This window comes from Vibrio mexicanus (assembly GCF_001012815.1).
In the GTDB taxonomy this organism is placed as follows: Bacteria; Pseudomonadota; Gammaproteobacteria; order Enterobacterales; family Vibrionaceae; genus Vibrio; species Vibrio mexicanus.
The window spans coordinates 1-57,671 of record NZ_JYJP01000068.1 but is presented as its reverse complement, the minus strand read 5'-3'; the positions used below and the strand labels follow the sequence as shown (position 1 = coordinate 57,671).

The following is a 57,671-nucleotide window of genomic DNA, read 5'->3' as shown; positions in this document are numbered from 1 at the left end:
TCTGCCCGCACCAGCTACAACCCGCACTTTTCCGACTCTATGCTGTTGATGGACGGAGTTATGACAAGAAACGCTGATTAATCTTACTGATTAAATTCCAAAGAAAAAGGGCTGGATAACCAGCCCTTTGTTCATCGATACGAATAAATTAATGCGGAGAGATGTTCGACAAGCTTTGAATGTGAACCGTAATCTCTTCACGGTCGTGATACAGGTGCTTCGCCTGTAGCTTAAACTTCACGCCGTTTTCAATTAAGAAGTATTTCAGATTCTCGATATCTTCAAGCACTTCATCGTAGCGACCTTTCATCGGCAGTTTTAGGTTAAAGATGGTCTCTTTTGCCCAACCGCGAATGATCCATTCACCCATCAACTGAGCCACGCGAGATGGCTTCTCAACCATGTCACACACCAACCAAGTTACGTTCTTGCGTGGTGGCTCAAACTTGAAGCCATCTTCTTGGTGGTGCTTAATTTGGCCAGTTTCCATCAAGCTGTCAGCCATCATTCCGTTATCCACACAGTGAACAAACATAGAACGCTTAACGAGCTGATAGGTCCATCCTCCAGGACAAGCACCAAGGTCGACACCCCACATGCCTGATGCCAGTCGCTCATCCCACTCTTCGCGTGGAATGAAGACATGAAACGCTTCTTCTAGCTTCAAGGTAGAGCGGCTTGGTGCATCGGCTGGGAACTTAAGACGTGGGATGCCCATAAAGAACGCCGAGTTGTTGTTCGGGTAAGAATAACCCACATAACAGTGACCCGGTGCAATAAAGCAGATGTGCAGCACAGGCTTTTTCGCATGGTCTTTATTGAACATGATGCCTTTGCCACGGAGCGCCTGACGCATTGGTACTGTGAACTTACGACAGAACTTAAGCAGCTCTTTCGCTTCGTTAGTATCAGGTGTTTCAATGCGCAGATCGCCACACATAGGAAAAGCTTCGATATCAGCAAGCTCTGCAAGAATCGGCGAGATACGATCTTCACTTGGCAACTCGCTAAACTCAGCAGCAACAGCAAACATTTGACGAGCAAAGATCAACGATTGGAAATCGATCGCTTTGATCAACTTGTCAGCATCTCCATCTTGATAGCATTCGAACAACACAAAACCTGTGTTCTTCTTCATACGGGGAAAACCATACACTTCCAACTGTGTTGCTTTATCCTGAATTTCACCTGCACACTCTTTTTCGAAACCAGAGCGGCAATAAAGCATTACGTGTTTCACTTGTTAACCTCGTTTATTTGTGTTGCTGCGTAAGCGAACAGCCCCAACCTATCATAAAGGTTAGCCCACCCAACGGAGTGATGGGTCCAAACCATTTTATTCCGGTTAGCGCCAAAGCGTAGAGACTGCCACTAAAACAAAAGATGCCGATGATAAAGCAAATTGCCGCGTTGAAAAAATACTTTTGCGCTTTCGCGGGTAAATTGAGTTGAATCAGCACCGCACACAGCCCAATCGCGAACAAATGAATGAACTGATAAAGAACGCCGGTATTAAATACATCGATCAAATAAGGTGGCAATGTCGCCTTTAAACCGTGCGCGGCAAATGCACCCAGTGCGACACCGCTCAAACCAAACAGACCACAGAAAAATAGTAACCACTTACTTTTATTCACCCTGCTATTCCTCATAAGCTCTGAGAGCTATTTACCTCAAAAATAAAGGCACTTAGCCGCTCTATGCAGGCCGCAATATTGCCTTCTTCAGTAAAACCTGAACGCTTGCGAGGCTTGAAGCTATGATCGCCATCATCGAGAAAAGAGACTGAAACAGAGTCTGACAACTCAAATCCTTCAAACTCAGCTTTGGTACCAAAGGTGTCTCTCTCGCCTTGTAAAATTAGGCATGGCTTAGACAACTCAGCCAAGTGGGCACCTTTGTAGTTTTCTGGCTTACCTGGAGGGTGAAATGGGAAGCCTAAACAAGCTGTGCCAGCAACCTTGTCATGGTCTTGGAGCAAACTGGCCATTCGGCCACCCATTGATTTCCCGCCAATCACGACAGGTGAATCGGCGAACTGCTCAATGACCTCTTCAAATGCGGCTAACAGTTTTGGCGCGCGATCTGGTGGGCGTTTTTTCCCATCTTCCGCACGCTTCACCATATAGGGGAAGTTGAAGCGAACCACTTTGATACCTTTTGCAGTCAATCCTTTGGCAACTTGCTCCATAAAAGCATGGTCCATCCCTGCACCCGCACCGTGTGCAAATATAAACAGCGGACTATTCTGGTCGCCATCAACGATGAAATCAGTCATCCAATAACTCCTCTTGTTCTTTTTGTGCTTTGGCGAGCATCCAATCTCGGAAAGTCGCTATTCGGCCTGTATCCGCTTGTTTCTCATGGCAAACAACATAGAAAGCGTTCTTGGTCACCAGCATCTCATCAAATGGCGCAATCAATCGTCCGGCTTCCATCTCAGGCTGCGCTAACACGTTATTACCCAACGCAACACCTTGTCCGTGAGCTGCCGCTTGCAACACCATAGTCGAGTGGCTAAAGATAGGGCCGTGATTGACGTTAAGGCCTTCTAAGTGGTTTTGTTTAGCAAACTGCTTCCAATCTTTTCTTGAGGTGTCGTGAAGGAGTGTATGCTGCTTAAGATCGGTTAGAGATTCTAATGGTTTACTGCCAAGCAGAAGCGCTGGTGAACAAAGCGGGATCAGGAACTCTTGATACAATTTGTCGGCTCTTAAGCCAGGCCAGTTACCTCGCCCATAGTAAATCGCTACATCAACGTCATCGGTCAACGAGCCTTCATCCATATCCACGGCTTTGATTCTGACATCAATATCAGGCTCTTGCTGATTAAAGTCTGCTAGGCGAGGCACTAACCACTGAATCGCAAAACTTGGCGGCAAACTGATGGTCAGCGCCCCTTTCTCACTGCGCTCGAGTACCTTATCTGTCGCTTCAGCCAATGATGTGAAGATGTCTTTGATATCAAGGAAGTAGCTTTGACCTTCCTCGGTTAACAATAATGAACGGTTGCGACGACGAAAGAGCTTTAACCCTAGAAACTCTTCTAAGGCTTTGATTTGATGACTGACCGCCGCCTGAGTCACGAACAACTCTTCGGCAGCGCGAGTAAAGCTCAAGTGGCGAGCAGCGGCTTCGAACACTTTTAACGAGTTTAGTGGCGGTAATCTTCTTGACATAGAAACACCCAGTAACAACCATTAGTTTTTTTAATCTGAAGTATTATAATTTGTCGATTGTCTAGCGGCTAGAGAAATTCTATATTTCACCCCGTAACGAGAGCCTGAACGGCTTGATTCTCTCTAGAATCAATTGGCTCTGGTTACGATGTTGTGTTTGCAAACTCGTATTTCGAGTTCGGTAGATTTCTACCAAGATCTTGCCAAGATACTAGAGCGTGTTCTCTACTACTGGTGAGGTCCATACTTCCTGTATTTTGACCTGTCTGTCAAATTCTTTAGCACCGCCTACATGGGCGGTGTTTTTTTATGTCCGCATTTTAGGGCGTGTTGATCTTTCGAGCTGATTTTTGCAGCACCTTGTGGGCTTTCTTATTAACGAACAGATACAAGGCAGAGGCTTTGATGTGTAGCTAGCTACATGAGAAGCCGATAACGCAGTAGAAATGAACCACAAAGGCTGCCCGAAGGGTTCGGCTGCGCGCCCCGGACTAAAATCGTTTTATGCTTTGTTGAAGACTATTTGCTTAGAATGACTAGGCTACACAGTCTTCGCCGTGCCTAAAACGATTTTGACTAGGCGTCCCCATCCGAACAAAATTTAACCTCGAAAGAGCAACACGCCCTAGTAACTCATGAACTTCAACCAATAAAAAAGCGCAAGCTGAACTTATCAGCTTACGCTTTACAATCATACGTAAAAGCAGTTAATTATGGGCGATACACTTTTACGTTATTGAAGCCTTGTTCTTGCAGATACAGCGCTTGCAAGCGGCTCATTACGCCACGGTCACAGTACAACAGGTAGGTGCGGCTCTGATCTAAGTCGCCAAACTTAGTTGCTAAACGGAAGAATGGAATGTGTGTCACTTCCACGCCTTCAATTTCCAGTGGGCTATCGTCTTCCTCTTCAGGCTACGAATATCCAATACCACTGCGTGCTCTTCAACCGCCGTTACTTGCTCAACTTCTGGCGCAGCTTGTTGGCTCTCTTTTTCGATTTCACGAATGTCGATCATGCGTGCATCGCGAACTACTTGCTCAAGCACTTCAAAGTCGAATTTCGCTTCTTCTGCTTCAAGCTTCTCTTTCACCGCTTTTACTGTTGGTTTCTTAGAGATCACACCGCAGTATTCTGGCATCGTCTTAGCAAAATCTTCCGTGCCAATTTCACGAGCAAGATCGATGATATCTTCTTTATCCCAGTTGATCAGTGGACGAAGGATTAACGTATCCGTGACACCATCAATATGACGAAGGTTAGTTAACGTCTGGCTTGAAACCTGACCTAGCGCTTCACCCGTAACAAGAGCCTGAATACCAAATTTCTCAGCCAGCATGCCACCAGCGCGCATAAACATACGCTTAAGCACAACGCCCATTTGGCCGTCGTCGACTTTCTCTAGAATCTCAGCCACAACTGGCTCGAAATCGACCGCAAGGAATTTCACCTTGGCGGATGAGCCATACTTGTTCCACAAGTAGTGCGATACTTGCTTAACGCCGATTTCATGCGCTGGGCCGCCTAGGTTGAAGAAGCAGTAATGGGTTTTCGAACCGCGTTTGATGTGTAGGTAGCTAGAAACGCCTGAATCAAAACCGCCAGAAATAAGACTAAGTACATCTTCTTGGGTACCCAGAGGGAAGCCACCTAGGCCTTTATAACGCGCAATGATCTGGTTTAGCTTGTCGCTTGCTACTTCGATGTTTACGGTGACATCGGGTTTAGAAAGTTTTACTTTCGCACTCTCTACCGCTTGGTTCAGGCCGCCACCAACGTAGCGCTCAAGCTCGATAGAGGTGAAGTCATGCTTACCACGGCGTTTAGCACGAACCACGAATGTCTTGTTTTCAATTTTTTCACGGTTCAGCACCAACACTTGCTCGAAGATGTCGTGCATGTCCGTAAAGTCTGACTGCTGAACTTCTAGTACGTGGTGAATACCCGGGGTGTGCGTCAAGATCTCCAACACTTCGTTGTAGAACTCATCGCTTTGTGCGGTTACTTCGATGTGGTCACGACGGTTGAATACCGCGACAGACTCTGTACGACGCTGAATGATGATTCGAATGTTGCACTCAAGGATCCTTGTGAAACGCTTACGCACTGATTCACTTTTAACAAAAATTTCCGGATGGGGTTTTACAATAAATTTCATAATTCACTTCACAAGGCTTGCCGTGAGATTCGGCGTCAACTACCGCTCAAAATCATTCCCAATTTGGACGGTTCTTTTTTACAGCATAGTCGTCTTTGACCACTAAGGGCGCAAGATTATACATGATGAAGCGGTTAGAAAAAAGGCGAGCACACGGCTCGCCTAATCTAATTTACTGAATGCTTGGGACTTCGTCGCTGTAGAGCGGCTCTCCTTGCATGATACTAATCTCAACCCGTCGGTTTCGAGAACGTTGCGCCTCGGTATCATTTGGGCCAAGTGGCGCGGTGTCTGCCATACCTCGTACACGTAGCCTCTGATGAGAGAATCCACGAACTTTCTCCATCTCCTGCGCGACCGATACAGCTCGCTGTGAGGATAGATCCCAATTTGAACGATACAATTCTGAGTCCAAACGCTGATCATCGGTATGGCCTGAGATACGTACAATACCTGGTACATCTTTTACCAAATCTGCGATTTGACGGACCAAAGGACGGAATTTTGGTTGTAAGAATGCCGAACCTTCAGGGAACGCGCCTTTTTCACGAATACGAATAACAATCTGCTGACCCAAGTTCTCCACTTCGATCGCCCCTTGTTCAATTTCTCGCTCGAGCGCCTTCTTGATGCTTTCCATCAAAGTTTCAAGCTCTTCCGAGAGTTCAGCCGCTTGAGTTTGCTGGCTGTCCGATTCTGAGTTTTGGTTGTTCTGAGTGGAGGTATCTGGTGATTGACCGCCGGTCATCTTACCTTGATCACGCTGAGTACCACCCGCTCGGTCAGACTCACCTTCGTGAAACTCTAAAGTTTGCTGCGTAATATCAATCGTTTGCTGCATGATAACGTCAATCGGAGTTGGCTCTGGTCGACCTGGGCGAAACTCCTGCGCAATCACACTGGTCCCTTTTGGAATGTCTTTCACTTCCAAACGGTTTTGAACACCAAACGCGAACTTCATGGAGCCAGCAATCTGTTTAAACTTCAGTACATCCATCTCAGAAAACGAGAGTAGCAGTACAAAGAAACACATCAACAGTGCCATCAAGTCAGCAAATGTACCCATCCATGCAGGAAGGCCGGGAGGGGACATTTACACTTTTCTTCTTCCATCGCGTCTCCCCTTACTCGTTATCGATATCTAGAGCACGCTTACCTTCATTCAGGTAATTCTTCAGGTAGCTGTCGATAACACGAGGGTTTTGGCCGTCTTGAATAGCCAGTACACCATCCATCACCAGACGACGGTTCAGAGTTTCTTGTTCACGACGAAGCGACAGTTTGTCGGCAATTGGGAAGAACACCATGTTGGCAAGAATCGCACCGTAAAGTGTTGTTAAAAGCGCTACCGCCATCGCAGGACCGATCGCTTTCGGGTCATCCATGTTGGAAAGCATCGCAACCAGACCAACCAGTGTACCGATCATACCCATCGCTGGGCTACATCACCAAAGGCGCGAAATACTGCAGTACCAAACTCATGACGCTCATCGGTTAATGCAATGTCTTTTTGCAATGCCGCACGAACCACATCCGCATCATGGCCATCCACCAGCAAGTCGATGCCTTTTTGCATAAAGCTGTTGGTAATTTCCATCTCTTCTAAAGCTAGGAAGCCACCTTTACGTGCAGCGTCTGCCATCTCAACCACTTTAGCAATCAGGTCTTCTGGCTCGTCTGCCTTAAACATGAAGCTTTTCCGGCAATCTTAAACGATGCGAAAAACTGCCCCATGGTAAATTTCATCAATACAACAAAGGTTGAACCGCCCACTACGATGAGAATCGATACGGTATCGATAAACATCGAAATGCTGCCCCCTAGAACCATCGCCATAATTACGAAAGCGAAACCACCTATCAGGCCTAATAGCGTTGCTAAATCCACAAAGCACTCCCCATGCTGAATATAAAGCTGTTCTTAGACTAAATTAATTATCGGCAAGATCATAAGATCTTTAAGAATTTTATTTGGTATTACCTTCACACTATTCCTTAAAGACCCTCAATAATCATAGTTGCTTCACCTTAAAAACGCGTATTGAGAGCAGCTTCTCAGCAATTAGACACCGAGGATGTTTCAAAACATGGTGATGATTTCTATTTTTGTGACAATTTTGCTCGGTTAAATTTGACCATACTCACAGGCTAAGGTAACTTTCGTGCATCTCTCCCTATGAGAAAGAATTATGGCAAGTAAGAAACCTGAAAACATGTCTTTCGAGGCAACTATTGAAGAGCTAGACACCTTAGTCGAACAGCTTGAAAATGGTGACCTTGCCCTTGATGATGCACTAAAAAAATTCGAGCGTGGCATTGCCCTTGCTCGCGCAGGCCAAGGCAAGCTATCTGATGCGGAGCAACGTGTCAGCATTTTGTTGAACAACGACGACGAGACGCCACTGAGCGACTTTGAATCTCAGCCTGAATAATGAGTTAAAGTACCCCCTATGATTGAGGCTCTAACCTCCTATCAAACGCGAAACAATCAACAGCTAGCTAAATGGTTAGACGAGCTACCGCATCAACAGCAACCGCTTATTGAGGCGATGCGCTATGGCCTGCTACTTGGTGGCAAACGCGCTCGTCCATTTTTGGTTTACATCACAGGCAATATGCTGGGCTGTAGCGACGAAGCTTTAGATACTCCGGCCTCTGCTGTTGAGTGCATTCACGCATACTCTCTGATCCACGACGACCTTCCTGCGATGGACGACGACGATCTGCGCCGCGGGCAAGTCACTTGTCACATCAAGTTTGATGAAGCGACAGCCATTTTAACTGGCGACGCGCTTCAGACATTAGCATTTACAATTTTGGCTGAAGGCGAGCTTGAACTAAACGCTGAGCCGCAACGTATCAATATGATCAAAGCACTTGCTCAAGCTTCAGGCGCGCAAGGTATGTGCCTTGGACAAGCATTGGATTTGGCTGCGGAGAATCGCTCTATTTCATTAGAAGAGCTCAAAGAAGTTCACCGTAACAAAACTGGCGCTCTAATGAAGTGTGCAATCCAATTGGGCGCGTATGCTGCTGGCGAAAAGGGCGTGGCGGTACTTCCGCAGCTTAACCAGTTTGCCGATGCCATTGGACTTGCGTTTCAGGTTCAAGACGACATTCTTGATATTATTAGTGATACTGAGACCTTGGGGAAACCACAGGGTTCTGATGAGGAATTAAACAAGAGCACCTATCCAGCTTTGCTAGGATTAGAGGGTGCACAAAAGAAAGCTCAATCTCTTTTGCAAGAAGCACTACACGCATTAGAAGCAATTCCTTACAATACAGAGTTACTTGAACAATTCGCCCGATACGTCATCGAGCGCAAGAACTAACACAATAAGCGCGCATTTATATGACCCTTGATATTTCAAAATATCCCACACTGGCCATAGCCAATACACCCGATGAGTTACGCAGCCTACCTAAAGAGGTGCTGCCAACTCTGTGTGATGAGCTACGAACTTACCTGCTCAACTCGGTAAGTCAATCAAGTGGACACCTAGCATCGGGGCTAGGTACGGTAGAGCTTACAGTTGCCCTGCACTATGTATACAATACCCCTTTTGATCAGCTGATCTGGGATGTTGGTCATCAAGCCTACCCGCATAAAATTCTAACCGGTCGCCGTGAGCAAATGTCGACCATTCGCCAGAAGGATGGTTTACATCCTTTCCCTTGGCGTGAAGAGAGTGAATACGACACCCTTTCTGTCGGTCACTCTTCGACTTCTATCAGTGCTGCGCTAGGTATGGCGATCAGTGCTGAAAAAGAAGGCAAAAATCGTAAAGTAGTGAGCGTAATTGGTGATGGGGCAATCACCGCTGGTATGGCATTTGAAGCATGAACCATGCCGGTGACGTGCACTCAGATATGCTAGTTGTCCTAAATGACAATGAAATGTCGATCTCAGAAAACGTTGGCGCTTTGAACAACCACCTTGCTCAAGTGTTATCAGGCAACCTTTACACCTCGATTCGTGAAGGCGGTAAAAAGGTTCTTTCTGGTGTTCCGCCAATCAAAGAGTTGGTGAAACGAACCGAAGAGCACCTAAAAGGTATGGTTGTACCGGGCACTCTGTTTGAAGAGCTAGGTTTTAACTACATTGGCCCAGTCGACGGTCACGATGTAGTAGAGCTGGTAAAAACACTACGCAACATGCGCGAACTAAGAGGCCCACAGTTCCTGCACATCATGACCAAGAAAGGCAAAGGTTACGAACCTGCAGAGAAAGATCCAATTGGTTACCATGGCGTACCTAAATTCGATCCAAGCCACTCCAAGCTTCCAAAGAGTAGCGGTTCTAAACCGACTTTCTCTAAGATCTTCGGTGACTTCCTTTGTGATATGGCTGCGCAAGATCCTAAGCTAATGGCCATCACACCGGCAATGCGTGAAGGTTCGGGCATGGTGCGCTTCTCGAAAGAGTACCCAAGCCAGTACTTTGATGTTGCGATTGCAGAGCAGCATGCCGTGACACTAGCAACAGGCATGGCAATTGCTGGCAACAATCCGATTGTCGCGATTTACTCTACCTTCTTGCAACGCGGCTACGATCAGCTTATTCACGATATCGCGATCATGAACCTACCGGTTATGTTCGCCATCGACCGTGCAGGCTTGGTAGGTGCAGACGGCCAAACACACCAAGGTGCCTTTGACCTAAGCTTCATGCGTTGCATTCCAAACCTGACTATCATGACGCCTGCAGACGAAAATGAGTGTCGTCAAATGCTTTATACAGGCCATAAACATTCTGGACCTAGCTCTGTGCGTTACCCACGTGGCTCTGGCATGGGCACGATAATCGAGTCTGAGTTTACTGAATTTGAGATCGGTAAAGGCCGCATGATGAGAGACGGTGAAAAAGTCGCGATCCTAAACTTTGGTACTTTCCTTCCGAATGCACTCGAGGCGGCTGAAGCACTCAATGCGACAGTAGCAGACATGCGATTTGTTAAACCTCTAGACGAAGCGCTCATTACTAAACTGGCCAATGAGCATGATGTGCTTGTCACGCTGGAAGAGAACGCCATTGCAGGTGGCGCTGGTGCTGGTGTCAATGAGTTTTTGATGAAAGAGAAGCTACTTAAACCAGTATTGAACCTCGGATTACCTGATCAATTTATTGCTCAGGGCACCCAAGATGAGCTTCACCAAGAACTAGGGTTAGATGCGCAAGGTATCGAGAAATCTATCCGCGACTACCTAAACAAGTAAGCTTGCTCATTCTGTAGGTAATGGTTCTACAGATAGTGGTTCAATCAGTAATAGATCAAGCAAAAGCCCTCTTCGGAGGGCTTTTTTATGTTTAAACAATTTTACTCCCCCCACAACCACTAAAGTCACATAAATAAGAAATAAAACTTATTTTGTTGCATTAAATTTAGACCTAGATCTCATAAAGATTTAGATTCAACCGATAAATTTGTAACCTTGTTTTTACAAAATGACTCGCCAAGACATTCATTAATGACGGAATGGGAATCCTGATATGAAAGAAGTTCAATTTAGAACCATAGACAAGCTATTTATCAAGATGTCGATTAATGACAAAATCTGGGTAATCTTCGCGCTATTCATAGGCGCAGTTGCCGCTATCGCGAGCGGCCGATACTATCAAGAAATCAGAACGCTAGAGCAAAGTGCAATCCAAGCTGCGCAGCACCAGCTCAACGGCGTTTTAAGTGTTGGCTCGTCAGGAGATATTGTTAAGCTCTCCAATGTATCGACTACTCATTCTTTGCAAAACCCTAGATATGAAGATGGCATAGCCACCGTCACCGCTCAGGCTTCAAATGGCCAGATTTACCAACTGGTACTCAACAATAAAAAGCAAGCAGTAGAACTACGCTCCCAAGCCCTCACGAGCTTTGCTTTGAGTTTCTTATGGATGATTCCATTCGGTATTTTTTGCTATTGGGTTGCCACTTTCCTAGGTGGGGCTCTTTGGGTCCTCTACACAACCACACAGCGCATTGGTGAAGGCGACCTCACTTCACGTTTGGGGTTCCACCCTGGACGCGATGAGTTCGGCACCATAGGCTGCGCACTTGATAAGGCCATGGATACCCTGACGGATCTTGTGGTGACGGTAAAAGGCAGTGCAAGCACTTTGAGCGAAACGTCCGCCTCATTCCAACAAGAAATGAAGTTAAGTGAAAGCCAAATTAGCCAGCAATATGCTTCCCTTGATTCCGTCGCCACTGCCATGGAAGAGATGACCGCCTCCGCTAAAGAGGTTTCGAACATCTCCCAGCAGGCAACCTCACAAACAGAGAACGATGCTCAGCATATTGAACTCAGCTCTTCTCGAGTTCAATCCGCAATCAGTGAGATCACTCGCCTATCAGACTATATCGGCAAGGCATCGGAGTCCGTCGCCAGCTTAACGGAGAACACCACCCAAATTAACGAGGTGATCACCACCATTAACGCCATTTCTGAGCAAACCAACTTGCTGGCACTCAACGCTGCTATTGAAGCTGCGCGCGCAGGCGAGCAAGGCCGTGGATTTGCTGTTGTTGCTGATGAAGTGCGTACGTTAGCAAGTCGAACGCAAGCGGCAACGGTGGAGATTCAGTCGATGATTGAAAAGCTGCAATCTGAGACTCGTAGTATCGCCTCTATCACCGAGCAAACGGTAAGCCAAGCGAAAACCAGCAGTGATCTAGTGGCTGATATTGGTAGTGATGTCCAGTCTATATCTGACTCTGCACGTTCGCTTATGGATATGAGTATTCAAATCTCAACATCTGCTGAAGAGCAAAGCGCGGTCGCCAATGACATTGCGACAGAACTCAGTGACATCCGTACCCAGTCCAACACCATTCGTAATGTCGCCGAGCAGTCGTCTGCAGGCGTCGCTAACCTGACTCATGCGTCGGTATCACTAGCAGACATTTTGAAAGGCTATCGAACACAATAGCGGCTGTATTTACCTTCACCAATTTCTCGAATATCCCTATCTAGCACAAAGCCCTCGTCAGAGGGCTTTTTACTTCTATTAAAGTTCGATTGAAAGCAGTTAACAGACTCGCAAAAACAGTCATTCACTCGATATATGCAACATTGAGACATCACTACGCATAGGAAACTTGTTACACTCTCGGCCGCAAGCATATTGACGTGTTTGCATTTAAGCCAATTATTGATTTTTAAGGATAAACTATGAAAAAGCTTGCGATCGTAGCAGCTATCAGCCTGTTAGCTTCTGGCTGTGCGCAGCAGTCATTTGTTGTTGCTCCCTCTCAAAACGCCGCTGAAGCGACTGAAGTAATCACTCATCACTTCTTCATCTCTGGCCTTGGTCAAACAGAAACAATTGATGCAGCTAAAGTGTGTGGCTCTCTAGATAAAGTTGCGAAAGTGGAAGCTCAACACACTTTCCTAAACGGCGTTCTAGGCTTAGTTACGTTCGGTATCTACACACCACGTGAAGCGCGCGTTTACTGTAAGTCATAAGTTTTGACTCTGCTCACCGCCACTCTTATCGCGTGGCGGTGGACAAACCTTACTTTAGTCTGTTTGCACGCGTACCTACTGCGGCATTTCCCAATCAAATTCCACACATAACTTCTGCCAAGTCTCATCAACATCCGCTTTCATCACTAATTTTTCACCCGTAAAAGGATGAATAAATTCCAACGCCGATGCATGCAACAACAAGCGATGCGAGTCATAAACCTCTCGGAATAGGCGATTATGCTTACCATCACCATGAGAAGTATCGCCAACAATGGGGTGGCGAAGATGAGCCATGTGGCGGCGAAGCTGGTGCTTTCGGCCCGTTTTAGGTTTCATCTCCATCAAGCAGTAACGGCTGGTTGGAAATCGCCCAGTTGAATGAGGCACTTCCACTTTGGCTAAAGGCTCATAAGCGGTAATCGCTTCTTGCGCTTCTTTCTCTTGGCTCGCGAATTTGTCTGCGATCTTATCGAGCTCTACCTTCAGTGCGTAATCCAGCACGTCGCCCTCTTCTATCCAGCCTCTCACGATGGCGTGATAGGTTTTCTCCATTTCATGATTGGCAAACATTGGCATAACTTGAGACGCGACTTCACTGGAAAGGGCAAACACTAAAACACCAGATGTTGGTCTATCGAGTCGGTGCAGCGGAAACACATGCTGATCGATCTGGTCGCGCAACGTCTGCATGACAAACTGAGTTTCATGCTTATCAAGCCAGCTACGATGAACTAACATGCCAGCGGGCTTGTTTACCGCCACAAAATACTCGTCTTGGTAGATTATATCTAACATTAGCGACATACCTCATCGATCTGATTTAGTACTTTGAGTACAGCCGGCTTGGGTGCCTCTAACCATACTTGTTCAAAGTAAGGCGTAACAGAAAAGCCACGTGGCAGCGGAGCTTCAGAACGACATAGGTACGTCATTTTCGGGATGAATATCCACTGGAGCCACTGCTCTGGCTGCAGAGTATCAACAGCGAAAGGTTGCTGGCTTGCTAATGCTTCATCACTAGGAGCTTCAACCTGCCACAAACCTTGATCGTTCAAAGTTTGTTCCAATGTGACTAGCAGGTTAAGAAGTTGGCTTTTTTGTGTCATCAATCACTCAGTTATTTCAGTTACGACCTTGAAAACGGGCCATAGGATACCATCTATAAGGGAAATAATCTTAAGGTGTACTCGACAATGGATACCATTCATACTCTGACCCAACTGCTGCAAAACAGTGGCTGCCAATACCAAATTTATGACTTGGGTCGCCGCATTAAAACCATCGACAACTCGTTGTTTGAGAGTGTTGAAAAGGGTCAACAGCCGTATCCATTTCCCCTACAACGCAAAGCCCACCTCGCAATTGCTTATTGGAATGAGCAAAATCAACCGTGGATTTGGTTTCTCAAGTTTGATCTCGACGAACGTGGACTGCTGAAACACGCTGATATTGGCAACTTCTTAAAATACGTCCTTGAAGCGATGGGCACGCGTCTAAATCAAGAGATAAGCGACGAACAGCAAGAGAAGCTATCCAACAATCCTTACACGTTTAAGCCTAAAGACGACAAGTTATCGGTATTTAATAGTCAAATTAGAGCCAATCTATCGCTGCCTGCCAGTCAGTACTACGAGCATACTCAGCACTATTTTTCGGGCGATTTAGGTTGGGATAATTGGCAGACTGTTGGCCTGCAAGGCATTACAGATATCTGCGCTCGATTAGACCAAGACCAGAACGCACTGAGTATTTACAAGGCTTTTCATCATCTACCCAACGAGCCGCGTTATGCGCTGCTTGGTGCGTTAGAACACATCGATATTTCGGATAAAATCGCAGGAAAAGTGGCGGAGGCGGCAAACGCAGAAATAGCAAAATCGACGCCAGACATATTTTTGTTATCAGCATTGGTACGCGCACTTTCTGGGGCATCTAACGAGATTGCAAAGCCAGTATTAGACAAAATACTCGCGAGCCAGCTGCTCAGCCACCAAGAGGTGTTGATTGGCGTGGCTGGTCGAAGCTGGCACTTACTACAAGATGCTTCTATTGCCGAAACTTTCCTGTTGCGTTTGGCTCAAACAGGGAATCAACCTCTGTTTAATCAACTGTTTGCCGATTTGGTGATGCTTCCGGAGCTGCGCATGGTACTTTTACCGCTTCTGCACTCAAACCCATCTCCAGAACTGGCCAATGCGCTGGTTCAATTGCAACAATCAGCAAAGGCATAACGCCCATGATTGGAGATTTAATCGCGATTCTTGGTCTGAGCTTTTTGTGCTTTTTGTTCTGGCAGCAAAGGCGTCAGTCTGAGCTCGCCAAATTAGCCATCAGTCGTAAATGCGAACAACTGGATCTGCAATTGGTCAGCGTCGCTTTTGGACAGCACAAACTAAAAACGCCAGCAGGTAGCTGGCTTTGGCATACGGTGTATAACTTTGAATTTTCAGCACTTGGTGACGACTGCTACCAAGGTGAACTGACTATGATAGGCTTCCGACCAATGAAGTTTGAGCTCCCCCTCACCGGATGTAGCTTGCTCAGCGTTATACATGAACTCTAAGTACGGCCCATGTAGATCGCGCCTTTCCCCAACTTGCTGGAATCCAAGCTTTTTCAGCAACTTGATTGAAGGCGTATGACCGACATTTGCCGTCGCAATCACTTTATCAAGTTTCAATTCTCGACACGCCTTAGGGAAGAAAGCTTTCAGGGTTTCCGTCGCGATCCCTTGCCCCAGTGCGCTTTATCAAAAATAAACCCAAGCTCTGGGATGTCGCCATCTTGGGAGATAAACAAGTGCCCCATATATTCACGAGTCTGGCTGTCTAACACCGCCATGCTATAAATCCCCTCGTGATTAATGACCTTTTCAAACAGACGCTTAGCGGAAGATACCGTATGAGGCCCATTCATTTGCGCACGATTTTTCGCGCAGCAATTAAGCATTAGAAACTCTGACTGTAACGACTCAGTATAAGGGAGAAGAAAGGTTCTTCGGGTTACTATAGTCACATCACATCCTTGATAAGCACAAGTAATCTAAACACACCGTATAGCGCCAAGCTAAACAGTGCATCATGTAAAAGCCGAAATTTTAACCTTCTGAGTTTTTGAAATATTGATCTAGATAGGAATCGAACTCTGCAATTAATATTTTTATAAGTTATTGAGAGTATTGGACAAGAAAAGCCCTAACACTTGCGTATCAGGGCTATATTCTTACTCGCAGCAATCCTGCTACTTAATTGGGTGCTCCATGCATCTTCCATAATAGCGGCTGATTCCGTTAGCCAATTCCTTACATCGCCATCCTAGCGGTGTCCTATCATCCTGATTACTAACTTCCCGTTAGTGAACATCACTTGTTCCTTGAGCGGTGTCCTTGGCATCATCCTGATGTTGTCCTGCCTCAATCTAGAGGTGTCCATTGTCAATCCATTGAGGCTAGCATCCTACTAACCTAAATATCCAACAGCGTATCCTTACAGTGTCCATTCCATTTACTGCTTATCCTAAGCAGTAGTGCTTCATCCTGAAGCTGACCATTCCTTGGCTCTTTCCAGTTCCGTGTCTACTTCCTTTCGACAGGGATAAATTTATCAGATCCTAATTGTGGAACAAGAGAGCGAATACAACGGTTCCCCTTAACAAACATATAACACCTTATTTTTTCTTATTTTTCAAAAAGATAAACTGATATAAAGATAAGAGCTTAAGTACGAAATGATGTTATCTCACAGCGAATGTGCGAGATCTCTTACAACCCAATGCCAATTTTGATATTCGCTATCCCAAGGCTGAACCAGTATTATTGAAGAAGATAAGAACTAAGGAGTTTGAAATGTTGACTCAAGACGTCACCAAAGAGTTGGAAACCATTTTGGCAGGGCTTGCAGAGCAAGGAAAAGAGCCAACTGTCGCACTAGTAAAAGCAAGATTAAGTACTTCTGTCCCAATCCCTGCTTTAATCGCGACGATAAAGAGTTGGAAAAGCGCTAATCGCGTACCGAAAGTCGAAGTCAGCGCCGCACCAAAGTCCGACGCTGATAAACTTGCCGATCTTGAAAAGCAGGTTCAAGCTCTCACACAGCGCGTCATTTCTCTAGAGCAACAGCTAAGCGAGAAGTCTTAATGAAAATTTGGGTCGATGCTGATGCCTGCCCTAAGGTCATCCGAGAAACCATCGTGCGCGCAGCAGAACGCACAGGCGTAGCGTGCACCTTTGTGGCTAACCACGCCATTCCACTCCCTAAGCGCAACAACATACATTCGCTTCAAGTGCCAAGCGGCTTTGATATTGCGGATAACGAAATTGTGCAGCGAACAGAGCCTGGCGATCTGGTGATTACATCCGACATCCCGCTTGCCGATGAGGTGATCACCAAAGGTGCGCATGCGCTTAATTCACGTGGTGAGCTCTACACCAAAGACACCATCAAAGCTCGGCTCAACATTCGTGACTTTATGGATACCATGCGCTCAAGTGGCGTGCAAACCGGAGGGCCTGCGGCACTATCGCAGACTGAGCGCCGTGAGTTTGCCAACCATTTAGATAGCTACTTGCTAAGCGCCCTAAATAGGGACCTGAGTCAGTATAAAAAAGCCAGCATCTCTGCTGGCTTTTTCGATTGAGTTATCTTCAACTATTAAGGCGTATAGAAAGTTGCAGCACCTGGGCCTACTGGTAGACCTAGTAGGAATACCCAGATGTAGAACAGTACGCTCCAACCTACTAGGAAAACTAGCGAGTAAGGCAGCATGGTCGCGATCAGCGTACCGATACCTAGGTTCTTCATGTAGCGAGTCGCTACCGCGAGAATCAGACCAAAGTAGCTCATCATCGGTGTGATAATGTTGGTCGTCGAATCACCGATACGGTATGCCGCTTGAATCGTTTCTGGTGCGTAGCCCACAAGCATCAGCATAGGAACGAAGATTGGCGCCGTTACTGCCCACTGAGCAGAAGCTGAACCGATCATTAGGTTAATAAAGCCACACATCAAGATGAAGGCGAAGAACAGCATTGGACCTGTTAGACCGATGGTCTGAAGGAAGTCTGCACCTGCTACTGCGAATACTTGACCGAAGTTTGTCCAACGGAAGAAAGCAACGAACTGAGCTGCGAAGAATACCAATACAATGTAAAGACCCATCGAAGACATCGATTTTGCCATTGCATCAATCACATCGCGGTCGTTCTTCATAGTGCCAACGGTTTTACCGTAAACAAAACCTGGGATTGCGAAGAAAACGAAGATAAAGGCAACAATACTTCTTAAGAATGGTGAGCCCGCAATTTGACCGTCAGCAGTACGTAGTACACCGTCTGCTGGAACAACTGTCCAAGCTAGAAGAGCACTCACCGCTAGGATAGCGATACCCGCAAATTTGAGACCTTTCTTCTCGATGTCAGTCAGCTTACCCATCGTGTCTTGAGATAGGTCTTCTGCCGCTTCTTCATCGTTGTATTTGCCAAGTTTCGGCTCAACGATTTTCTCAGTAACAAATGCACCAGTAATCGCAATGAAGAAAGTAGAAACGAACATGAAGTACCAGTTCACTTCTGGGCCAACAGTGTAAGTAGGGTCAATCATTTGCGCAGCAGTTTCAGTGATACCTGAAAGCAGCGGGTCAACCGTACCGATCAGAAGGTTTGCTGAATAACCACCAGATACACCGGCAAATGCCGCCGCAAGACCTGCGAGTGGGTGACGTCCTAGAGAGTGGAACAGCATAGCTGCTAGAGGAATTAGGACTACGTAACCCAGCTCTGATGCCGTGTTAGAAATGATACCAGCAAAGACAACCGTTACAGTTACCATACGCTGAGAAGCACCCATAACCAAACCACGCATTGCTGCTGATAGAAGGCCAGAGTGTTCTGCAATGGCTACACCTAGCATCGCAACCAGTACCGTACCCAGAGGAGCAAACCCAACGAAGTTTGATACTAGATTCGTTACGATTAGCTCAAGGCCATCGGCATTCAATAAGCTGACTACGTGAATCATGCCATCAGCAGCACGACCACTTGCGCCCTCTGGGCGAGGGTCAACAACGGAAACACCGAAGTATCCAGCGATTCCTGAAGAAACTAAAATAGCTAAACAGAAGATAGCAAATAGTGTGATTGGGTGGGGTAACAAATTCCCCAAATATTCAACCGCATCTAGGAAGCGCGTAAACAGCGGCTTCTTTGGCGAGTTTTGTTTAATTGAAGCAGATGAACTCATCTGTTCCCTCCTTGTTGTTATTCCTACGCATTGTGACAATAAATGCGACAAAGCGAGCGCAGAGTACTTGAGCACGCTAAGAAACAGAAACGCAATATGTAAGCAAACGTTTCATTTGGACGGATAGTTCACCAAAATTAAACAATAAACCAGAGAATATAACTAAAAAAATACAATCAAACATATAAAAAAACCTAATTGACTCATTTATCACTAAAGGTAAATGACTAAATTGGTACTAATTTTGGTAATATAAAAGCAATTTATAACGCCATTTTATGGGTGGGGTCATTGAGATTTACCCACCTATACCTATGCTACGTTTTGTGAGATCGCGCATGTACTCTATTTCCCCAGTAGGTGAAATCCTAACTCCTTACAAAGAAAAATTTGCAGTGCCGAGACAACCTCGTCTCGTTCCAAGCGCTAACGCAAGGCTAAAACTTTTAGGGGAATCTAACTGTCTAGAATCGGTAAGAGGGATTGAACAATTTAGTCACATTTGGCTGCTCTTTTTGTTCGATAGAAACCTAGAATCTGGTTGGAAACCCACCGTTCGCCCGCCTAGATTAGGCGGAAATGAGCGCGTTGGCGTCTTCGCTTCGCGGTCAACTTTTCGCCCAAATGGGATCGGCATGTCAGCCGTTGAACTGAAAAACGTGACAAAAGAAGGCGATCAAGTCTACCTCGAACTTGGCAGTGTCGATCTTGTTGACAAAACACCCATTATCGACATCAAGCCCTATATTCCCTATTCCGATGCGATTGAGTCAGCATCAGGTGGATACGCGCAAGACGAGCCGCATCAATCCGAAGTGCTATTCAGTGACAATGCAGTGGCTGCTTTGCAAGGTTTAAAAGATGCCGATACCACACAGAAAGTCATCCAGCAGGTGTTGGCACAAGATCCTCGCCCCGCCTACAAGAAAAATAAGCCTGACGACAAAGAATATGCGGTTAACTTGTTCGACTTTAATGTGAAATTCGTCGTTTCAGGAAACTTAGTGACGGTTACCGCCATTGAACGCTTTTGACAAAGCCAAATGGCTGATATTATATTCGGCTAACTTGACTCTTTGTGAGCAAAGAGTTGTACAGCTTGAATGCAATTGGCAACGAATATAGCGCTTATTGCCTCAAGCCTATTCATTGGAAATAAACGGATAAAAGAATGCGTACCAGTAACTATCTTCTTTCTACTCTGAAAGAGACTCCAAACGACGCAGAAGTAATCAGCCACCAGCTGATGTTACGTGCAGGTATGATCCGTAAGCTAGCCTCAGGTTTATACACTTGGCTACCTACTGGTCTACGTGTACTGCGTAAAGTCGAAAACATCGTTCGCCAAGAGATCGACAATGCGGGTGCTGTCGAGACTTTGATGCCCGTTGTTCAGCCGTTTGAACTATGGGAAGAGACAGGTCGCAGCGAAAAGATGGGTCCTGAGCTACTTCGCTTTACTGATCGCCATACTCGTCCGTTTGTACTTAGCCCAACGGCTGAGGAAGTGATCACAAGCCTTGTGCGTAACGAAGTTAACTCGTACAAGCAGCTTCCTCTTAACCTGTACCAAATTCAAACTAAGTTCCGTGATGAGCGTCGTCCACGTTTCGGTGTAATGCGCGCACGTGAATTCTCAATGATGGATGCTTACAGCTTCGATATCGATAAAGAAGGTCTACAAAAATCTTACGATGCGATGCACGATGCTTACTGTAAAGCGTTCGATCGCATGGGCCTAGAATACCGTCCAGTACTGGCGGATTCAGGCGCGATTGGTGGTAGTGGCTCTCAAGAGTTCCACGTATTAGCAGAAAGCGGTGAAGACCTCATCGCATTCTCTACTGAGTCTGACTACGCAGCCAACATCGAAAAAGCGGAAGCGCTTGCTCTGGCTGACGAAGCTGCAGCTCCAACTCAAGAGATGACTCTAGTTGATACGCCAAACGCGAAGACCATCGCTGAGCTTGTTGAACAGTTTGAAATGCCAATCGAGAAAACAGTGAAAACACTGTTTGTAAAAGCGTCTGACGAAGTCGATGCTGACCTGATTGCACTTATCATTCGTGGCGACCACGAGCTTAACGAGGTTAAAGCAGAGAACCTTCCTCAAGTAGCGTCTCCTCTTGAGATGGCAACAGAAGAAGAGATCCGCGCACTAATCGGTGCTGGCCCAGGTTCACTTGGCCCTGTCGGTCTAAAACTGCCATTCATTGTTGACCGCACCGTAGCGGTCATGAGCGACTTTGGCGCTGGCGCAAACATCGATGATAAACACTACTTTGGCATCAACTGGGGCCGTGACGTAGAGCTAGGTCAAGTTGAAGACCTACGTAACGTAGTTGAAGGCGATCCAAGCCATGTGGTAAAGGGACAATCGCTCTAAAACGCGGTATCGAAGTCGGCCACATTTTCCAGCTTGGTAATGTGTATTCTGAAGCGATGAATTGTGGCGTTCTTGGTCCTGATGGTAAGAACGTTATCCTTGAGATGGGTTGTTACGGTATCGGTGTATCACGTGTTGTTGCTTCTGCAATTGAGCAAAACCACGACAAATACGGCATCATCTGGCCTGACGCATTGGCTCCATTCCAAGTGGCTATCGTGCCTATGAACATGCACAAGTCAGAAGAAGTGAAAGAAGCGGCTGAGAAGCTGTACGCAGAACTGACCGCTATGGGCGTCGAAGTCCTATTTGATGACCGTAAAGAACGCCCAGGTGTGATGTTCTCTGATATGGAACTGATTGGTGTTCCTCACACTATCGTGATCGGCGATCGCAGCATGAAAGAAGGCAACTTCGAGTACAAGAACCGCCGCTCAGGTGAGAAAACAGCGGTTGCAATGACTGACATTGTTGAGCACGTTAAGGCACAACTTCAATAATTCGATTCAACCAATACTCACCACACTTCAAAGGGTTGGCTTAGGCCAGCCCTTTTTTATATTCAAAATTCATACTGTTAATCTTTGGTTCAGATTCATAAGCGTAGTCTAAATAAGAATTGTTCCCATACTAATCTAGAACACCACTTTGGCCTTTCACTCAACACATTAGGAGCTCCGCTATGGATTTAAAAAGTCTTCTCAACCAAGCACTCAAATCCGACATTGTTAAGCAAGGCACGGATGCCCTCGGTAAACAGACAAGCAGCATCAAATCATCATCGAACTCCGGACAGTTAAAAGCACTGGGTGCAGGTGCACTAGGTGGTGGACTTATCGGTATGCTGATGGGTTCTAAGAAAAGTAAAAAGATGGCTAAGAAAATGGGTAAAGGCGCACTTAAGATCAGTGGTGCTGCGGCTGTTGGTGCCCTTGCCTATAAAGTGTATAACGACTGGCAGGCAAAGCAGGACACGCAAGGTGTCGATGAAATCTTTGACCCAGAAGACAACATGCATGCAAAGCTCATTCTCAAAGCCATGATTGGAGCCGCAAAAGCCGATGGCCACGTAGATGAAGAAGAGATGGCACGTATTGAACAAGCACTGACTGAAGTGGGCGCTGATGAAAATGTTAGGCAGCTAGTACATACCGAACTGCACAAGCCACTCGACCCAAGCGAGATAGCTCGACTCGCTACATCACCGCAGCAAGCTTCTGAAATCTACCTTGCCTCACTGATTGTGGCTGATGAACAAAACTTCATGGAGAAAGCCTACTTGCAAGAGCTGGCGAAACAGCTCAACTTATCCAATGAAGTGACTTTACAACTCGAAGCCCAATTACAGTGATGTAATTTTAAGCATCACTTAGTCAAAATTGAGGCAAAACAACTCTGTGCTTTGAGTTTCAAATCGCCAGTGTGTATATTTGAGAGCAGTTATCATTTATTAAGGATTTAGCCATGCAAGTATACGGCTGTTGTGATTTGGTACGCGAGCTCTATGCTCAAATTGGTAGTGGCGATCAGGCTACATTCCGCAAGCAATCAGCTGCGCAGTCAAAGCGCTAAACGAAATTGCTGCCGATGAGTCGTTGCCTAAAGAAGCCAGAGAGAAAGCAGCATTTGCTGCTGCAAACTTACTGATTTCGGATTTTGAGGATAAGTAATGAACTTGGCTAACTTCGAAACCATGGATCCAGTGATGCTGATGAGCATCGTCAACATGAAGCTTCGTGATGATTTCGGTGGTGATCTGGATAAGCTCGTGGCTTTTTTTGATATCGACCGAGCTAAGCTAGAGCAACGTCTCGCTAGCGCAGGTTTTGATTACCTACCTGATGCCAGTCAGTTCCGATAATTGAATTCTTAAAAACAAAAACCTGCCATTGGCAGGTTTTTTATTTGCTTAGCTTAGGGCGTGTTGACCTTTCGAGATGATTTTTGCAGCTCTTTGTGGGAAATTTATACAAGGTAGAGGCTTCGATGTGTAGTTTGTCTACATGAAAAGCTGATAACGCAGTAGAAATGAATCACAAAGGCTGCCCGAAGGGTTCGGCTAAAATTGTTTTATGCTTTGTTGAAGACTCTTTGCTTAGAATGCTAGGCTAAACAGCCTTCGCCGCGCCTAAAACAATTTTATCTCGAACAAAATTTAACCACGAAAGATCAATACGCCCTAGTCAGCATGCTTACTTTTGCGCTGCTCAGATTTGCGAGCATTTCTTAGCTGTTGATTCTTGATAAAGCCTTCAAGCTCTTTCTCACCCCATGCTAGTGCTTTCTCTTCTGATTCAAAGCCCATTTCGCGCTTAGAAACGACCACTCGACGAGAAGTCACTTGGCGTGTAATTTCCGCAGCCCAACCGTTACGCTTTTCGATTACGCGTACCGCAAATTTCTTACTAGTTGACATGTATCTGTGCCTTAATAAATGAATAATGATGGCTCTACTCTTAGAAACCTATCTGTATAGAGCATTTCTGGCCACCACTCCGTGGCAAGCGCGGTATTAGAGCACAAATGTCGCTAGCATGCTTCAATTTTATCGCTTTATTCACTCTCGTCAGTTTGAGAGGATTCTTCTGAGGTAATCATTTCCATCACACTGCTACGATTGCGTCCACTCTGCTTCGCCTGATACAGCTCTTTATCGGCAAGGCGAACTAAATTGGCATAACTGTTCTTTTTACTGCCAATGCTGTACAAGCCTCCAATACTCACCGTTAGATAATCACTTACAGTAGAATGAGCATGTTCGATTTGTAATTCATTGATACCGAAATGAATTCGGCTCGTGACTTCATCACAGTCGATGGGCATAGAGGATGCAATAACAATACAAAACTCTTCCCCTCCAAATCTGGCTACCACCTCACTTTTGTATTGAAACAATGCATCCAGTTTGGCTGCAACAGCCTTTAATGCTTTATCACCCGCAACATGGCCATAGTTGTCATTGAAAGGCTTAAAGTAATCGACATCAATCATAAAAACAGCCAAGTGCTCGAAGGTTCTGTCTTGCAGCCAACCTTCCGCTAAATGCTCTAGCCTTCGCCTGTTTGCGACCCCCGTTAACGGATCGTGTTCAGACTGCAACGTAGCTTTTGACGACTTTCATCAATGTCTCGAATCAAGCGATTGATCGCTCTTGTGAACTGTTTCATCTCCTTAGAAACGAAGTAGCTCTCATCGGGTAGCCCCTTTCCGTGCTCTGAAAATTCAATGAGTGCCTTTCTGGCTCTATTCATTGGCTGTATGAGCTTATGAACGAGCAATAGGTTCATCACAAACAGTGTGAATGAAAAGCCCACTACTACACTCAATTCATTAGAATCTATAAATTTAGGGCGAGCGACACTGTGTTTAACTTCAATTTGTATATAGGAGCCTGACAGCTGATCAGGAAGGCCAATAAAGCTCGACGTTGATTCTGAATGTGAGTGGTAAATGATAGGGACAGTTTCAAGTATAGAAATATTGACATCCAAACCAGTCGTCATCTCAACTAGCTGCAAATAGTTAGGTTGAAGCGGTTGGATAAAACCAATATAACCTTTCGTACAATCACGAGCTTGGCTGTTACAGATTCGAGATGCTGAGTAAAGGAAAGCTCTTCGCCCATAGGCCATCACACCGGTGACAGGCGAGATCTCTTCACTATTTTGTGTGCTAGCCATCTCAATAAGAGGAGAAATGTAACCATGCCAACCTTCACTCGCTTCTACTAATGAACTTGAGGAAAAGTCATACCGTCTGCTTAATATTATCTTGCGCATCGGATCTGCAATAAATACCCCAGCGATACCCAGCGACTCCATGGTATGTTCATTCATATCGACGGTAATAAATGAGTCATTGTTCCCTAGCACAAACTCAGCTGTTGCATCCCAAGCTGCGTGATCAGCCAGCTTACCCTCCAAGTCACTTTGGCCAATCGAGAGCATGGTTTTTACTTGTTGAATCTCACGAGCGTGAATCTGCTCCACTTGCTGAAGCGCCTTGTCATATGACCATAGATATTTAAACAAGAAATAAGCAGATAGAAACATCACAACGATAAGCAAAGAGACGAGGCTAGATAAACTTCTAATGCTCCAATTCGCTATCGACATACTGTCTCTCTCCTTGTTCTGTGTCTTTTTAATCTAGTTCAGGAGCTAACCCCTGTCATTTTCTCTGAGAAATTGAAAACAATAAAAAAAGGCGCGACTCCTAGAGTCGCGCCTTTCTAAACATTAAAAGCGTCAGTTAAATGATTAACCTACGTTCTTACGTGCGTTCTGGAACATGCGCATCCAAGCACCGTTCTCGCCCCAACCTTCTGGAGACCAAGAGTTTGCCACTGTGCGGAATACACGCTCTGGGTGCGGCATCATGATAGTCACACGGCCATCTTGAGTCGTTAGACCTGTGATTGCGTTTGGTGAACCATTCGGGTTGTTCGGGTATTGTTGAGTTGCATTACCGTGGTTATCCACGTAACGCACTGCAACCGTACCTGATGCTTCAATCGCCGCTAGGTGATCAGCATCACGTACTTCTACGCGGCCTTCACCGTGAGACACTGCGATTGGCATACGAGAGCCTGCCATGCCGTCAAAGAATACAGAATCAGACTTCTGAACTTCCACTAGGCTGAAGCGAGCTTCAAAACGCTCAGATTCGTTACGAACGAAGCGTGGCCATAGGTCTGCACCTGGGATCAGCTCTTTCAAGTTCGATAGCATCTGACAGCCGTTACACACACCTAGAGAGAACGTATCTTCACGCTGGAAGAAGCCTTCGAACTGATTGCGAGCTTGCTCGTTGAATAGGATAGACTTAGCCCAACCTTCACCCGCACCGAGTACGTCACCGTAAGAGAAGCCGCCACAAGCCACAAGACCTTGGTACTCTTCCAGAACAGCTTGACCGGTTAGGATGTCGCTCATGTGGATATCAGTCGCTTCGAAGCCTGCACGGTCAAACGCTGCCGCCATCTCAACGTGAGAGTTCACACCTTGCTCACGTAGGATTGCCATCTTAGGTTTCGCACCTTTAGCAATAAACGGAGCTGCAATGTCTTCGTTAACGTCAAAGCTCAGCTTAACGTTCAGACCTGGGTCTGAGTTGTCTTTCTTCGCTTCGTGCTCTTGGTCAGCACATGCCGGGTTATCACGTAGGCCTTGCATCTTGTGCGTTGTCTCAGCCCAGATAGTACGTAGTTCAGTACGGTTACGCTCAAGAACCACTGTCTCACCAGAAGTGATGACTAGCTCGTCAGACGCTTCTACAGAACCAATTACGTGTGAACACGCTTCTAGGCCATTTGCTGCTAGCGTTGAAAGTACAGAATCTAGGTCATCGTTCTTAACTTGAAGTACCGCACCCAGCTCTTCGTTGAATAGCGCAGCCAGAGCGTCGTCGCCTAGGTCAGCAATATCAGCTTTAACACCACAGTGACCCGCAAATGCCATCTCAGCAAGAGTCACGAATAGACCGCCGTCACCCTTATCGTGGTAAGCCACTACTTGATCGTTCGCTACTAGAGTTTGTACGCCTTCGTAGAAACCTTTCAGCTGCGCTGCGTTATCTACGTCTGCTGGCTTGTCACCAAGCTGCTTGTAAACCTGCGCTAGCGCCGTTGCACCTAGACGGTTCTGACCGTTACCTAGGTCGATAAGAACCAGTGACGTGTCACCTTTGTCAGTGCGAAGCTGAGGAGTGATTGTCTTACGCACATCTTCAACACGTGCAAACGCAGTGATGATTAGAGATAGCGGAGACGTGACTTCTTTCTGCTCGCCGTTCTCTTCCCACTTAGTCTTCATCGACATTGAGTCTTTACCCACTGGGATAGTTAGACCAAGTGCCGGACATAACTCTTCACCTACCGCTTTCACCGCTTCGTAAAGACCTGCATCTTCACCAGGGTGGCCAGCTGGAGACATCCAGTTCGCAGACAGTTTAATGTGTTTGATATCACCGATGTTTGTCGCTGCGATGTTCGTAATTGCTTCACCAACCGCTAGACGAGCCGAAGCACCGAAGTCTAGTAGAGCAACTGGCGTACGCTCACCCATCGACATTGCTTCACCGTGGTAAGTGTCGTAGCTTGCTGCGGTTACTGCGCAGTTAGCGACTGGAACCTGCCAAGGGCCAACCATTTGGTCACGAGCAACAAGGCCAGTTACCGTGCGGTCACCGATCGTGATAAGGAATGTTTTTTCTGCAACCGTTGGAAGACGCAGAACGCGCTCTGCTGCTTCGTTTAGCTCAATGCCGTCACGGTTAACCGCAGGGTTGTTCGCTTTAAGTGTTTTCGCATCACGGTGCATCTTAGGTGTTTTACCTAGAAGAACATCCATTGGCATGTCGATTGGCGTGTTGTCGAAGTGTGAATCTTCAAGTTTCAGTTCACGCTCTTCTGTTGCCACACCCACTACTGCGTATGGTGCGCGTTCACGCTTACAAATTGCATCGAATACTTCCATATTCTCTGGCGCAACTGCCATTACGTAACGCTCTTGAGATTCGTTACACCAGATCTCAAGTGGCTCATGCCTGGTTCGTCGTTTGGCACGTCACGCAGCTGGAAGATACCGCCACGTTCGCCATCGTCTACAAGCTCAGGAAGTGCGTTAGAGATACCGCCCGCGCCCACATCGTGGATGAATGCAATTGGGTTCTCGTCGCCAAGCTGCCAACAACGGTCAATAACTTCCTGACAACGACGTTCCATCTCTGGGTTTTCACGCTGTACTGAAGCAAAATCTAGATCTTCTGCTGATTGGCCAGACGCCATTGAAGAAGCCGCACCGCCACCAAGGCCGATGTTCATTGCAGGACCACCAAGTACGATTAGGCTTGCACCTACCGGGATCTCTTTCTTCTGAACGTGCTCGTCACGGATGTTACCCATACCACCAGCAATCATGATTGGCTTGTGGTAACCACGAACCTCTTCACCTGCGTGAGAGTTCACTTTTTCTTCGTAAGTACGGAAGTAACCCAGTAGGTTTGGACGACCAAATTCGTTGTTGAACGCCGCGCCACCAAGTGGGCCTTCTAGCATGATGTCCAGAGCGTTAACAATGCGACCCGGCTTACCGAAGTCTGTTTCCCATGGCTGTTCAAAACCAGGAATACGTAGGTTAGATGTTGTGAAACCAACTAGGCCTGCTTTTGGCTTACCGCCAATACCTGTTGCGCCTTCATCACGGATTTCACCGCCTGAACCCGTAGAAGCACCTGGCCATGGAGAGATAGCGGTTGGGTGGTTGTGCGTTTCCACCTTCATTAGGATGTGCGCTTTCTCTTGGTTGTAACCGTACTGGCGAGTTTCTGGGTTCGGGAAGAAACGACCTACATCAGAACCCACCATAACTGCTGCGTTATCTTTGTATGCAGACAGTACGTTTTCAGGCGTGGTTTCGAATGTGTTCTTGATCATTTTGAACAGAGACTTGTCTTGCTTAACTCCGTCGATAGTCCAGTCTGCGTTGAAGATCTTGTGACGACAGTGCTCTGAGTTCGCCTGTGCAAACATCATTAGCTCGATGTCTGTTGGGTTACGGTCGAGCTTGTTTACGAACGCATCGTAAAGGTACTCAATCTCATCGTCTGCAAGTGCAAGACCTAGGGTAACGTTTGCGTTTTCAAGCGCAGCGCGACCACCATTTAGTAGGTCAACGTCAGCAACAGGTGCAGGCTCTGCAACTTGGAAAAGTGCGTTCGCTGAATCGAAGTCTGAGAACACCACTTCCATCATACGGTCGTGGATAATTGCTTTTAGCTCAACCAATTGAAGCTCAGTTAGTTCAGCAGATGTTTCAACGTAATACGCAGTGCCACGCTCTAGACGAACAACTTTGTCTAGACCACAGTTATTTGCGATGTCTGTTGATTTTGATGACCAAGGAGAGATAGTGCCCGGACGAGGCGTAACTAGAAGCAGCAGGCCAGCAGGCTCATGCTCTTCAATCGTTGGACCGTAAGTCAGTAACTTTTCTAACTTCTCAACTTCAGACGCATCAAGGTCTGCCGTTAGATCAGCAAAGTGGGTAAATTCAGCGTAAATACCTGTTACTGGCAGGCTCAATTCACGACAAAGCTCTAAAAGCTTGTTAACACGAAACTCAGAAAGAGCTGGGGAGCCACGAAAAATTCTCATGCTTAGGTCTCTTATGCAATTGATTAAGGTGATATTGGTATAAATTCAGTGGGTTAAAATAACAAAAGCCTTATTAAGCCTCGTCATTTCATTGTTTTCTTCGAATCCATTCCCGAAGGTTTTCCAAACCTATGCCGATTGCACCTCTCATTTGCGAGCGCATTATATAGCAATTAATTTTGTGATGTAACACCAAACGCAACCGTTTGCGTCATTTTTTTGTCAAATTTGAAATACAGCGATCATAACGATTGGGCGCGCACATTTATCTTTGTTTACTGTGCGTTGCTTTGCCAATGCTCCGTGCTCTGATATAAAGACCTTACTGGATGAATGAGAACTTAAAAATAAATGCCATTAATCTCTATAAATTTGAAGCAGTTTCTGATTTTGACATGCGCCAGTCTCTCTATGATGGGCTGTCAAATTGAGTCTCAACCAAAAAGCGATTTAGACCAGATCCGCGAGCGCGGTGTTCTGCGTGTTGGCACGCTCAATAACCAACTCTCTTTCTATATTGGACCCGATGGCCCTGCGGGTTTGGATTATGAGCTTGCACGCGAGTTTGCTAATGAACTTGGCGTACAGCTTGAGATGAAACCTGCTTATCGCATCTCTAGCCTCTACCCTGCTCTAGATAATGGCGAGATAGACATTATTGCGGCAGGACTGAGTCAATCGCAGGAGCGAATCCAACGTTTTAGAGCGGGTCCGGCTTATTATTACGTCAGCCAACAGTTGGTGTATAAACCAGGAACTTGGCGTCCACGTAATCTTGAACAGCTACTTAACAACCAAGATAAACTGATCGAAGAAAACGAAGGACAAGCGATACTTCGAATCATTAGTGATTCACACTTCAACAAAACGTTAGCGGCTATTCAAAACGAACACGAAAACTTCCAATACGAAGTCGACTCCAACGCTGATGTTAATGATCTGCTCAAACAAGTTTCTCAAGGGGATTTGCGATTTACTGTTGCCGATTCCGTCGAGGTTTCACTATCACAACGTATTTACCCCGAGCTTGCCCTGGCATTCGAACTTACCGAAGACCAACCAATCTCATGGTTCATTCGCCGCAGTGAAGATGAAAGTCTGTATGCATTGATGATTGAGTTCTTCGGCAATCAAAAACAATCCGGCAACCTAGCAACTCTAGAAGAAAAGTATATCGGTCATATTGGCAGTTTCGATTATGTCGACACACGTGCTTCATCCGAGCTCTAGATAACACGTTACCAAAGTGGTCGCCACTCTTTAAAAAATACTCTGGTGAATTCGATTGGAGACTACTCGCGGCATTGGGCTACCAAGAGTCGCACTGGAATCCAACGGCTAAGTCGCCAACTGGGGTTCGCGGCATGATGATGTTGACGCTGCCAACCGCTAAGAGTGTTGGCGTGAACAATCGCTTAGATCCGGAACAATCGATCCGAGGGGTGCAGAATATCTAAGAAGAATGGTTGCTCGTGTGCCAGACAGCATTCCTGAACACGAAAAGATCTGGTTTGCACTCGCTTCATACAATGTAGGCTTTGGACACATGATGGATGCGAGACGTTTAACTCGCGCGCAAGGTGGTAATCCAGACGCTTGGGCAGATGTTAAAGATCGCTTGCCACTGCTTCGCCAGAAGAAATACTACAGCCAAACACGATACGGTTATGCTCGTGGCGATGAAGCTCGCAACTATGTTGAGAATATTCGTCGCTACTACCAGACCATCATTGGACATGTAGAGCAACAATCGCGTAATCAATCGGAAGGTGGTATTGAAGATCTCACCGTCATCGCCCCTCCGGAATCCGCCCTGTCTGAAGCAGAAAATCAGCTTTCTGGAGCAATCAGCTCTAGTGACAGCACATTGACCGAATAATCACCTATCGGGTAACTTTTTTCAACGTTACCCCCTTGATATTCCCTTCCAAAAACCATATATATGCTATTGCAAAGACAGTGATGGAACTTCATTTTTCTGTCACAGTCTAAGCATATAACTCTATGTAAATAAAGTAGTGGCTTTAGTCGAGATAAGTACTGAAGCGCGAAAGCCCACCCGGGCTTTCTGTTATAAGAAAATCAGAAGTCGAGGAGTTGTTTATGAAAAAACATAAGTTTCGTTCAAAGCAACTAACGAAGTCGGGTTCAGCAAATCGTCGTAAACGCATGCTTTCGAATATCAAGAAGAAAGTGTTATGGCGTAATCGTGCGTTTATGCACGTGCTAGCGATTAGTTAAAATTAGCAAACATCTACTTGTTAGATGTTTGCTTAAGAGACTTTTCTTGCTCTGCTTTTTCAGCCTTTCTTTTCTCTTTTATCTCTTTTCTACGACGCTTAAAAAACGCTTGAAGCTGCTCACGACATTCGTCTTCCAGCAATCCACCTTCAACATCCGCGTAATGGTAACTGGCTTGGCTTTCAAACAAGTTCAGCACAGAACCCGCTGCACCCGCTTTTAGATCTGGCGCGCCAAACACCACGCGTTTCACACGGCTATGAAGCAGTGCTCCTGCACACATTGGGCAAGGTTCTAGTGTTACGTAGAGTGTTGTATCCAGTAGACGATAGTTCTCTAGCGCTTCCCCCGCTTTACGAATCGTCTCTATCTCGGCATGAGAGGTTGCATCATGATTACCGATAGAGCAGTTCCAGCCTTCCGCAATAATTTCTCCATCTTTGACTAACACAGCGCCGACAGGCACTTCACCTTGGTTTTCAGCTTTGTGGGCTAAAGTCATCGCATGGCGCATGAACTGCTCATCTTCAGAAGTAAACGGGGGCTGTGACAAAAGAGACTCCATCCATCGATGACTAGGATCTATCAAACCGTATTATCGAGGGTATTATTGAAAGAGAAAAAGTAGCGAGATTATAGGGGGAGACTGGAATGGAGCAAGTCAGTGACAAACCACCTTTCGAGTGAAACAGACGTCACCCGTGGACAACACAGTCAATTTCAGAAACAAAAAAGCGCAACCCTTTCGGACTGCGCTTTGGCAATTTATATCGCAAGTCAAACTGACTCGCTACCCTAGATCTTACATTGCGTAAGTGTAAGGTGCCGCGATACCTAGTGGAATACCTACAGCCCAGTAAGCAAGTAGGAAAATAGTCCAACCAATTAGCATTGCGATAGAGTAAGGCATCATTAGAGACGCTAGCGTACCGATACCTGTCGACTTTACGTAACGCTGACAGTAAACAACCACAAGCGGGAAGAATACCATTAGAGGTGAAATGATGTTCGATACAGAGTCACCAACACGGTAAGCCGCCTGAGATAGCTCTGGAGAGATACCAACCGCCATTAGCATTGGAACAAGGATTGGACCAATCAGTGCCCACTTAGCAGACGCTGAACCAACAAGCAGGTTAACAAACGCAGTTAGTAGAATCATACCAACGATAGTCGCTTGACCAGGTAGGTTCATCGCTTTCAAGCCTTCCGCACCGTACAGCGCCAGCATAGTACCAATGTTTGACTGAGCAAATGCTGCTAGGAACTGAGCACAGAAGAATGACATAACAATGTATGCACCCATAGTCGACATCGTCTCAGACATAGACTTGATAACATCGTTGCTGTTTTGGAACTTGCCAGAAACGCGGCCGTATACGATACCCGGGATAACAAATAGGATGAAGATCAGCGGTACGATTGACTGCATGATTGGTGCAGAGAATGCCGTGATCTCACCATCAGGAGAACGTAGTGCTGAGTTCTCAGGCCATACTGCAAAGACGAGTGCTGCGATACCCGCCATCATAGCCCAACCAGCGTAACGGAATGCTTTAGATTCGATCTCAGTGAATGTGCCTAGATCTGGTGCTTCTTCAGCATCTTCATCAATTGCTGTATTTTTAAGACGTGGCTCAATGATCTTCTCTGTTACCCACCAACCAATTGCGATAACCACAACTGAAGATAGACCAGTAAAGAAGATGTTTGCTAGAGGGTTAATCACGTAGTCAGGGTCTAGAACGTTCGCAGACGTTTGCGTGAAACCAGCAAGTAGAGGATCGATACCAGAAGGGATAAAGTTTGCAGAGAAACCACCTGATACACCAGCGAATGCCGCTGCGATACCCGCTAGAGGGTGACGGCCTGCTGCGTGGAAGATGATACCACCTAGAGGAATTACTAGTACGTAACCTGCATCTGCTGCTGTGTGCGATACAATCGCCACAAGAATAAGCATCGGCGTTAGTAGCTTAGCTGGTGTGAAGTTAAGCATCTTCTTAAGGCCAGTTGTAATAAAGCCAGAAGAGTCAGCAACACCAACACCTAGCATCGCAACTAATACAATGCCTAATGGTGCAAAGCCAGTAAATGTTGTTACCATGTTTGCAAGGAAACTTGCTAAAGCTTCACCAGTAAGCAGGTTGTTTACTACTAGAGCTTCATCGGTACGAGGGTTAATTAGGTCAAACGAAACGTTTGATAGAAGGGCAGACGCTACCCATACAATGACAAGTGCCCAAAAGAACAAAATTGCTGGATCTGGGATCTTATTACCAGCACGTTCAATAAAGTTTAAAAAGCGGTCCATTCTGCTCGGCTTCAGATCGGGCGCTTGATTTACAGCTTGGTTACTCATGGTAACTCCATATGTATTATGTGATGTTGTTGCCAGTGGCCTTTAGTATAGTCGTCATGGCTATATTCAATTACACATTGTAAGGAATACGTCTATTAAAAGCACAAGGTTCTGAGTATTTTTTTAAATACAGCGACATATTTTGCAAAACACCAAACGACGTGCAACAAAATAAAAACACAAACACATCAATACACAATACATTTAAGAAACCAAATTGATAAGATTGTCAGAACAAGGTGAAACCGAGCTCATAAATCGTCCGATTTAGTCAAACTCACTGTAGCGGGAGATCATTGTCTCCAACGTGACATTTTGTATTTTGTCATTTCGATCTGTCCAGTATGCTTTTACTTGTATTGATTTCAAGTCACTGGCGAGTGAACCCGAAACCGGGGTTATCGTACAAGAAAAGTCATAAACTGAATCTGTGAGCCTGATAACGCAGCAGACGCAGCATCTGGGTGAGACTTATTGAGGCAGTAAATTGGATCGGCTAGATCATCAAATGGGATAAGGTTAGTCGCACCACTCAGTATATTTGTGCGTGTCTGAAAAAACTCCATTTGGCGGTCTGCATAGTGAAGAGCTTCAATACTTTGTGCAGCATACCCCGCCTTTTGCTCAACATAGACTTGTAATTTTACCAAGCTTAAGGAAGCGATACCAATCAGTATAAAAGAAATCAAAACCTCAAGTAGACTAAATCCAAGCTGTTTAGAGATCATTCCACGAACCTCTTTGCCATTGGTACGTTAATTCAGGACTAATAGGATTTGCTGCAGCATTGAACTTCAAGTCAATATCACCAACAATGGTTGTTGTTCCCAATGGAGAATCGAACACCAACCCTCCGGTTGGTAAACCCGACGCAAACTGAATTCCTACTGTTTCACTGCTTACAAAGCTTGCAAAATCATTTGGAAAAGCTAGTCCAGACCAAAAGTTATCAATTCTATTTTTTACATTTGTCTTGCCATAATCGACTAAGTGGTAAATAACACCGTTGTAAACCATCGCTCCATCAACCGCTAAAACACCATCTTGGATAACTAGCATCTGAGACACGTTTGCATGCGCTGCTACTGATGCGTCTATATGACAGTTCCCTTCGATCCATAGCCCTTTCGTTTGGCCTGAAACAAAGTGGTCCGTGATTTCCGCACCACAATTAGTCGCTGATGATGAAATCAAACTCACGTAGTCAAATTTACTACTGTCCCGTGAGATGTCGTAGATATTGGAATCCGTTTTAGGCATACCAAAGTATTTAGGGAATGGATTCATATACGGGTCAGGGAGGAAATCTTTCTGAAAAGGGGCTGGCAACTCCTGACGATAGTGGTCATTTGCATTTAGCGTATATGTTACAGAATTTTTTGGCATTACCGATTTGTAATCGCTATGGCACTGTCCATCAAAGCCGTTAAATGGAGCATTAGGAGAAGGATCAAATACTTCAAGTCCGTTTGCCCTACCACTGGAGCCATGCGTTGCATCGTATTTATAAGTAAATTGCTTGGCAAAGGAGACACTAATACATTCATATTCGTTTCCCTCTAATGGCATCGGCTTGGCCGTTGGCTCAATCACTACCGTGCCGATGAGCTCTATCGGCCCCGTTGATTGAATGGCACCAAAACCTGACTCAGGCAGTTCAAATATTGTTTTCTCAACGTCATAATTATTAGCAAGCGCTTCAAGATAGTAGGAATTAGCGACTATCCCATTTTGTAGCTTAATCTCTGGTAGAGAAGAATAGGAACTACACCATGATGAGAAGTCAGCAGGTCTAGTAGAAGGATCAATAATATCACTGACCGCTTTATTGGTCGCAGCCAGATAAGAAAAAGTGCACTCTAAACCAGCCTCAGCCAGCCAGTAATTTTTCCGTCCTTCAACCTCATTCTGCGCTATTTTTATTTGATGAAAAACGGTTTGATAGCTGCCTAGAACTAAAATGAGCGTGCATAAGAGAAGAATTGATGTGATTAGTAGAGTGGCAAAGCCTGAATTTTTTACCATTACTGCCAGTTCCTTTGCTTCACCGTAATTGCAATAGATTTAGTAATGTTTGCACTTGGGATCGATGCTTCTATATCGATATCAGTGATACTCGAGTGAGTATTTCCGCTACTTAGCGATTTTTTAGTTATGTTGAAAGTATCAACATCAATTATTTTCTCATCGAAAAGGGAATAGCATGATGTAACTTCATCAAAAGTAATGATTTCATCCGACGCAGTTACCCCTTTTTCGCATATTTTCAGCTTTTCATCCTTCAACTTGTAAACAATGTTGCGATAATCTTTGCTGTCTGGCGAGCCCTCTCTAAAGTAGGCAAAGCCAACAGCAGAAGCACCACTTAATTGAATCGTATCCGTTGCTCCTGATAGCTTAAGTGACAGACCATTTGAACCATCAAAACCAGCTCGTTGAACATCTTCTTTTAACACCAACATTGTACTTGTTAAACTTTGGATGAGCAGCAACTCTAGCGCTCTATCTTTTGCTACTCTTTGACCAGTCAAAAAAACGCCACCAATTATGCCTATCGCAATAATGCCAATGGCAGACGCTACCATCATCTCAATCAATGACGAGCCTCTATTTTTACTAAGCAATCGATTCATAACAAAGACCTAACATGGGGGTAGTCATACAGCTCAGTATTCATGGAGCAGATTTTGACTCGACCAGGTGGATTGGAAAGGGATGCTTTCAGGTGAGTAGCTGTATTATTGAAAGGATGAAAAGTTATTCCTCCTGGATTTGGTCGCCCCCTAATCTTCTCAAATTTAACAGGAAGAGGGTCATTAATGGCTGATGCGTAATTATGTTTTACCGTTATGCCTTTAAAGCTAGTACCATCGAAAAACAGGATCTCATTATCAGAAGGATCGACTAACTTTAGACTCCAGTTTCCCGTTGATTGAGGATCATCACTCGCAAACGAAAACATTACCCTCAAGTCCACATTTCTTTTTATTGCTTCCGATTTAGCCTGAACAAGAAAGCCACTTAATTCCGATGCAAGTCGTCGCATTTTTACTGCATCTGACACTGAGCTAAAGCTTGGTACGGCAAAACTAAGTATCAACACAAAAACTGAAAGCGTAATTAGCAGTTCTATTAAGGTAAACCCGCGAGTCATTTCCCAAATTCCTGTGTAATAGCATGCACCACCATATTCAACATTGAACATATGGTACCACCAGATAAGAATAGCTTTGAATGCGAAAAGGAATGCCTCGTGACAAATCGAAAAAAACCATGTAACAACAGTAATTTAAGAGCAAAAGGAATGACACTGATCGAGTTAATGATCACTGTTGTAATAATCGGAATCTTGGCCTCAATGACTTACCCTTCCTATACCCAGTACTCTATCAAAGCCAATCGTTCGGCAGCATTGGCTGATCTTGCCAAAATTCAACTTCACCTAGAGAGCGGGTATAACGGAAGTTACGCGTCTGCAGCGAGTGGGGTCATTTCAAGTTCCACATGTAGCTTCTGTGAGATAGATACGAGCAAATACAGTCTATCTATTTCTCCAGCTAACCCAACCTCTGACTATGTCATCATTGCAGATCCACAAGGTCGACAAGAAAATGATTCTTGTCTATCCAACACCTCCGAAGTGATTACATTGAGTAAAACAGGCGCCAAATCTCCTGCGGATTGTTGGTAATCCAAGGTTATAATAAGTAGCCAGTGCTACGACAAATAGCGCTGGCTTTCCAATAACCTCTAACGAGATTAATACTAACTTTTAGATCACTAGAGAATTTCGAACTTCTTCGTGCATTTGTCGATTTTGAGTATTCATAAAAATGCGAAATTTAAAGTGGTTAGAAATACACGCGGAAGCCTGCTCGCGCCTCTAACTCAATGTCGAGTTCATCCAAATACACCGCAGGCGTCAAATCCACATAGAAACCTAAAGGCTTAACCCTAAATTCTGCGCCGATACCCGGCGTGACCGCGATATAGTGCTTATCTCGATCAACATATTGGCCACCAACAAAAAGATAAAGGGGAGTATTCTGAACAGAAAACGTTTTGTTAGCACCCACACCAAATTGATCGTCCAAGCTAACGTTCAAACGAAAACCATTGTGTTTCACATCTAGCCCCCAGAATGGGTCACCCACTGACAAACCAATTCCCGTTTCCGCTTGCGTTGTCACTGACCAAGCCGAACTGACCAAAAGTAAAGCTGCGATTATTTTTTTCATGAGCTACCACTGCCTAGATATTTAAAAGTGGCGAATACTAGCGATAGAAAAGCAGAGAAATGTTAGAAGAGACTGATTTTACGCAGCTTTCACTTTATCGAAGAAAAAGCTACCAACGCTGACGATAAACTTACACGCGATAAACTTTATGCCCCTAAAACGAAAAAAGCCTGCAATCGCAGGCTTTTAAAATCTTAAGCTAAGTTGGATTAGCTTGTCAGATCGTCAAAGAATTTCTTAACACCGTTGAAGAAACCTTCTGACTTAGGCTTGTGTTTCGTTGCCGCTTCACCGCCGCAAGACTCTTCAAACTCTTTCAGTAGCTCTTTTTGGCGTGAACTTAAATTAACCGGAGTTTCTACAACCAGTTTCACGATTAGATCGCCAACGCCACCGCCGCGAACGCCTTTCACGCCTTTACCACGCATACGGAACATACGACCTGTTTGCGTCTCTGTTGGTACCTTCAGATTTACACGGCCATCAAGAGTCGGGACTTCAACTTCACCACCTAGCGCAGCCATTGCAAAGCTCACTGGTACTTCACAGTACAAGTTGTTGCCGTCGCGCTCAAAGATGTGGTGCTCTTTCACGTGAACTTGAACATACAAGTCACCGGCTGGTGCGCCCATTTCACCGGCTTCACCTTCGCCTGACAGACGAATACGATCTCCCGTATCCACGCCAGCTGGGATTTTAACGTTAAGTGTTTTGGTTTTCTGCTTACGACCTTGACCATGACATTCATTACATGGGTCTTTAATGATCTTACCGCTACCGTGACAGGTTGGACACGTTTGCTGAACGGCAAAGAAACCTTGTCGCATCTGTACTTGACCATGGCCATGACAAGTACCACAAGTTTCAGGTTGAGAGCCTTTCTTCGCACCGCTGCCGTCACAAGTATCACAATGTACAAGTGTCGGCACTTCAATCTCTCTAGAAATGCCTTTAACCGCCTCTTCCAGAGTCAGTTCCATGTTGTAGCGTAAATCTGCACCACGCTGCGCACGTTGTTGACCGCCACCACGACGACCGCCACCGAAAATATCACCGAATACATCACCAAAAATGTCACCGAAGTCAGCTTGGCCACCACCAAAACCGCCACCGCCCATTCCGCCTTGTTCAAAAGCAGCATGGCCGTACTGATCGTAAGCGGCTTTCTTTTGAGGGTCGAGTAAGACTTCGTACGCTTCTTTTACTTCTTTAAACTTTTCTGCAGCGCTTTCGTCCCCCTGGTTACGGTCAGGGTGGAACTTCATCGCTAAACGTTTATACGCTTTCTTAATATCACGCTCAGAGGCATCACGGCCTACGCCCAATACTTCGTAAAAATCACGTTTTGACATACTCTTGGTCACCAATTTGTTACTGCAAACGACGTCTTGTCGCTTGGTGTTTATATCGATCTAACTAATGGCTCTGGATTTTAATGACTTCTCATCAAAAAGACACTTTTAGTTAGATGGACATGCTTTTACAAACATGCGGGCGTATGAGTTACCTCAAACGCCCGCATTAGAACTCAGTTAGGTTCGTTCAAGAATTACTTCTTGTCGTCTTCCTTAACTTCTTCGAATTCAGCATCAACAACATCATCTTGCTGAGGTTGTTCTTCGCCAGCTTCAGCGCCTTGAGCCGCTTGAGCTTGCTGTTGAGCGATTTCCATCAGTTTCTGAGCCGCTGCCATTAGCGCTTGAACTTTCGCGTCGATAGCTTCTTTGTCGTCGCCTTTCTTCGCTTCTTCTAGCTCTTTGATTGCTGCTTCAATCTTCTCTTTCTCGTCAGCTGGAAGTGCATCACCTGCTTCTTCAACTTGCTTCTGAGTACCGTGAATCATTTGGTCAGCTTGGTTACGTGCAGTCGCTAGCTCTTCGAACTTCTTGTCCGCTTCTTTGTTCGCTTCTGCTTCTTGTACCATTTTCTCGATTTCGTCGTCGCTCAGACCGCCAGACGCTTGGATAGTGATCTTCTGCTCTTTACCCGTCTGCTTGTCTTTTGCAGAAACGTGCAGGATACCGTCCGCATCAAGGTCGAAAGTTACTTCGATTTGAGGCATGCCGCGAGGTGCAGGCTGAATACCTTCTAGGTTAAACTGACCAAGAGACTTGTTGTAAGTCGCTTGCTTACGCTCACCTTGAAGAACATGGATAGTAACCGCGCTTTGGTTGTCTTCAGCAGTAGAGAACACCTGATTCGCTTTCGTTGGGATAGTTGTGTTCTTCTCAACTAGCTTAGTCATTACGCCGCCCATCGTCTCGATACCTAGAGACAGAGGAGTAACGTCTAGTAGAAGTACGTCTTTCACGTCACCCGCTAGTACACCACCTTGAACTGCAGCACCCATTGCTACTGCTTCATCAGGGTTTACGTCTTTACGAGCTTCTTTACCAAAGAATTCAGCAACTTTCGCTTGAACCATTGGCATACGTGTTTGACCACCAACTAGGATAACGTCATTGATGTCGCTTACTGATAGGTCAGCATCCGCTAGTGCAACTTTTAGTGGCTCTAGAGAACGTTGAACTAGGTCTTCAACTAGAGATTCTAGTTTCGCACGCGTTACTTTAACGTTCATGTGCTTAGGACCAGTCGCATCAGCCGTAACGTAAGGTAGGTTTACGTCAGTTTGCTGTGCAGAAGACAGTTCGATCTTCGCTTTCTCAGCTGCTTCTTTAACACGCTGCATTGCTAGTGGATCAGTCTTAAGATCAAGGCCTTGCTCTTTCTTAAACTCTTCTACTAGGTAGTTGATCAGACGGTTATCAAAGTCTTCACCACCAAGGTGAGTGTCACCGTTAGTTGCTAGAACTTCGAAAGTTTTCTCGCCTTCTACTTCATCGATTTCAATGATAGAGATATCGAATGTACCACCACCAAGGTCGTAAACCGCGATAGTGCGATCGCCGCCTGACTTGTCTAGGCCGTATGCTAGTGCAGCAGCCGTTGGTTCGTTGATGATACGTTTAACTTCTAGACCTGCGATACGGCCAGCATCTTTAGTTGCTTGACGCTGAGCATCGTTAAAGTAAGCAGGAACTGTGATAACTGCGCCAGTTACTTCCTCACCTAGGAAGTCTTCAGCAGTTTTCTTCATTTTCTTAAGTACTTCCGCAGAAACCTGAGGAGCCGCCATTTTTTGGCCTTGTGCTTCAACCCAAGCATCACCGTTATCTGCTTTCACGATGTTGAAAGGCATGATTTCGATGTCACGTTGTACTTCTTCGTCTTCAAAACGACGACCGATTAGACGCTTAATTGCAAATAGCGTGTTGGTTGGGTTTGTAACCGCTTGACGTTTCGCTGGTTGACCAACTAGCGTCTCACCATCTGTATATGCAATTACCGATGCTGTTGTACGCTCGCCTTCTGCGTTTTCAATTACGCGAGGCTTGTCGCCATCTAGAACAGCAACACAAGAGTTAGTAGTACCTAAGTCAATACCAATGATTTTACCCATCAGGCTATCTCCGAATAAATTCTGTTTTCATTTTGCTATATCCCCTATGTGGGGATGGAGAATGGGCTTTCAACCCTTACTCAAAAACAAATGTCATAGTGTTTGTTTCTTGTATGCACCATAGATAAGGGCGGCAAATATCATTTCAAGGGTAAAAGAGAAAAAAAACGTAATTTTTTCTTTTTCCCTATTTCGATGCATTATCCCTTCATTACAAAAAAAGCGAGCCTAAACAGGCTCGCCTCGTATAACTTATCTATCTGATATCGTTATGCATTCGCTTGTGCAGGTTGAGCAGACGCTTCCGCTTCTTCTTTGCCCAACTCACCTTCAGTGTGCGCAACAATCGTGTTCACCGCGGTATCACCCACAACGTTAGATGACGTACAGAACATATCGTTGATACGGTCAACTGCCGCAACAATTGCCAAGCCTTCAGGTGGAAGACCCAATTGGTGCAAGATAACACCGATCATCACAACACCACCGCCCGGAACACCACCTGCGCCTATAGATAGAAGCAGTACTGTGAAACCTAGCGTTAGCATATCGCTTACCGCAATTGGTTGGCCGAATGCATTTGCACAGAAAACCGCTGCGATAGCAATGTATATAGATACACCCGCCATGTTCATGGTCGCACCCAGTGGCACACCAAAGCCTGCTACTGATTTAGATACACCAATTTTGTCGGTTAGAGTGCGCATGGTCACTGGGATAGTTGCGTTCGAGCTTGCTGTTGATAGAGAGAACAGAACCTGTTCACGCGTCTTACGAGAGAACTCACGCGCTGAAATACCCGTCGTTAGCTGTACGATAATTGGGTAGACCACGAAGATCCAGAACACTAACATACCCACAACAAGCGCAACATAGCCTGCTACTGACGCTAGTGTATTCGCATCAAGAGTCGCACCAAGTTGAATCATCAGGCAAATACACCGTATGGCGCTAGGCTCATCACTAGGCCAATCAGCTTCATCATGATCTCGTTTGCCATCTTAAACGTTTTCACTGCTGGGCCACCGCGTGAATCTAACGCTTGAATGGCAAGACCTGTCAAAATTGCCATAAAGATGATTTGCAGCATGTCGCCGTTTGCAAACGCTTGAACTGGGTTGCTCGGAACAATGTTCACAACCAACGAGAAGATATCAGGTGTTTCCGTTGTTGCTAGTTCTACAGACTGCGTCAACGTGTTTGCTAGGTTAGCACCTGCACCAGGCTGAACAATCATCGCAACCGTTAGCGCCGCAGCGATAGCGATAAGTGTATTGATGATGTAAAGGCTGAATGTTTTACCACCCAAGCGGCCGAAAGAACGAATGTCTTTCAGCTCCACAATACCGCATACGATTGACACGTATACTAGTGGTACAACAAGAAGTTTAATAAGAGAGACAAACATACCACCAGCGCCTTCAGCTGCGCCTAGTAGATATACGTCAAAGAATGAGATGCCAGAAAATAGATATTGAACTGCAGTACCTAGAATTAGGCCAGCAAACAAACCTACAAAGATCTTGCTAGAAAGTGATTTATCCATATTTTCAAATCCAGAATATTGTGTATGCAACTTTTAGTTTTGTAGTTATAAACGCCATCTTTTGCGGCGAAGTTCGCAATAATACATGTAATAAAAACAAAATAAAGCATAAATTCACAAAATGGTTACACCACCAACACTTTGTTAATATTCTGAACTTATTTTAAATATTAGAACATTACTCCGGCGCAATTCCCATGGTTAATCTAGCACTCTCCTTACTTTGTTGAGTGATAACATTAAGATAAACAACAAACAAAAAAAGAGAGGCCTTAGCCTCTCTTTCTGAAAATCTTATAAAATCTAGATTTTTATTTTGCAACCATTACCATTGCTGGTCGAATAACGCGTCCATTTAGCTCGTAACCTTTCTGCATAACGAACATAACCGTGTTCGACTCATGGTCTGGGCTTTCTTGGATAGACATCGCTTGGTGGAACTCAGGATTAAACGCTTCACCTTCTGGGTTAATCTCTTTTAGACCAAACTTAGCAACAGAGTCTACAAACGTCTTGTGAGTGAGCTCTACACCTTCCAAGATAGGCTTAACGATTTCATTTTCTGCATCTGCAGCTTGAATCGCGCGCTCTAGGTTATCGATAACAGGTAACAGTTCTTCAGCGAACTTGTTCAGAGCGTATTTACGCGCTTTGTCGATTTCTGTTTCTGTACGGCGACGCATGTTTTCAACTTCTGCCTTCGCACGCAAAACTGAATCTTGCTGGTCTTTCACTTTCGCTTCGCTGGTGAGTAGCGCCGCTTCTAGCTGAGCAATCTTAGCGTCTTTCTCATCACCGATTTCTTCAAGTTCTGCTTCAGCTTCTTGAGCATTTGCTTCTACTTTCTCTGCTTCTTCAATGATTTGATCCAGCTCTTCTTCTGTAACTTTGTTTTCTTCGTTGCTCATGATATCTCCAGAACTCTTTCTTTTTTACCTCTAATCCCACAAAACCAATGGATTAGAAGCATTAAAATTCGCATAAAAGGGTAACTTGCCATTATTATGGGGATGAAGATTCCTGATTCAAGCCCCATTCGATTGGAAAACCTATGAAAAAGCCATTTGAAGTCATTGCCATTATTGGTAAACCAAGAGATCAACAAGCGATTCAAACGCATAAAGAGCTGTATCTTTGGCTTTCCTCTGAAGGCTATGAGGTCTTTATCGACGACCGGCTATCAGAAATCCTAGATGATATTCCCAAAACTCAGTTTGCCAGTCTACTGCAATTAGGCAAAAAAGCCGACCTTGCCATCGTCGTCGGTGGTGATGGCAACATGCTTGGCGCGGCGCGTGTCCTATCAAGGTTCAACACCCAAGTAATTGGAGTGAACCGTGGCAACCTCGGTTTCCTAACCGATCTTAATCCAGAAGACTTCCAGCAAGCGTTAAGAGCCGTACTGGCCGGAGAATATGTCGAAGAGGAACGCTTTCTTCTCGAAGCAGAAGTTCATCGACATGGCCAAATCAAAAGCCACAACTCAGCGCTAAATGAAGCGGTGCTTCACCCGGGGCAAGTGGCCCACATGATTGAGTTTGAAGTCTACATCGATGACAGCTTTGCTTTTTCCCAGAGATCGGACGGCTTGATTATCTCAACGCCGACAGGTTCAACCGCTTACTCGCTTTCTGGTGGTGGCCCTATCCTTTCACCAAGCCTTAATGCGCTCTCACTTGTTCCTATGTTTCCGCATACTCTATCAAGCCGCCCACTGGTGGTGGATGGAAGACGCCGCATCAAACTGCTGGTGTCACCAGAAAACCGCGGCACTCAAGAAGTGAGCTGTGATGGGCAAATCTCTCTGCCAGTATCGCCTGGTGATGAAGTGATTATTTATCAGAGCCCTAACGTGCTAAAACTGATTCATCCAAAAGATTACAGCTATTATCATGTACTTAGGAACAAACTCGGTTGGTCAAGCAAACTATTCTAGAGCGAAATCAGAAAGGGTTGATGTAAAGCATCAACCCTTTTTTGTGGCAACTCGTAATGCGCGTCACAAAATTTTCACCTGTTCACTTTACTGTATAAAGAAACAGTATATACTGTTTTCTTATACAGTATTGTTTAGTTATACAGGTATCCAAGATGCTGGCTCATTTAAGTGTAAATAACTTCGCTATCGTAAAATCTCTTCAACTTGAACTTGCTAAGGGCATGACCACCATTACTGGTGAAACTGGCGCAGGTAAATCCATTGCTATTGACGCTCTTGGCTTATGCTTAGGTGGCCGTGCAGAAGCCAGCATGGTAAGGCAAGGAGAAGAGAAAACCGAGGTCAGTGCCGCATTCCTGCTAGACAACAATATTCACGCAACGCGTTGGCTAGAAGATAACGAACTTCTTGACGGAAGTGAGTGCATACTTCGACGCACTATCAATAAAGATGGCCGCTCTAGAGCCTTCATAAACGGCAGCCCTGTTCCTTTATCCCAATTAAAATCACTAGGACAACTGCTGATCAATATCCACGGGCAGCACGCTCATCATCAACTGATGAAGAGCGATCATCAGATGAGCATGCTCGATCAATACGCTGGTCACCATAACTTACTCAAACGCACTCGAGATGCGTATCAAGTATGGCGACAAGCCGACAACTCTTTGAAGCAATTGAAAGAAAACAGTCAGCAGAACCTTGCTCAAAAACAACTGCTGGAATACCAAATCAAGGAACTCAACGAACTATCGATTGGGGAGAATGAATTTGAAGAACTCGAACAAGAGCACAAAAGATTGTCAAACAGTGGCGAGCTTGCCTCTACCTGCCAGCAAGCCATCGAGCTTATATACGAAGGCGAAGAAGTTAATGCGCTTGGTATTTTGCAATCGGCCAATCACTCCTTAATTCAACTTGCTGAGTTAGATGAGAAGCTCGCAGAGCTGCCCAACATGCTGTCGGAAGCCATTATTCAGATTGAAGAAGCCAACAGCGAACTGCGTAATTACCTAGATGATATCGACGTTGATCCTGCTCGTATGGCCTTTGTTGAAGAGCGTTTCTCCAAGGTGATGTCCATCGCTCGTAAACATCACGTGATACCAGAAGAACTATTCACACATCACCAAGATCTTCTCGCGCAAATTGAAGCGCTAGACTGCTCGGATGAAAAGCTGGACGCATTAGCGGTAGAAGTGGAAGAAAAGTATCAAGGCTTCTTGGTAGCTGCAGAGAAACTGCACAAGTCACGTTGTCGCTACGCTAAAGAACTCAATAAGCTCATTAGTCAAAGCATGCATGAGCTGAGCATGGAGAAAGCTAAGTTCGTCATTGAAGTGTGTAATGACAATAGCAACGCTTCCCCACTTGGGCTGGATAATGTTGTGTTTACGGTTTCAACCAACCCTGGTCAACCAATGGCTCCAATCGCGAAGGTTGCCTCTGGTGGTGAGCTATCTCGAATCTCGCTCGCAATCCAAGTCATTACCGCTCAGAAAGTCGATACTCCGAGTTTGATCTTCGATGAAGTCGATGTGGGTATCAGTGGCCCAACTGCGGCAGTCGTCGGTAAAATGCTTCGCACCTTGGGTGAATCAACTCAAGTATTGTGTGTGACCCACTTACCTCAAGTTGCAGGTTGTGGTCACCAACAACTGTTCGTGGCTAAGCAGACTAAAGCAGGCAAGACTGAAACAAAGATGCACAAACTCGACGATTCCCAACGTGTCTCCGAGCTCGCTAGACTGCTTGGTGGTAGTCAAATAACCGAAAGCACCTTAGCAAACGCGAAAGAGTTGCTGATCGCCGCTTAACTCTCTCCACTATCCAACCAATCCAAGGCACAAAAAGTTCCTTCATCTATGACTTTTTGTGCCTTTATTGCAACCTAACTCAAAAATAGTGGTCACAAGTAAACGAATACGCAGTGAGCTTTTTACTTTCAGGCTCAGCTTGTTTATTATCAGCTCAGTTTAAAGATCCACCCACTAAGAATTGAAATAGTATGCATGTAAAAAAGTGGCTTATCGCTGTACCACTCGCACTGACAATGCTAGCTGGCTGCTCACTAACAGACAGACTGGTTTACCGCATTGATATCAACCAAGGTAACTACGTAGAACAACAAGCTGTTGACCAGCTTAAGTTTGGTATGACCAAAGAGCAGGTACGCTTTGTTTTAGGCTCTCCAATGCTTATTGAAAATGGCTATCCAGATACTTGGTACTACATTGATCACCAAACCAAAGGTCACAATGATTCTGTGCAAAAGAATCTGATCGTCAACTTCGATCCAGAAGGTAGCTTGGTTGAAATTCAAGGTGACTTCGATCAAAGCGACGCTTTCTTCGAACAGATCAACTAGCCGAATAAAGCAAAACTCAGACATAAAAAAGCTCGCGAATGCGAGCTTTTTCTTTAACTAGCTAAGGCGTAAACACTCAAGCGTCTTTACGCAATGGATTCTTCTTACCACCCGTCACCGGATCAGCATTACCCGCCGCCTTAGCTTGCTCGGCTCTTTTACGGCGAATCTCTTTTGGGTCAGCAAGTAAAGGGCGATAAATTTCAATACGGTCTTTATCTCGCACTGTTGCGTCAAGCTTAACGTTGCGACTAAACACCCCTACCTTGTTCACTTTAAGGTCTATTTGAGGATACAGTTCAAGAACGCCTGATTGCTTGATGATCTCCTCAACCGTCATGGCTTGGTTAACCACCAAAGTAAAAACACGCTGTTCATCAGGAAGGGCATACACCACTTCTACATGAATCATTTCCGACTCAATACTCATAACACGTATACACCTGCTTTGCTCGTTGAGTAAAGGCATTCACCATATTGCTGGTCAACTCGTTAAAGATCTTTCCGAATGCCATTTCAATCATCTTGCTTGAAAATTCAAACTCCAACTTAAGCTCAACCTTACAAGCGTGATCATCCAGTGGCGTGAAATGCCAACCGCCTTGCAGCGTTTTAAAAGGCCCATCGACCAGCTTCATCAAAATGGCCGAGCCCGACACCAACTCATTCGAGGTGGTGAACGTTTTACTGATTCCGGCCTTAGAAACATCGACCGATGCCACCATTGCATTTTCAGACGACTCGATCACTTTTGAACCTGAGCATCCAGGTAAAAATTCGGGATACTTAGCGACATCATTCACCAAATCAAACATCTGTTCCGCGCTAAATGACACTAAGGCAGAACGACTGACTTGTTTCATACTACTCCCTCACTACCTATCTCTGAGCTTTGCGATGACACAATTTTACTTTTATTCTCTGCTAGCGCAAATAAAAGCATTTCCTAACTAAAAACCAAACCGTATAATGCCCCCACTATGGCAAAGAAAAAATCAAAACAAAAAGCGGGTAGCAATACCATCGCTCTCAATAAGAAAGCTCGCCACGAATACTTCATCGACGATGAAATTGAAGCCGGCATGGAGCTACAAGGCTGGGAAGTTAAGTCTCTGCGCGAAGGTAAAACCAACATTGCAGAGAGCTACGTATTCATTCGCGACGGCGAAGCTTTCGTCAGTGGTATGACAATCACACCACTTACACAAGCATCGACTCACGTTGTCGCTAACCCAACACGCGTACGTAAACTACTCCTTTCTCGTAAAGAACTCGATAACCTTATCGGTCGAATCAATCGCGAAGGTATGACGCTAGTTGCGACTGCACTGTATTGGTCTCGCTCTTGGGTGAAGATGAAAATCGGTGTCGCAAAAGGTAAAAAGCTTCACGATAAGCGTACCGATATGAAAGAAAAAGATTGGGCTCGCGATAAAGCACGTATTATGAAGAGTAATCTGCGTTAATCTTGAGCACTTAAACGCACAACGCTAGACAGCATTAGCTTTTCTGGTAGTATGCGAAGAACACTTTGGGCTGATTTAGGATTCGACAGGAATGCTGCAGTCTGAGGTGCATGCCGTGGGGCGGTTGGCCACGTAAAAAGCCGCAAAAAAATAGTCGCAAACGACGAAAACTACGCACTAGCAGCTTAATAACCTGCTCAGAGCTCTCTCGCCCTAGCTTCCGCACGTAAGACGGGGACCAACGAGAGATCAAACCCAAACGCGCTAGCCCGGATTTTCCCACCTGAGAGATGAACGGCGAATTTTAATTCAGGTTAGCCTTTTACTAGCGTGTCGGTTCGCAGGTAACTGGTGAATTTAAAGATCGACTAAGCATGTAGTACCAATGATGAATGGTTTTTGGACGCGGGTTCAACTCCCGCCAGCTCCACCAAACGTTTGGAAAGGGCGATAACTCTTTGAGTTATCGCCCTTTTTGTTATTTACGCCTCATCCTAAAATATGATTAAACATTTCAAGTTGGCGCATAACTAGTGTAAAAAGCGCCACTGCAACGACTGGCGCCTTTACGGAGACCTTCATATCCTACTTCTTACGAATTTCAAAGGTATTACTAAAATCTGAAGCCTCATTGCCTTTAAAGGCCCTCACTCGATAAGAGTAATTTCCTGACGCTAAATTGCTCATATCATCAACAAAAGTCGTGCCGTTGGTTACTTCAATATCCGTTTCATAGTTGATGCGTCCTTTAGCTTTGCGTCCTCGTTGAACATAGAAACCGTCGACTAAAGACAAATCGCTGTAACCCCATGTTAGAGTTAATGAACTGCCGCTTAAAGAGCCTTGAAGGTTAGTCGGAGCGGGAAGACCGCTCGGATCAGGGTCAGGGTTACTGCTTGAGTCTACCGTAACGTTGATTGTGTCGGATGTGGCCAATTCACCACCTTTAATCGCTGAGACTCGATATCGATAGTTGCCGTCACTTAAACCCGCATCTTCCCAACGGGTCACATTCGGATCTAATGTTGCAACTGAGCTAAAGCGGACACGGCCACGTGTTTTTTGACCACGTTCAACCAAGTAACCTTCTTCTGCTAGGTTAGTATCATTCCAACTTAACGTTACTGAAGAACCGTTTGTATCAGCTGATAGGTTTGTGGGTGCATTAAGCACATTTTGATCGATAACTGTCACTTGAGTACTGCTACTATTCATTCCCCCCGCGTTGTCAGTCACCGTTAATGTCACGGTATACTGCCCTTGCTGCGTATAGCTATGGCCAGCAGTGACGTCATTAGCACTAGTACCATCGCCAAAGTCCCAATCAAAACTGATGATACTGCCGTCTGAATCACTCGACGACGAACCATCAAATGAGACTAGATCGCCTACAAGGTTATCATTGGTCCCTGGGCTGACAACGAAGCTCGCTGTCGGCAATTCATTGGTAACTTGGATTGAGGTTGTGTCTGAGTTTGTTAAACCATTACCATCCGTTACCGTCAAGGTGACTTGATAACTGCCCGCTTCTGGATAGGTGTAACTAAACATGGCATCGGATGAGAAGTCACCATTACCAAGATCCCATGCATAAGAAGCAACACTGCCTCCGTCTGCATCGGTGGAACCTGAGCCGTCAAAATCAATCGATGTATCAAATGGAACAGAGTTACTACTGACGGAGATAACAGCTGTAGGTGGCGCACCACTATCAAGTTAACCGCATAATTTACCGCAGCTGCAGCATCCACTAAGCCATGCCCATACAAGTTATCATCGCCTGTCTCGCCGATATCGACGGCCGTCGAAAACAGACCTGCTTCAATTTCATCAGGCGTTATCGAAGGGTTTGCCGCGACCATTAACGCTGCAATACCTGCCGTGAGTGGGGATGAGAAAGAAGTCCCACTATAGTAGACATAGCGGTTATCAGGATAAGTAGTCGCGATATCTACGCCCGGCGCAGTGATATCCACATAATTACCCCAGCTAGAAAAGCTCGCTCTTGTATCATCTCTGTCAGTTGCGCCCACTCCAACAAAGCTCGTGTAGTCTGGGTATCCATGCTCTGAACCGCTGTTGCCTGCTGACATGAACAACAATCCATTTCTAGCGCGAAGATACTGAGCTGCCGCATCAATGGTTGCATACTCGATACCGCCGTAACTTAGATTAACAATACGTGCGCCATTATCTGCTGCATACTCAATACATGTTGCCATGGTTGAAATGTACGCCGAGCTGTTTTGATCGCTGATGGCAATTCTTACCGGAATAATATCGACGTCCCAGTTGGCACCCGCGACACCTATACCATTATTACCGACAGCTCCTAATGTCCCTGCACTGCCGGTACCGTGACCGTCAGCATCAAAAATGTAATTCGAGCCGTCATTTGCATTGTAAGCCAAGTCAGTTCGTAAGTTAGGGCCTAAATCGGGGTGATTCACATCGAAACCAGAATCACAAACCCCGACGAGCACGTTGTGAGTCCCTGTTGTTATGTCCCAAGCTTGCTGGCTATTTACATTCGTGTGATGCCACTGCTCACCGAAAAAAGTATCATTCGGTTGAACCGTGGGCTCTACCAAATAATCGGGCTCAGCAAATTCAACGTAGCCGCTTTTGTCGAGAATTTTTGCAACGGCTTTTTCTCGGCCCGGATGCTCAAATGTCGCGATGACAATTTCACTACCCTCCAAGGTTCTCGAAGAGACTAACCCATTACTGTTGAGAAGTGCATTCAGACCTTTCAGATCATTTGCACTAGCATTTGCATCGATCTTGTACAAAACGGTGGCAGGTCTCAGTGGCTGAGAAGGTTCAGACGCAGACGCCCCCGACATCAAGAATGATGACACCAGAGTTACCAGTACTGGCCGAAGCAATGTGCGCTGTTTGTTTTTTCCGTGAGACATCTTTCCCTCCAATGCAACCGATGGTGCAGCACTTACTCATTACTGATAGTTTGGTCAATAAACATACAACTGTAAAACCAAAACCTGAATGATACGGAGACAAAAATTTACTTACACGCCAAGCGCAACAAGGGCTGAGCAATAAATTGCTATAAACTCAACGAGCTAAAGGAGACGTCAATGTAGGAGAAAATAAAAAATAATTTTAAGTAGTAATGCCTTTGTTTTTGCTTAAGCAAGAGGAAAAGACCGGACCAAACCTGTGTGAACTCGCAATGAAGCACGCTATAATCTCGCCGCAATAAATTGAAGCAGCTAGTACAACAGGCCTGGCTCAGAAAAGGATTCAGAAAGTATGTCATTGCAGTATGGTTTTCGCAGCTCACTGTTGGATTTTATTAATAGTGAAGTTTCAGCCATAACCGAGGAAATGCTCCAACCTCTTTCAAGCACAACCATCACCGCGTTACAGTCTTACCTTTCGAAGCTCCCGCATCTCGCAGGCGACGTGCTACTTGATGTCACTGCGCCAACAACGACAAATCAAATAACCGCATTGGTGTTTTATCGCGGGATTGTATTTGCCATTGATTTACAACTTGATGATGTGCAGTACCACCAGCAAACTTCAGATCAAATCGAATCCTTTACTCGTGACTTAAAAGCGAAGCACAAAGCGGCACTCTCCACCTTGTTAGTACCAATTTATCTAGCGGGTAGGGCTGAACCCCAAGGCTGTGATATTGCAATATCAGCAGACCTAACGACTCAGCTCTTCAGAGATTCAGGTGAGTATTTGGCAGACATCATCGAGCATATGGCCAATCAATATAAAGCCGATAAAATTTTCATTAACGACTGGCTACTCGAAGCATAACAATTCTCAACGCGTCATCTTCTTTACAAAGACCACAACAAACAGCGCCATGGTAAAGCTGCCAAAGAAGGCCTCAAATGCGGCGATAAACCGCGCCACCCCCACGGGCGATATGTCGCCGTAACCGAGTGTTGTGAACGTCACTACGCTAAAGTAAAGCGCATTCATAAATTCCAACGCGTAAAACTTCCACCCTGTCACATCAGCATAGATAGGGTTGGCGGCCGTGGTGTCGAGAATAAAGTAGGCGATGGCACAGGTTAGTATCAAGCATATCGAGAAAGTCACTACTCGAATGGGCGACTCACCATAACCACAAAACAAGTCTACGATTTTTGAAACCCAGCGATTCATGCTCATCACAGGCATTTGATAGCGGCGATAACGCATCTCTTTTTTGAAAAATGCGCCAGCTGTTTCAAACAAGCCTTGCTTCTCGCACTGCTTACGTACATTGCGACATACCTCTTCTACCTCTTGGCAAAGAGAAAGCGCCTTGTCTTTGTTGCCGTTTTTGAATGCCCGCTTGGCTTCTTTTTCTTGTTTTAGACTGTCGCCCCACTCTATATTTTCCAAACGAGCTCGGCTCAAATCTGCCCCAAGTATGTTGCAGTCATCAAGCTTTGCACAATGTAAGTTTGCGCAGACCAGTTTGCTCTTCATGAGTGACGACCCCCTAAGATCGAGCCCAAAGAAGTGCGCTTCTGTTAAGTCTGCTCTGTAAAAGTCTGCATTTCTGCATTTAAAGCCTACCTTGCTTCCCCTATTGACTAGGTTAAGATCGGTTAAATTGGTCCTGGCTAACTGAAATCCGTCTAGGGGTTTACCCGCTGCGGCCCACTCTTCAACCTGCTGTCGGACGTTATCGTTGCTTTTATCGACATTTGGATCGTGCCAGTAACATAAACCAGACTCACCACACGGTTGATCGCAGCTCCAGCCATCGGGGTTTCGATAGCTGCATCGGCCTTCGTTTGATTTCATATGCGCTGCCCTCAATCACCTTTAAGTTTAGGCAGTGATGAAGAGTTCGCTAACTTTATTTACTAAATACTCACTAACAAAGAATTGCAGGTTTTATTACAGCCAAAAACAGGAGAAAGGGAGATAGAAACACCTTCATTTTGAGGAAGTCCATCGAGCATCCAAGCGCCAATGTTATGCCTACACACTCTATCCGCTTAATTTTTAGCCATTAATTTTGTCAATCAAACGGTAAACCACATTACTCAAATCGATAGTGAAGAGAGTGACTTTAGGTGATTAGTCCACAGTCAACAGATTTGGTTAGCAGATAATCTAACCAACTACTCATATCCAGAACGAATACTATTTATTAACAATTACTGACAGTTTTGTGTCCAGCATCACGATAAGAAATCAAACCAGAAGAAAAAATTAACAATTAAGTTACAACAAGGGTAATCTATCGCCTGAAAAATAATCACTATACATTTCTATTAGTCAGTTTTTCGAGAACACTACATTTTAAACAGGGAATACACTCATGCAGTCTTTAGTTGATTTTCTTAACGGAATAATCTGGAGCCCGGTACTAATTTATCTGTGCCTTGGGGCTGGTTTGTTCTACTCCATTCTCACCCGCTTTGTTCAAGTACGCCATTTCTTCGAAATGTGGCGACTACTTCTTTCTGGCAAAAGCTCTACCAAAGGTATCTCTTCCTTTCAGGCGCTCGCGGTTTCACTTTCTGGCCGTGTAGGTACAGGTAACATCGCAGGTGTTGCAGCTGCTATCGGCTTTGGTGGCCCAGGTGCCGTATTCTGGATGTGGGTGGTCGCTTTCTTTGGCGCTGCGACAGCTTACACTGAGTCAACACTTGCACAGATCTATAAAGAGGAAGACGAAGGCGAGTTCCGTGGTGGTCCGGCTTACTACATCGAAAAAGCAATGGGTCAGAAATGGTATGCTTGGATCTTCGCCATCGCGACGATTTTTGCTTGTGGTGTTTTGCTACCAGGCGTTCAATCGAACAGCATCGGTAATGCGGTTGAAGCAGCGTTTGGCTCGGGTGAAATGATTGAAACAGCGATCGGTACATTCAGTTTTGCGAAAATTTTCACTGGTACTGTAATCTCTATCATCCTTGGCTTCATCATTTTCGGTGGTGTTAAGCGAATTGCGAACTTCACTCAAATCGTTGTTCCTTTCATGGCGCTGGCTTACATCATTACCGCATTCGTTATCATCCTTCTGAACATCGGTGAAGTGCCACGCATCTTCTCAATGATCGTTAGCGACGCATTTACGCCAATGGCTGGTATTGGTGCTGCAATCGGTTGGGGTGTAAAACGTGGTGTTTACTCTAACGAAGCTGGTCAAGGTACAGGTCCTCACGCCGCTGCGGCAGCAAACGTAGACCACCCTGCACAGCAAGGTCTGGTTCAGTCTTTCTCTATCTACATCGATACACTACTAGTTTGTTCTGCGACTGCATTCATGATTCTTATCACAGGTGCGTACAACGTACACGGTGGTGCTGAAGGTGCATTCATCATCCAGAATATCGGAGCGGATATCAGTGCAAACGGCCCTGTATTCACGCAAATGGCAATCGAAAGTGCACTACCAGGTGTAGGTAAACCATTCATCGCGATTGCGCTATTCTTCTTCGCGTTCACAACCATTCTTGCCTACTACTACATTGCAGAAACCAACATTGCGTACATTCGCCGTACTTTGAAAGTAAACGGTCTTATGTTCATGCTGAAACTGGTTCTAATGGCGGCTGTATTCTACGGTACGGTTAAGACAGCAGGTCTTGCATGGGCAATGGGTGATGTGGGTGTTGGCTTGATGGCTTGGCTAAACATTGTTGGTATCATCATCATCTTCTTTATGTCTAAGCCAGCTCTAAAAGCGCTTAAAGACTATGAAGAGCAACAAAAGCAAGGCGTAACAGAGTACACCTTCAACCCAATTAAACTTGGTATCAAAGGCGCGACTTACTGGGAAGAGCGTTACAAGCGTAACTCAGGCGGTCAAACGAAAGCTGCTGATAAAGAAGAGTCAAAGCCAGTAGAGCAACCTTCTACTTAACTGATGATTCTGAAGTAAACTTTTAAGCATTGTGAAGGGCTAACCATTGGTTAGCCCTTTTTTATTCCTGTGAGTTTATCAACCACTCTCTGACTTTGCCGGTCACTAGACTATTAGTGCTCCTATCCTATTCTTAGTACTAAGGCATGATTGTGGAGTGAGGAGAATGAAGTGGTGGCTAGTTCTGTGCTTTATTTGGAGTAGTGCGCAAGCCCAGAAAGTCTATATGACATCTCTTGATTGGCCGCCCTATTCCGGAGAAACGCTTGCAGAAAATGGGCTTTCGGTGGCGATTGCAAAAGAGGCTTTCGCGTCTATGGGGTATGAGCTAATTGTAGAATTCAAGCCTTGGGTTAGAACAGTAGCAACCGCATCGAAGAGAGAAAAGTACATTGGCTATTTTCCTGAATATGAGTTTGCAACTGACGATTTTATCTTCTCGGACTCTATTGGTACTGGACCTTTGGGCTTCGTGCAAAACAAAGACAAACCGATAACTTGGTCGGTATTGAATGACCTCTCTGACTATCGTATCGGTGTGGTACAAGGTTATGTCAACACACGTTCATTTGATGCTTTAGTGGAGCGTGGAGAGCTCAATGTTGAAGCGGCGGAGAGTGACATAGCCAATGTATATAGAATAGCAAAGGGAAGAATTGATCTCGCAGTCATCGACGCCAATGTGCTACGCTACTTGATCGACACAGATCCAAGGCGAGAACTAATTCAAAACCGAGTTGAGATGAATACCAAGCTGTTAGCAATCAAACAAATATACCTAGCATTTAAAAACACACCTGAAGGAAAGCATTGGCAGCAAATCTTTAATCAAGGCCTGACACAGATTGATTTGAAAGCCATCGAAACACGCCTTTCCGGCACAAGCAAATAAAAAAACCTAAGCTCCTCATCCCTGAACTTAGCGTCAGTTTTTGCACCTTATTTTGTTTTGCCATCATGTATTTACCCCACGCTTCGATCTTTGAGAGCAACTCAAATCCATAATCAACAACTTGCAAACAGAGGCGGTTAACGTGTCAAAATGAGCTTCTCAACCCTAGCCCCTTAACATGGGCTATTTGGCATCACACCTCTTACTCCAACGAACAAACGACGTTCTGGGTGTACAGCAGTTGACGCATTTGGAACATCATAGGCAAAATACTAGAAATTCATTATAAACACATGATAAGTAGCAATTTTAATTTTAAGCCACACCTTCAGTGAGCATTTAGAACATAGGTAACCCAAAGCTTATTAAACTAAAAAAACCACCTCTATGGAGGTGGTTTTGTGGGTTAAAGCCAGAGGTAATTTCGTGGCTTTTGCTAGCGATTATTGACAGCTAATCTCATCCCAGAACCAGTTGCTTTGCGTTGGTGACTCCCAAACGCCTGGGCCATTTTTAGCAATGAAACACTTACCTAGATACGTGACCTTCTCACCCTCACTCACTTGAGTAGAACCCGGAACCCAAGTCGTAAATACCGAAGGATCTGGTTCAGTAGCTGGAGGCTCAGTCGCTGGCGGTTCTGTTGCCGGTGGCTCCGTTGCAGGCGGCTCGGTTACCGGTGGTTCAGTAACAGGAGGCTCAGTGACTGGCGGCTCTGTTGG

The 57,671-nt window shown here is 45.4% G+C and carries 42 protein-coding genes, 1 other RNA gene and 15 pseudogenes (1 of these 58 running past the window's edge); 26 read left to right on the top strand and 32 right to left on the bottom strand.

The window, feature by feature from the left end:
- A protein-coding gene (locus UA76_RS10115) for an alpha/beta hydrolase (RefSeq protein WP_052772006.1) crosses the window boundary here: on the top strand, positions 1-81 show its 3' portion. Its footprint begins 1,077 nt before the window's first position; the window shows 81 of its 1,158 coding nt (coding positions 1,078-1,158); the start codon falls outside the window, past its left edge; the stop codon is at positions 79-81.
- Positions 82-148: 67 nt separating this feature from the next.
- Here UA76_RS10115 and rlmM read toward each other — a convergent pair whose 3' ends face one another.
- The 7 genes and pseudogenes from rlmM to pomA form a co-directional block, all read right to left on the bottom strand.
- Complete coding sequence (gene rlmM, locus UA76_RS10110) at positions 149-1,240, bottom strand: 23S rRNA (cytidine(2498)-2'-O)-methyltransferase RlmM (protein ID WP_047045578.1); 1,092 nt, start codon at positions 1,238-1,240, stop codon at positions 149-151.
- A pseudogene (locus UA76_RS10105) lies at positions 1,237-1,652 on the bottom strand (DUF423 domain-containing protein). The gene rlmM and the pseudogene UA76_RS10105 overlap by 4 nt, the downstream one beginning before the upstream one ends.
- Positions 1,649-2,278 carry an alpha/beta family hydrolase gene (locus UA76_RS10100; RefSeq protein ID WP_047045573.1) on the bottom strand — a complete coding sequence of 210 codons (630 nt, stop codon included), beginning with the start codon at positions 2,276-2,278 and terminating at the stop codon, positions 1,649-1,651. Before UA76_RS10100 ends, UA76_RS10105 begins: the two are co-directional and overlap by 4 nt.
- The gene (locus tag UA76_RS10095) at positions 2,271-3,179 is read right to left on the bottom strand and encodes a transcriptional regulator GcvA (protein WP_047045570.1); all 909 of its coding nucleotides are present in this window, start codon (positions 3,177-3,179) and stop codon (positions 2,271-2,273) included. Before UA76_RS10095 ends, UA76_RS10100 begins: the two co-directional genes overlap by 8 nt.
- A gap of 711 nt (positions 3,180-3,890) precedes the next feature.
- Positions 3,891-5,338 (bottom strand): annotated as a pseudogene (thiI, locus tag UA76_RS10090) (tRNA uracil 4-sulfurtransferase ThiI).
- A 172-nt stretch (positions 5,339-5,510) separates the two neighbouring features.
- Positions 5,511-6,451: pseudogene (locus tag UA76_RS10085) on the bottom strand (flagellar motor protein MotB).
- 11 nt (positions 6,452-6,462) lie between these two features.
- Positions 6,463-7,225, bottom strand: a pseudogene (gene pomA, locus UA76_RS10080) (flagellar motor protein PomA).
- A 301-nt stretch (positions 7,226-7,526) separates the two neighbouring features.
- Here pomA and xseB point away from each other — a divergent pair.
- The 5 genes and pseudogenes from xseB to UA76_RS10055 all read left to right on the top strand — a co-directional run bounded on the left by xseB (position 7,527) and on the right by UA76_RS10055 (position 12,801).
- Positions 7,527-7,769 carry an exodeoxyribonuclease VII small subunit gene (gene xseB, locus UA76_RS10075; RefSeq protein ID WP_047045566.1) on the top strand — a complete coding sequence of 81 codons (243 nt, stop codon included), beginning with the start codon at positions 7,527-7,529 and terminating at the stop codon, positions 7,767-7,769.
- Between the two features lie 18 nt (positions 7,770-7,787).
- A complete protein-coding gene (ispA, locus tag UA76_RS10070) occupies positions 7,788-8,672 on the top strand; it encodes a (2E,6E)-farnesyl diphosphate synthase (protein ID WP_047045563.1) in 885 nt (294 codons plus the stop codon).
- Between the two features lie 20 nt (positions 8,673-8,692).
- Positions 8,693-10,557, top strand: a pseudogene (dxs, locus tag UA76_RS10065) (1-deoxy-D-xylulose-5-phosphate synthase).
- Between the two features lie 274 nt (positions 10,558-10,831).
- Positions 10,832-12,265, top strand: a complete 1,434-nt coding sequence (locus UA76_RS10060) for a methyl-accepting chemotaxis protein (protein WP_047045560.1) — start codon at positions 10,832-10,834, stop codon at positions 12,263-12,265.
- A 242-nt stretch (positions 12,266-12,507) separates the two neighbouring features.
- Positions 12,508-12,801 (top strand): Bor family protein, encoded by a 294-nt coding sequence (locus UA76_RS10055; RefSeq protein ID WP_047045557.1) that lies wholly within the window; start codon positions 12,508-12,510, stop codon positions 12,799-12,801.
- 75 nt (positions 12,802-12,876) lie between these two features.
- Here UA76_RS10055 and truC read toward each other — a convergent pair whose 3' ends face one another.
- Together truC and UA76_RS10045 are read right to left on the bottom strand one after the other, a co-directional pair.
- Positions 12,877-13,599 (bottom strand): tRNA pseudouridine(65) synthase TruC, encoded by a 723-nt coding sequence (gene truC / locus UA76_RS10050; RefSeq protein ID WP_047045611.1) that lies wholly within the window; start codon positions 13,597-13,599, stop codon positions 12,877-12,879.
- A complete protein-coding gene (locus UA76_RS10045; RefSeq protein ID WP_047045554.1) occupies positions 13,599-13,910 on the bottom strand; it encodes a YqcC family protein in 312 nt (103 codons plus the stop codon). The genes truC and UA76_RS10045 overlap by 1 nt, the downstream gene beginning before the upstream one ends.
- 87 nt (positions 13,911-13,997) lie before the next feature.
- On the opposite strand from UA76_RS10045, the gene UA76_RS10040 reads away from it, so the two are divergent.
- Positions 13,998-15,035 (top strand): DUF3549 family protein, encoded by a 1,038-nt coding sequence (locus UA76_RS10040; RefSeq protein ID WP_047045551.1) that lies wholly within the window; start codon positions 13,998-14,000, stop codon positions 15,033-15,035.
- A 5-nt stretch (positions 15,036-15,040) separates the two neighbouring features.
- Positions 15,041-15,367: a DUF3301 domain-containing protein gene (locus UA76_RS10035; protein ID WP_047045548.1), complete on the top strand. Its 327-nt coding sequence runs from the start codon at positions 15,041-15,043 to the stop codon at positions 15,365-15,367.
- Here the strand turns inward: UA76_RS10035 and UA76_RS23445 are convergent.
- Positions 15,251-15,819: pseudogene (locus UA76_RS23445) on the bottom strand (GNAT family N-acetyltransferase). The gene UA76_RS10035 and the pseudogene UA76_RS23445 overlap by 117 nt on opposite strands.
- An 829-nt stretch (positions 15,820-16,648) precedes the next feature.
- Between UA76_RS23445 and UA76_RS10025 the strand changes: the two are divergent.
- Together UA76_RS10025 and UA76_RS10020 are read left to right on the top strand one after the other, a co-directional pair.
- A complete protein-coding gene (locus tag UA76_RS10025) occupies positions 16,649-16,939 on the top strand; it encodes a hypothetical protein (RefSeq protein ID WP_047045545.1) in 291 nt (96 codons plus the stop codon).
- Complete coding sequence (locus tag UA76_RS10020; RefSeq protein ID WP_047045544.1) at positions 16,939-17,439, top strand: YaiI/YqxD family protein; 501 nt, start codon at positions 16,939-16,941, stop codon at positions 17,437-17,439. The genes UA76_RS10025 and UA76_RS10020 overlap by 1 nt, the downstream gene beginning before the upstream one ends.
- Positions 17,440-17,453: 14 nt before the next feature.
- Here UA76_RS10020 and UA76_RS10015 read toward each other — a convergent pair whose 3' ends face one another.
- Positions 17,454-19,040 (bottom strand): AbgT family transporter, encoded by a 1,587-nt coding sequence (locus tag UA76_RS10015; RefSeq protein WP_047045542.1) that lies wholly within the window; start codon positions 19,038-19,040, stop codon positions 17,454-17,456.
- A 338-nt stretch (positions 19,041-19,378) separates the two neighbouring features.
- On the opposite strand from UA76_RS10015, the gene tsaA reads away from it, so the two are divergent.
- The 5 genes and pseudogenes from tsaA (at position 19,379) to UA76_RS09990 (ending at position 23,287) form a co-directional block, all read left to right on the top strand.
- Complete coding sequence (tsaA, locus tag UA76_RS10010) at positions 19,379-20,074, top strand: tRNA (N6-threonylcarbamoyladenosine(37)-N6)-methyltransferase TrmO (protein WP_047045540.1); 696 nt, start codon at positions 19,379-19,381, stop codon at positions 20,072-20,074.
- A 137-nt stretch (positions 20,075-20,211) separates the two neighbouring features.
- A pseudogene (locus UA76_RS10005) lies at positions 20,212-21,926 on the top strand (proline--tRNA ligase).
- Positions 21,927-22,108: 182 nt separating this feature from the next.
- Positions 22,109-22,777 carry a tellurite resistance TerB family protein gene (locus UA76_RS10000; RefSeq protein ID WP_047045538.1) on the top strand — a complete coding sequence of 223 codons (669 nt, stop codon included), beginning with the start codon at positions 22,109-22,111 and terminating at the stop codon, positions 22,775-22,777.
- A 113-nt stretch (positions 22,778-22,890) separates the two neighbouring features.
- Positions 22,891-23,096 (top strand): annotated as a pseudogene (locus UA76_RS09995) (YaeP family protein).
- Positions 23,096-23,287, top strand: coding sequence for a DUF4250 domain-containing protein (locus UA76_RS09990; protein ID WP_047045535.1), 192 nt, complete (start codon positions 23,096-23,098; stop codon positions 23,285-23,287). The pseudogene UA76_RS09995 and the gene UA76_RS09990 overlap by 1 nt, the downstream one beginning before the upstream one ends.
- A 321-nt stretch (positions 23,288-23,608) precedes the next feature.
- On the opposite strand, the pseudogene UA76_RS09985 reads toward UA76_RS09990, so the two are convergent.
- The 4 genes and pseudogenes from UA76_RS09985 to purL all read right to left on the bottom strand — a co-directional run.
- Positions 23,609-23,842: pseudogene (locus UA76_RS09985) on the bottom strand (DUF3622 domain-containing protein); the annotation flags it as partial.
- Between the two features lie 137 nt (positions 23,843-23,979).
- Entirely contained in the window at positions 23,980-24,525 is a 546-nt protein-coding gene (locus UA76_RS23440) for a GGDEF domain-containing protein (protein ID WP_052772005.1), read from the bottom strand.
- Complete coding sequence (locus UA76_RS09980; RefSeq protein ID WP_052772004.1) at positions 24,501-25,541, bottom strand: CHASE4 domain-containing protein; 1,041 nt, start codon at positions 25,539-25,541, stop codon at positions 24,501-24,503. The genes UA76_RS23440 and UA76_RS09980 overlap by 25 nt, the downstream gene beginning before the upstream one ends.
- Before the next feature lie 144 nt (positions 25,542-25,685).
- Positions 25,686-29,581 (bottom strand): annotated as a pseudogene (gene purL / locus UA76_RS09975) (phosphoribosylformylglycinamidine synthase).
- Between the two features lie 351 nt (positions 29,582-29,932).
- Between purL and mltF the strand changes: the two are divergent.
- A pseudogene (gene mltF, locus UA76_RS09970) lies at positions 29,933-31,460 on the top strand (membrane-bound lytic murein transglycosylase MltF).
- 224 nt (positions 31,461-31,684) lie between these two features.
- Positions 31,685-31,822: a hypothetical protein gene (locus UA76_RS24080; protein WP_202906930.1), complete on the top strand. Its 138-nt coding sequence runs from the start codon at positions 31,685-31,687 to the stop codon at positions 31,820-31,822.
- Positions 31,823-31,835: 13 nt separating this feature from the next.
- On the opposite strand, the gene tadA is transcribed toward UA76_RS24080, so the two are convergent.
- From tadA to UA76_RS09940, 6 genes and pseudogenes are all read right to left on the bottom strand, one after another.
- On the bottom strand, positions 31,836-32,387 hold the full coding sequence (gene tadA / locus UA76_RS09965; RefSeq protein ID WP_075202561.1) for a tRNA adenosine(34) deaminase TadA: 552 nt from the start codon (positions 32,385-32,387) through the stop codon (positions 31,836-31,838).
- Between the two features lie 237 nt (positions 32,388-32,624).
- Positions 32,625-34,184, bottom strand: a complete 1,560-nt coding sequence (locus tag UA76_RS09960; RefSeq protein ID WP_047045527.1) for an AbgT family transporter — start codon at positions 34,182-34,184, stop codon at positions 32,625-32,627.
- A gap of 267 nt (positions 34,185-34,451) precedes the next feature.
- Positions 34,452-34,912, bottom strand: a pseudogene (locus UA76_RS22445) (prepilin-type N-terminal cleavage/methylation domain-containing protein).
- Positions 34,902-36,209: a hypothetical protein gene (locus UA76_RS09950; RefSeq protein ID WP_047045525.1), complete on the bottom strand. Its 1,308-nt coding sequence runs from the start codon at positions 36,207-36,209 to the stop codon at positions 34,902-34,904. Before UA76_RS09950 ends, UA76_RS22445 begins: the two are co-directional and overlap by 11 nt.
- Entirely contained in the window at positions 36,209-36,817 is a 609-nt protein-coding gene (locus UA76_RS09945; RefSeq protein ID WP_047045523.1) for a prepilin-type N-terminal cleavage/methylation domain-containing protein, read from the bottom strand. Before UA76_RS09945 ends, UA76_RS09950 begins: the two co-directional genes overlap by 1 nt.
- Positions 36,814-37,389, bottom strand: a complete 576-nt coding sequence (locus tag UA76_RS09940; protein ID WP_337588528.1) for a GspH/FimT family pseudopilin — start codon at positions 37,387-37,389, stop codon at positions 36,814-36,816. The genes UA76_RS09945 and UA76_RS09940 overlap by 4 nt, the downstream gene beginning before the upstream one ends.
- A gap of 48 nt (positions 37,390-37,437) precedes the next feature.
- Between UA76_RS09940 and UA76_RS09935 the strand changes: the two genes are divergently transcribed.
- Positions 37,438-37,875: a type IV pilin protein gene (locus UA76_RS09935; RefSeq protein WP_337588527.1), complete on the top strand. Its 438-nt coding sequence runs from the start codon at positions 37,438-37,440 to the stop codon at positions 37,873-37,875.
- Positions 37,876-38,035: 160 nt separating this feature from the next.
- Here UA76_RS09935 and UA76_RS09930 read toward each other — a convergent pair whose 3' ends face one another.
- The 5 genes and pseudogenes from UA76_RS09930 to grpE form a co-directional block, all read right to left on the bottom strand.
- The gene (locus UA76_RS09930; protein ID WP_047045520.1) at positions 38,036-38,422 is read right to left on the bottom strand and encodes a hypothetical protein; all 387 of its coding nucleotides are present in this window, start codon (positions 38,420-38,422) and stop codon (positions 38,036-38,038) included.
- A 209-nt stretch (positions 38,423-38,631) separates the two neighbouring features.
- Complete coding sequence (gene dnaJ / locus UA76_RS09925) at positions 38,632-39,774, bottom strand: molecular chaperone DnaJ (RefSeq protein ID WP_047045518.1); 1,143 nt, start codon at positions 39,772-39,774, stop codon at positions 38,632-38,634.
- Positions 39,775-39,971: 197 nt separating this feature from the next.
- Positions 39,972-41,885, bottom strand: coding sequence for a molecular chaperone DnaK (gene dnaK, locus UA76_RS09920; protein ID WP_047045515.1), 1,914 nt, complete (start codon positions 41,883-41,885; stop codon positions 39,972-39,974).
- Positions 41,886-42,154: 269 nt separating this feature from the next.
- A pseudogene (locus UA76_RS09915) lies at positions 42,155-43,431 on the bottom strand (dicarboxylate/amino acid:cation symporter).
- A gap of 311 nt (positions 43,432-43,742) precedes the next feature.
- Positions 43,743-44,339 carry a nucleotide exchange factor GrpE gene (gene grpE / locus UA76_RS09910; protein WP_047045513.1) on the bottom strand — a complete coding sequence of 199 codons (597 nt, stop codon included), beginning with the start codon at positions 44,337-44,339 and terminating at the stop codon, positions 43,743-43,745.
- A gap of 143 nt (positions 44,340-44,482) precedes the next feature.
- Between grpE and nadK the strand changes: the two genes are divergently transcribed.
- The 3 genes from nadK (at position 44,483) to bamE (ending at position 47,738) form a co-directional block, all read left to right on the top strand.
- Complete coding sequence (nadK, locus tag UA76_RS09905; RefSeq protein ID WP_047045511.1) at positions 44,483-45,367, top strand: NAD(+) kinase; 885 nt, start codon at positions 44,483-44,485, stop codon at positions 45,365-45,367.
- A 155-nt stretch (positions 45,368-45,522) separates the two neighbouring features.
- Positions 45,523-47,187 carry a DNA repair protein RecN gene (gene recN / locus UA76_RS09900; RefSeq protein ID WP_047045509.1) on the top strand — a complete coding sequence of 555 codons (1,665 nt, stop codon included), beginning with the start codon at positions 45,523-45,525 and terminating at the stop codon, positions 47,185-47,187.
- 191 nt (positions 47,188-47,378) lie between these two features.
- On the top strand, positions 47,379-47,738 hold the full coding sequence (bamE, locus tag UA76_RS09895) for an outer membrane protein assembly factor BamE (RefSeq protein ID WP_047045507.1): 360 nt from the start codon (positions 47,379-47,381) through the stop codon (positions 47,736-47,738).
- Between the two features lie 76 nt (positions 47,739-47,814).
- Here the strand turns inward: bamE and UA76_RS09890 are convergent, their stop codons facing one another.
- Entirely contained in the window at positions 47,815-48,168 is a 354-nt protein-coding gene (locus UA76_RS09890; protein WP_047045504.1) for an RnfH family protein, read from the bottom strand.
- A complete protein-coding gene (locus UA76_RS09885) occupies positions 48,158-48,601 on the bottom strand; it encodes an SRPBCC family protein (protein WP_047045502.1) in 444 nt (147 codons plus the stop codon). Before UA76_RS09885 ends, UA76_RS09890 begins: the two co-directional genes overlap by 11 nt.
- A 117-nt stretch (positions 48,602-48,718) precedes the next feature.
- Between UA76_RS09885 and smpB the strand changes: the two genes are divergently transcribed.
- Together smpB and ssrA are read left to right on the top strand one after the other, a co-directional pair.
- On the top strand, positions 48,719-49,204 hold the full coding sequence (smpB, locus tag UA76_RS09880; RefSeq protein ID WP_047045498.1) for an SsrA-binding protein SmpB: 486 nt from the start codon (positions 48,719-48,721) through the stop codon (positions 49,202-49,204).
- A gap of 66 nt (positions 49,205-49,270) precedes the next feature.
- Positions 49,271-49,637: a transfer-messenger RNA gene (gene ssrA / locus UA76_RS22980) on the top strand.
- Positions 49,638-49,789: 152 nt separating this feature from the next.
- Here the strand turns inward: ssrA and UA76_RS24620 are convergent.
- Both UA76_RS24620 and UA76_RS24615 read right to left on the bottom strand, forming a co-directional pair.
- Complete coding sequence (locus UA76_RS24620; protein WP_238322247.1) at positions 49,790-50,851, bottom strand: PKD domain-containing protein; 1,062 nt, start codon at positions 50,849-50,851, stop codon at positions 49,790-49,792.
- A 167-nt stretch (positions 50,852-51,018) separates the two neighbouring features.
- Positions 51,019-52,050 (bottom strand): annotated as a pseudogene (locus tag UA76_RS24615) (S8 family peptidase); the annotation flags it as partial.
- A gap of 427 nt (positions 52,051-52,477) precedes the next feature.
- Here UA76_RS24615 and UA76_RS09870 point away from each other — a divergent pair.
- Positions 52,478-52,999 (top strand): hypothetical protein, encoded by a 522-nt coding sequence (locus UA76_RS09870; RefSeq protein ID WP_052772001.1) that lies wholly within the window; start codon positions 52,478-52,480, stop codon positions 52,997-52,999.
- A gap of 6 nt (positions 53,000-53,005) precedes the next feature.
- Here the strand turns inward: UA76_RS09870 and UA76_RS09865 are convergent, their stop codons facing one another.
- The gene (locus UA76_RS09865; protein ID WP_047045495.1) at positions 53,006-53,983 is read right to left on the bottom strand and encodes an ion channel; all 978 of its coding nucleotides are present in this window, start codon (positions 53,981-53,983) and stop codon (positions 53,006-53,008) included.
- A 523-nt stretch (positions 53,984-54,506) separates the two neighbouring features.
- Between UA76_RS09865 and UA76_RS09860 the strand changes: the two genes are divergently transcribed.
- Together UA76_RS09860 and UA76_RS09855 are read left to right on the top strand one after the other, a co-directional pair.
- Positions 54,507-56,057 (top strand): alanine/glycine:cation symporter family protein, encoded by a 1,551-nt coding sequence (locus UA76_RS09860; protein ID WP_047045493.1) that lies wholly within the window; start codon positions 54,507-54,509, stop codon positions 56,055-56,057.
- A gap of 166 nt (positions 56,058-56,223) precedes the next feature.
- The gene (locus tag UA76_RS09855) at positions 56,224-56,949 is read left to right on the top strand and encodes a substrate-binding periplasmic protein (protein WP_047045490.1); all 726 of its coding nucleotides are present in this window, start codon (positions 56,224-56,226) and stop codon (positions 56,947-56,949) included.
- A gap of 443 nt (positions 56,950-57,392) precedes the next feature.
- On the opposite strand, the pseudogene UA76_RS09850 reads toward UA76_RS09855, so the two are convergent.
- Positions 57,393-57,671: pseudogene (locus UA76_RS09850) on the bottom strand (carbohydrate-binding protein); the annotation flags it as partial.

Excerpts from the sequence above, each read along its gene's own strand:
- UA76_RS10100 (WP_047045573.1), bottom strand. The coding sequence starts at position 2,278 with ATGACTGATTTCATCGTTGATGGCGACCAGAATAGTCCGCTGTTTATA.
- UA76_RS09945 (WP_047045523.1), bottom strand. The coding sequence starts at position 36,817 with ATGAATCGATTGCTTAGTAAAAATAGAGGCTCGTCATTGATTGAGATG.
- UA76_RS10055 (WP_047045557.1), top strand. The coding sequence starts at position 12,508 with ATGAAAAAGCTTGCGATCGTAGCAGCTATCAGCCTGTTAGCTTCTGGC.
- smpB (WP_047045498.1), top strand. The coding sequence starts at position 48,719 with ATGGCAAAGAAAAAATCAAAACAAAAAGCGGGTAGCAATACCATCGCT.
- xseB (WP_047045566.1), top strand. The coding sequence starts at position 7,527 with ATGGCAAGTAAGAAACCTGAAAACATGTCTTTCGAGGCAACTATTGAA.
- UA76_RS10020 (WP_047045544.1), top strand. The coding sequence starts at position 16,939 with ATGAAAATTTGGGTCGATGCTGATGCCTGCCCTAAGGTCATCCGAGAA.
- UA76_RS09980 (WP_052772004.1), bottom strand. The coding sequence starts at position 25,541 with ATGTCGATAGCGAATTGGAGCATTAGAAGTTTATCTAGCCTCGTCTCT.
- tsaA (WP_047045540.1), top strand. The coding sequence starts at position 19,379 with ATGTACTCTATTTCCCCAGTAGGTGAAATCCTAACTCCTTACAAAGAA.
- UA76_RS09865 (WP_047045495.1), bottom strand. The coding sequence starts at position 53,983 with ATGAAATCAAACGAAGGCCGATGCAGCTATCGAAACCCCGATGGCTGG.
- dnaJ (WP_047045518.1), bottom strand. The coding sequence starts at position 39,774 with ATGTCAAAACGTGATTTTTACGAAGTATTGGGCGTAGGCCGTGATGCC.
- grpE (WP_047045513.1), bottom strand. The coding sequence starts at position 44,339 with ATGAGCAACGAAGAAAACAAAGTTACAGAAGAAGAGCTGGATCAAATC.
- UA76_RS10060 (WP_047045560.1), top strand. The coding sequence starts at position 10,832 with ATGAAAGAAGTTCAATTTAGAACCATAGACAAGCTATTTATCAAGATG.
- UA76_RS09890 (WP_047045504.1), bottom strand. The coding sequence starts at position 48,168 with ATGAGTATTGAGTCGGAAATGATTCATGTAGAAGTGGTGTATGCCCTT.
- UA76_RS10000 (WP_047045538.1), top strand. The coding sequence starts at position 22,109 with ATGGATTTAAAAAGTCTTCTCAACCAAGCACTCAAATCCGACATTGTT.
- UA76_RS24080 (WP_202906930.1), top strand. The coding sequence starts at position 31,685 with ATGAAAAAACATAAGTTTCGTTCAAAGCAACTAACGAAGTCGGGTTCA.
- tadA (WP_075202561.1), bottom strand. The coding sequence starts at position 32,387 with ATGGAGTCTCTTTTGTCACAGCCCCCGTTTACTTCTGAAGATGAGCAG.
- UA76_RS09860 (WP_047045493.1), top strand. The coding sequence starts at position 54,507 with ATGCAGTCTTTAGTTGATTTTCTTAACGGAATAATCTGGAGCCCGGTA.
- UA76_RS09885 (WP_047045502.1), bottom strand. The coding sequence starts at position 48,601 with ATGAAACAAGTCAGTCGTTCTGCCTTAGTGTCATTTAGCGCGGAACAG.
- recN (WP_047045509.1), top strand. The coding sequence starts at position 45,523 with ATGCTGGCTCATTTAAGTGTAAATAACTTCGCTATCGTAAAATCTCTT.
- UA76_RS09940 (WP_337588528.1), bottom strand. The coding sequence starts at position 37,389 with ATGTTCAATGTTGAATATGGTGGTGCATGCTATTACACAGGAATTTGG.
- UA76_RS10035 (WP_047045548.1), top strand. The coding sequence starts at position 15,041 with ATGATTGGAGATTTAATCGCGATTCTTGGTCTGAGCTTTTTGTGCTTT.
- truC (WP_047045611.1), bottom strand. The coding sequence starts at position 13,599 with ATGTTAGATATAATCTACCAAGACGAGTATTTTGTGGCGGTAAACAAG.
- UA76_RS10040 (WP_047045551.1), top strand. The coding sequence starts at position 13,998 with ATGGATACCATTCATACTCTGACCCAACTGCTGCAAAACAGTGGCTGC.
- ispA (WP_047045563.1), top strand. The coding sequence starts at position 7,788 with ATGATTGAGGCTCTAACCTCCTATCAAACGCGAAACAATCAACAGCTA.
- UA76_RS10095 (WP_047045570.1), bottom strand. The coding sequence starts at position 3,179 with ATGTCAAGAAGATTACCGCCACTAAACTCGTTAAAAGTGTTCGAAGCC.
- UA76_RS10015 (WP_047045542.1), bottom strand. The coding sequence starts at position 19,040 with ATGAGTTCATCTGCTTCAATTAAACAAAACTCGCCAAAGAAGCCGCTG.
- UA76_RS09960 (WP_047045527.1), bottom strand. The coding sequence starts at position 34,184 with ATGAGTAACCAAGCTGTAAATCAAGCGCCCGATCTGAAGCCGAGCAGA.
- UA76_RS09855 (WP_047045490.1), top strand. The coding sequence starts at position 56,224 with ATGAAGTGGTGGCTAGTTCTGTGCTTTATTTGGAGTAGTGCGCAAGCC.
- UA76_RS09990 (WP_047045535.1), top strand. The coding sequence starts at position 23,096 with ATGAACTTGGCTAACTTCGAAACCATGGATCCAGTGATGCTGATGAGC.
- UA76_RS09950 (WP_047045525.1), bottom strand. The coding sequence starts at position 36,209 with ATGGTAAAAAATTCAGGCTTTGCCACTCTACTAATCACATCAATTCTT.
- UA76_RS10025 (WP_047045545.1), top strand. The coding sequence starts at position 16,649 with ATGTTGACTCAAGACGTCACCAAAGAGTTGGAAACCATTTTGGCAGGG.
- UA76_RS09870 (WP_052772001.1), top strand. The coding sequence starts at position 52,478 with ATGTCATTGCAGTATGGTTTTCGCAGCTCACTGTTGGATTTTATTAAT.
- bamE (WP_047045507.1), top strand. The coding sequence starts at position 47,379 with ATGCATGTAAAAAAGTGGCTTATCGCTGTACCACTCGCACTGACAATG.
- nadK (WP_047045511.1), top strand. The coding sequence starts at position 44,483 with ATGAAAAAGCCATTTGAAGTCATTGCCATTATTGGTAAACCAAGAGAT.
- UA76_RS09930 (WP_047045520.1), bottom strand. The coding sequence starts at position 38,422 with ATGAAAAAAATAATCGCAGCTTTACTTTTGGTCAGTTCGGCTTGGTCA.
- dnaK (WP_047045515.1), bottom strand. The coding sequence starts at position 41,885 with ATGGGTAAAATCATTGGTATTGACTTAGGTACTACTAACTCTTGTGTT.
- UA76_RS10045 (WP_047045554.1), bottom strand. The coding sequence starts at position 13,910 with ATGACACAAAAAAGCCAACTTCTTAACCTGCTAGTCACATTGGAACAA.